The sequence below is a fragment of the Chryseobacterium sp. 22532 genome, from assembly GCF_052044665.1.
Taxonomy (GTDB): domain Bacteria; phylum Bacteroidota; class Bacteroidia; order Flavobacteriales; family Weeksellaceae; genus Chryseobacterium; species Chryseobacterium lathyri.
The window spans coordinates 57,672-115,342 of sequence record NZ_JBQENJ010000002.1 but is presented as its reverse complement, the minus strand read 5'-3'; the positions used below and the strand labels follow the sequence as shown (position 1 = coordinate 115,342).

53 protein-coding genes (2 of these 53 cut by a window edge) are annotated in these 57,671 nt (G+C 34.3%); 19 read left to right on the top strand and 34 right to left on the bottom strand.

Going from position 1 to position 57,671, the window contains the following annotated elements:
* From ACTJIV_RS04810 to ACTJIV_RS04700, 23 genes are all read right to left on the bottom strand, one after another.
* On the bottom strand, nt 1-837 hold the start of the coding sequence (locus tag ACTJIV_RS04810; RefSeq protein WP_440625944.1) for a hypothetical protein. 2,988 nt of this gene lie to the left of the window's left edge; only the first 837 of its 3,825 coding nucleotides appear in the window; its start codon is at nt 835-837; the stop codon falls past the left edge of the window.
* Nucleotides 838-1,324: 487 nt separating this feature from the next.
* Nucleotides 1,325-2,062: a hypothetical protein gene (locus ACTJIV_RS04805; protein ID WP_440625942.1), complete on the bottom strand. Its 738-nt coding sequence runs from the start codon at nt 2,060-2,062 to the stop codon at nt 1,325-1,327.
* 19 nt (nt 2,063-2,081) lie between these two features.
* Nucleotides 2,082-3,032, bottom strand: coding sequence for a bestrophin family protein (locus ACTJIV_RS04800; protein WP_336379602.1), 951 nt, complete (start codon nt 3,030-3,032; stop codon nt 2,082-2,084).
* A gap of 72 nt (nt 3,033-3,104) precedes the next feature.
* The gene (locus ACTJIV_RS04795; RefSeq protein ID WP_440625940.1) at nt 3,105-3,779 is read right to left on the bottom strand and encodes a potassium channel family protein; all 675 of its coding nucleotides are present in this window, start codon (nt 3,777-3,779) and stop codon (nt 3,105-3,107) included.
* Nucleotides 3,780-3,844: 65 nt separating this feature from the next.
* Nucleotides 3,845-4,165, bottom strand: coding sequence for a hypothetical protein (locus ACTJIV_RS04790; RefSeq protein WP_336379604.1), 321 nt, complete (start codon nt 4,163-4,165; stop codon nt 3,845-3,847).
* A 125-nt stretch (nt 4,166-4,290) separates the two neighbouring features.
* Entirely contained in the window at nt 4,291-4,647 is a 357-nt protein-coding gene (locus ACTJIV_RS04785) for a DoxX family protein (protein WP_440625937.1), read from the bottom strand.
* A 10-nt stretch (nt 4,648-4,657) separates the two neighbouring features.
* Nucleotides 4,658-5,185, bottom strand: coding sequence for a class I SAM-dependent methyltransferase (locus ACTJIV_RS04780; protein ID WP_440625935.1), 528 nt, complete (start codon nt 5,183-5,185; stop codon nt 4,658-4,660).
* 2 nt (nt 5,186-5,187) lie between these two features.
* Complete coding sequence (locus tag ACTJIV_RS04775) at nt 5,188-6,561, bottom strand: aldehyde dehydrogenase family protein (RefSeq protein WP_336379607.1); 1,374 nt, start codon at nt 6,559-6,561, stop codon at nt 5,188-5,190.
* Nucleotides 6,562-7,421: 860 nt separating this feature from the next.
* A complete protein-coding gene (locus ACTJIV_RS04770) occupies nt 7,422-7,712 on the bottom strand; it encodes a hypothetical protein (RefSeq protein ID WP_440625933.1) in 291 nt (96 codons plus the stop codon).
* A 1,043-nt stretch (nt 7,713-8,755) separates the two neighbouring features.
* On the bottom strand, nt 8,756-9,178 hold the full coding sequence (locus ACTJIV_RS04765) for a helix-turn-helix domain-containing protein (RefSeq protein WP_440625931.1): 423 nt from the start codon (nt 9,176-9,178) through the stop codon (nt 8,756-8,758).
* A 365-nt stretch (nt 9,179-9,543) separates the two neighbouring features.
* Complete coding sequence (locus ACTJIV_RS04760; RefSeq protein ID WP_440625929.1) at nt 9,544-13,227, bottom strand: YobI family P-loop NTPase; 3,684 nt, start codon at nt 13,225-13,227, stop codon at nt 9,544-9,546.
* 167 nt (nt 13,228-13,394) lie between these two features.
* The gene (locus ACTJIV_RS04755; RefSeq protein WP_440625927.1) at nt 13,395-14,705 is read right to left on the bottom strand and encodes a hypothetical protein; all 1,311 of its coding nucleotides are present in this window, start codon (nt 14,703-14,705) and stop codon (nt 13,395-13,397) included.
* Between the two features lie 579 nt (nt 14,706-15,284).
* Nucleotides 15,285-17,981, bottom strand: a complete 2,697-nt coding sequence (locus ACTJIV_RS04750; RefSeq protein WP_440625925.1) for an NB-ARC domain-containing protein — start codon at nt 17,979-17,981, stop codon at nt 15,285-15,287.
* 294 nt (nt 17,982-18,275) lie between these two features.
* Entirely contained in the window at nt 18,276-19,385 is a 1,110-nt protein-coding gene (locus tag ACTJIV_RS04745; protein ID WP_440625923.1) for a BT4734/BF3469 family protein, read from the bottom strand.
* A complete protein-coding gene (locus tag ACTJIV_RS04740; RefSeq protein ID WP_440625921.1) occupies nt 19,373-19,651 on the bottom strand; it encodes a helix-turn-helix domain-containing protein in 279 nt (92 codons plus the stop codon). The genes ACTJIV_RS04745 and ACTJIV_RS04740 overlap by 13 nt, the downstream gene beginning before the upstream one ends.
* Nucleotides 19,652-19,750: 99 nt before the next feature.
* Nucleotides 19,751-20,878 (bottom strand): hypothetical protein, encoded by a 1,128-nt coding sequence (locus ACTJIV_RS04735; RefSeq protein WP_440625919.1) that lies wholly within the window; start codon nt 20,876-20,878, stop codon nt 19,751-19,753.
* A 21-nt stretch (nt 20,879-20,899) separates the two neighbouring features.
* Nucleotides 20,900-22,039 carry a tyrosine-type recombinase/integrase gene (locus tag ACTJIV_RS04730; protein WP_440625917.1) on the bottom strand — a complete coding sequence of 380 codons (1,140 nt, stop codon included), beginning with the start codon at nt 22,037-22,039 and terminating at the stop codon, nt 20,900-20,902.
* A 978-nt stretch (nt 22,040-23,017) separates the two neighbouring features.
* Nucleotides 23,018-23,383: a helix-turn-helix domain-containing protein gene (locus tag ACTJIV_RS04725; protein WP_440625915.1), complete on the bottom strand. Its 366-nt coding sequence runs from the start codon at nt 23,381-23,383 to the stop codon at nt 23,018-23,020.
* 260 nt (nt 23,384-23,643) lie between these two features.
* Nucleotides 23,644-25,029: a tRNA uridine-5-carboxymethylaminomethyl(34) synthesis GTPase MnmE gene (gene mnmE / locus ACTJIV_RS04720; RefSeq protein WP_440625913.1), complete on the bottom strand. Its 1,386-nt coding sequence runs from the start codon at nt 25,027-25,029 to the stop codon at nt 23,644-23,646.
* A 282-nt stretch (nt 25,030-25,311) separates the two neighbouring features.
* Complete coding sequence (locus tag ACTJIV_RS04715; protein ID WP_440625911.1) at nt 25,312-25,890, bottom strand: NAD(P)H-dependent oxidoreductase; 579 nt, start codon at nt 25,888-25,890, stop codon at nt 25,312-25,314.
* On the bottom strand, nt 25,887-26,909 hold the full coding sequence (locus ACTJIV_RS04710) for a saccharopine dehydrogenase (RefSeq protein WP_440625909.1): 1,023 nt from the start codon (nt 26,907-26,909) through the stop codon (nt 25,887-25,889). The genes ACTJIV_RS04715 and ACTJIV_RS04710 overlap by 4 nt, the downstream gene beginning before the upstream one ends.
* 61 nt (nt 26,910-26,970) lie before the next feature.
* On the bottom strand, nt 26,971-27,537 hold the full coding sequence (locus ACTJIV_RS04705) for a Crp/Fnr family transcriptional regulator (RefSeq protein WP_440625907.1): 567 nt from the start codon (nt 27,535-27,537) through the stop codon (nt 26,971-26,973).
* A gap of 452 nt (nt 27,538-27,989) precedes the next feature.
* Complete coding sequence (locus ACTJIV_RS04700; RefSeq protein WP_440625905.1) at nt 27,990-29,759, bottom strand: aminopeptidase P family protein; 1,770 nt, start codon at nt 29,757-29,759, stop codon at nt 27,990-27,992.
* A 204-nt stretch (nt 29,760-29,963) separates the two neighbouring features.
* On the opposite strand from ACTJIV_RS04700, the gene ACTJIV_RS04695 reads away from it, so the two are divergent.
* The 7 genes from ACTJIV_RS04695 to ACTJIV_RS04665 all read left to right on the top strand — a co-directional run bounded on the left by ACTJIV_RS04695 (nt 29,964) and on the right by ACTJIV_RS04665 (nt 35,644).
* On the top strand, nt 29,964-30,401 hold the full coding sequence (locus tag ACTJIV_RS04695) for a DUF6526 family protein (RefSeq protein WP_440625903.1): 438 nt from the start codon (nt 29,964-29,966) through the stop codon (nt 30,399-30,401).
* Between the two features lie 23 nt (nt 30,402-30,424).
* A complete protein-coding gene (locus ACTJIV_RS04690) occupies nt 30,425-30,592 on the top strand; it encodes a phosphatidate cytidylyltransferase (RefSeq protein WP_111959374.1) in 168 nt (55 codons plus the stop codon).
* Between the two features lie 9 nt (nt 30,593-30,601).
* Nucleotides 30,602-31,708 carry a DNA topoisomerase IB gene (locus tag ACTJIV_RS04685; protein WP_440625901.1) on the top strand — a complete coding sequence of 369 codons (1,107 nt, stop codon included), beginning with the start codon at nt 30,602-30,604 and terminating at the stop codon, nt 31,706-31,708.
* Between the two features lie 196 nt (nt 31,709-31,904).
* Nucleotides 31,905-33,530, top strand: a complete 1,626-nt coding sequence (pruA, locus tag ACTJIV_RS04680; protein ID WP_111959369.1) for an L-glutamate gamma-semialdehyde dehydrogenase — start codon at nt 31,905-31,907, stop codon at nt 33,528-33,530.
* Nucleotides 33,531-33,806: 276 nt separating this feature from the next.
* On the top strand, nt 33,807-34,019 hold the full coding sequence (locus tag ACTJIV_RS04675; protein WP_223558945.1) for a cytochrome C551: 213 nt from the start codon (nt 33,807-33,809) through the stop codon (nt 34,017-34,019).
* Nucleotides 34,020-34,131: 112 nt separating this feature from the next.
* Complete coding sequence (locus ACTJIV_RS04670; protein WP_440625898.1) at nt 34,132-35,316, top strand: thioredoxin family protein; 1,185 nt, start codon at nt 34,132-34,134, stop codon at nt 35,314-35,316.
* A 118-nt stretch (nt 35,317-35,434) separates the two neighbouring features.
* The gene (locus tag ACTJIV_RS04665; protein WP_440625896.1) at nt 35,435-35,644 is read left to right on the top strand and encodes a hypothetical protein; all 210 of its coding nucleotides are present in this window, start codon (nt 35,435-35,437) and stop codon (nt 35,642-35,644) included.
* A 566-nt stretch (nt 35,645-36,210) separates the two neighbouring features.
* Here the strand turns inward: ACTJIV_RS04665 and ACTJIV_RS04660 are convergent.
* Nucleotides 36,211-37,803, bottom strand: coding sequence for a helix-turn-helix domain-containing protein (locus ACTJIV_RS04660; RefSeq protein WP_440625894.1), 1,593 nt, complete (start codon nt 37,801-37,803; stop codon nt 36,211-36,213).
* A gap of 316 nt (nt 37,804-38,119) precedes the next feature.
* Here ACTJIV_RS04660 and ACTJIV_RS04655 point away from each other — a divergent pair, with 316 nt between their 5' ends.
* Nucleotides 38,120-39,280, top strand: a complete 1,161-nt coding sequence (locus tag ACTJIV_RS04655; RefSeq protein ID WP_440625892.1) for a thioredoxin family protein — start codon at nt 38,120-38,122, stop codon at nt 39,278-39,280.
* 58 nt (nt 39,281-39,338) lie between these two features.
* Here the strand turns inward: ACTJIV_RS04655 and ACTJIV_RS04650 are convergent, their stop codons facing one another.
* Both ACTJIV_RS04650 and ACTJIV_RS04645 read right to left on the bottom strand, forming a co-directional pair.
* The gene (locus ACTJIV_RS04650; RefSeq protein ID WP_440625890.1) at nt 39,339-40,625 is read right to left on the bottom strand and encodes a hypothetical protein; all 1,287 of its coding nucleotides are present in this window, start codon (nt 40,623-40,625) and stop codon (nt 39,339-39,341) included.
* Nucleotides 40,626-40,770: 145 nt separating this feature from the next.
* Nucleotides 40,771-41,793, bottom strand: coding sequence for a 3-oxoacyl-ACP synthase III family protein (locus ACTJIV_RS04645; RefSeq protein ID WP_223558939.1), 1,023 nt, complete (start codon nt 41,791-41,793; stop codon nt 40,771-40,773).
* A gap of 73 nt (nt 41,794-41,866) precedes the next feature.
* Between ACTJIV_RS04645 and ACTJIV_RS04640 the strand changes: the two genes are divergently transcribed.
* The 3 genes from ACTJIV_RS04640 (at nt 41,867) to ACTJIV_RS04630 (ending at nt 44,712) form a co-directional block, all read left to right on the top strand.
* Complete coding sequence (locus ACTJIV_RS04640) at nt 41,867-42,766, top strand: magnesium transporter CorA family protein (RefSeq protein WP_111960599.1); 900 nt, start codon at nt 41,867-41,869, stop codon at nt 42,764-42,766.
* A 24-nt stretch (nt 42,767-42,790) separates the two neighbouring features.
* On the top strand, nt 42,791-43,039 hold the full coding sequence (locus tag ACTJIV_RS04635) for a hypothetical protein (protein WP_111960601.1): 249 nt from the start codon (nt 42,791-42,793) through the stop codon (nt 43,037-43,039).
* An 86-nt stretch (nt 43,040-43,125) separates the two neighbouring features.
* Nucleotides 43,126-44,712, top strand: coding sequence for a patatin-like phospholipase family protein (locus ACTJIV_RS04630; protein WP_440625887.1), 1,587 nt, complete (start codon nt 43,126-43,128; stop codon nt 44,710-44,712).
* A gap of 308 nt (nt 44,713-45,020) precedes the next feature.
* Here the strand turns inward: ACTJIV_RS04630 and ACTJIV_RS04625 are convergent, their stop codons facing one another.
* Nucleotides 45,021-45,215 carry a hypothetical protein gene (locus ACTJIV_RS04625; RefSeq protein WP_440625885.1) on the bottom strand — a complete coding sequence of 65 codons (195 nt, stop codon included), beginning with the start codon at nt 45,213-45,215 and terminating at the stop codon, nt 45,021-45,023.
* Complete coding sequence (locus tag ACTJIV_RS04620; protein WP_440625883.1) at nt 45,199-45,393, bottom strand: helix-turn-helix domain-containing protein; 195 nt, start codon at nt 45,391-45,393, stop codon at nt 45,199-45,201. Before ACTJIV_RS04620 ends, ACTJIV_RS04625 begins: the two co-directional genes overlap by 17 nt.
* Nucleotides 45,394-45,527: 134 nt before the next feature.
* Here ACTJIV_RS04620 and ACTJIV_RS04615 point away from each other — a divergent pair, with 134 nt between their 5' ends.
* Genes ACTJIV_RS04615 through ACTJIV_RS04605 form a run of 3 tightly spaced genes read left to right on the top strand, consistent with a single transcriptional unit; the run spans nt 45,528 to nt 48,307 of the window.
* Nucleotides 45,528-47,096 (top strand): hypothetical protein, encoded by a 1,569-nt coding sequence (locus ACTJIV_RS04615; RefSeq protein ID WP_440625881.1) that lies wholly within the window; start codon nt 45,528-45,530, stop codon nt 47,094-47,096.
* Nucleotides 47,097-47,121: 25 nt separating this feature from the next.
* The gene (locus ACTJIV_RS04610; RefSeq protein WP_440625879.1) at nt 47,122-47,697 is read left to right on the top strand and encodes a DUF6705 family protein; all 576 of its coding nucleotides are present in this window, start codon (nt 47,122-47,124) and stop codon (nt 47,695-47,697) included.
* A gap of 40 nt (nt 47,698-47,737) precedes the next feature.
* Nucleotides 47,738-48,307 carry a DUF6705 family protein gene (locus tag ACTJIV_RS04605; protein ID WP_336377870.1) on the top strand — a complete coding sequence of 190 codons (570 nt, stop codon included), beginning with the start codon at nt 47,738-47,740 and terminating at the stop codon, nt 48,305-48,307.
* 52 nt (nt 48,308-48,359) lie between these two features.
* Here ACTJIV_RS04605 and ACTJIV_RS04600 read toward each other — a convergent pair whose 3' ends face one another.
* A complete protein-coding gene (locus ACTJIV_RS04600; protein WP_440625877.1) occupies nt 48,360-48,890 on the bottom strand; it encodes an NAD(P)H-dependent oxidoreductase in 531 nt (176 codons plus the stop codon).
* 92 nt (nt 48,891-48,982) lie between these two features.
* Here ACTJIV_RS04600 and ACTJIV_RS04595 point away from each other — a divergent pair, with 92 nt between their 5' ends.
* Nucleotides 48,983-49,375: a winged helix-turn-helix transcriptional regulator gene (locus ACTJIV_RS04595; RefSeq protein WP_111960615.1), complete on the top strand. Its 393-nt coding sequence runs from the start codon at nt 48,983-48,985 to the stop codon at nt 49,373-49,375.
* A 250-nt stretch (nt 49,376-49,625) separates the two neighbouring features.
* A complete protein-coding gene (locus ACTJIV_RS04590; RefSeq protein ID WP_336378221.1) occupies nt 49,626-50,135 on the top strand; it encodes a hypothetical protein in 510 nt (169 codons plus the stop codon).
* 39 nt (nt 50,136-50,174) lie between these two features.
* Here the strand turns inward: ACTJIV_RS04590 and ACTJIV_RS04585 are convergent, their stop codons facing one another.
* Together ACTJIV_RS04585 and ACTJIV_RS04580 are read right to left on the bottom strand one after the other, a co-directional pair.
* Nucleotides 50,175-50,723, bottom strand: coding sequence for a DNA-3-methyladenine glycosylase I (locus ACTJIV_RS04585; protein ID WP_440625874.1), 549 nt, complete (start codon nt 50,721-50,723; stop codon nt 50,175-50,177).
* Nucleotides 50,720-51,040: a MazG-like protein gene (locus ACTJIV_RS04580; RefSeq protein ID WP_116013507.1), complete on the bottom strand. Its 321-nt coding sequence runs from the start codon at nt 51,038-51,040 to the stop codon at nt 50,720-50,722. The genes ACTJIV_RS04585 and ACTJIV_RS04580 overlap by 4 nt, the downstream gene beginning before the upstream one ends.
* 155 nt (nt 51,041-51,195) lie before the next feature.
* Here ACTJIV_RS04580 and ACTJIV_RS04575 point away from each other — a divergent pair, with 155 nt between their 5' ends.
* Genes ACTJIV_RS04575 through ACTJIV_RS04565 form a run of 3 tightly spaced genes read left to right on the top strand, consistent with a single transcriptional unit; the run spans nt 51,196 to nt 53,590 of the window.
* Nucleotides 51,196-52,110, top strand: a complete 915-nt coding sequence (locus ACTJIV_RS04575; RefSeq protein WP_440625872.1) for an alpha/beta fold hydrolase — start codon at nt 51,196-51,198, stop codon at nt 52,108-52,110.
* A gap of 38 nt (nt 52,111-52,148) precedes the next feature.
* The gene (locus ACTJIV_RS04570; RefSeq protein WP_336378217.1) at nt 52,149-52,508 is read left to right on the top strand and encodes a hypothetical protein; all 360 of its coding nucleotides are present in this window, start codon (nt 52,149-52,151) and stop codon (nt 52,506-52,508) included.
* Between the two features lie 53 nt (nt 52,509-52,561).
* Complete coding sequence (locus ACTJIV_RS04565) at nt 52,562-53,590, top strand: TQO small subunit DoxD (protein WP_440625870.1); 1,029 nt, start codon at nt 52,562-52,564, stop codon at nt 53,588-53,590.
* A 213-nt stretch (nt 53,591-53,803) separates the two neighbouring features.
* Here the strand turns inward: ACTJIV_RS04565 and ACTJIV_RS04560 are convergent, their stop codons facing one another.
* The 3 genes from ACTJIV_RS04560 to ACTJIV_RS04550 form a co-directional block, all read right to left on the bottom strand.
* Entirely contained in the window at nt 53,804-55,381 is a 1,578-nt protein-coding gene (locus ACTJIV_RS04560; RefSeq protein ID WP_111960629.1) for a DHA2 family efflux MFS transporter permease subunit, read from the bottom strand.
* Nucleotides 55,382-55,514: 133 nt separating this feature from the next.
* A complete protein-coding gene (locus tag ACTJIV_RS04555) occupies nt 55,515-56,624 on the bottom strand; it encodes an HlyD family secretion protein (protein ID WP_440625867.1) in 1,110 nt (369 codons plus the stop codon).
* A gap of 16 nt (nt 56,625-56,640) precedes the next feature.
* Nucleotides 56,641-57,671, bottom strand: partial view of a TolC family protein gene (locus tag ACTJIV_RS04550; protein ID WP_440625865.1) — the 3' portion only. The gene runs 289 nt beyond the window's last position; the window shows 1,031 of its 1,320 coding nt (coding positions 290-1,320); the start codon falls outside the window, past its right edge — the gene reads right to left on this strand; the stop codon is at nt 56,641-56,643.

The window sequence follows — 57,671 nt, the reverse complement described above, 5'->3', positions numbered from 1 at the left end:
GGGTTTCTCATCTTCCAGGGCAGGGGCCAACCCCGGCCATAAAGTTGCCGGAACAACAATAGGAACAGGAGAAGGCGGTACAAATACAACAGCCGCCCCAGAACCTGTTACCCCTTTACCTGTAAGCGGTATCTGGGCATTACAAGTGACAACTTTTTCTCCTGTTGTATCAAAACCACCACCTGTACGGGTGTAACGCTGCAAATACACATAATTAACACCAAGAGTTGCCGTGGCGGTACCACCTACATTGGTTACCCCCCCATTTTGTATTATACGCACTTCATCAAAAGGTTTATGTACATAAAAACCAGCATCCATAGAAGAAGCTCCCAGTGTCCAATTCTGAGCAGGAGAAGTTTCTTGCACAACACCTCCAAGGTATGTTGTAATAATGACATTGTTGATACCAGTAAGACCAATTGTCGGGGTAAAACCTCCTGTAATAGCTCTGTTTGCCACTACACCAATTCTATACCCTGTAAATGGACTTGTTCCATAAGTTTTACCATCGCTTAGTTTTACTGTTGACGTTATGTCTGTACCCAAAGTTGAAGCAACAGAATGTGATGAAAAGCCAGAATTGCTTGTGTTTGAATCAGTAATTTGAGAAAGCGTAGTCCCCCAATTACCAACAACTGCCACAGCAGTTACTGTCCCAAAAATAGTGGTTCCACCGCCACCGCCTGTACGCCAGGCAACTTTGGTGTCATCATTAGTAGGAGTTACCGCAGCATCTTGAGAAAATACGGTTATACTTCCTGCTAAAGCTATCAGCATCATAAGATGCTTGCAAAAGGTATTTCCTTTTTGCTTTAATTGATTAAGATTCAGCATATTTTTAGTTTTTAGTTTTTATCCTTTATCCAACATTCTTAATTGATTATTATTTATGATTTGGAGATGAGCTACGCTGAACCACTATGAGAGTTTTTCTTTCGTATGCTCTGTTCTGAAAGACCAATCCATTTTTTATTAAATAATCTTTTTTTTGGGGAGAGAATACATTTGTAAGTCCACAAAATATTGTAAAATTTATAGCTTAAAATTTGGAAAAGAAAAGAAGATAAGTGAGAATTACGGAAAAAGACACAATAATATTATCAAAAAAATCTATGGGCAATTTTTAAAGAATAACTGATTATCAATTAATTAATAAAAAATAATTTAAAGGATATTTTAAGTACCTTAAATAATAACTAAAAACTAGTATCCACATCGTAATGGTATACTTTACAAACAGAGAATCCCAGCTTATGCCAGGATTATTTTATACATATTTGAGATGAAAGGGCTGATTTAAAAAATTAAATTCTCCCTTTATTTATTGATAATACTCTTCCATAAGGCTTTTCCGTTCCTGTGTTTCCAGATCAATATAATCGAATTTCTTATACTGACAGAAAGATCCCATATCCTTATCTCCATTGATAAAAACAGCACCCACCAAAACAACATATTTACAAGGATAATTGGTTTCTTTCACCAACACCTCTATTCTTTCATCAATAGCTTCATACATAACCTCCGTAGCCTCAAATATTTGATTTTTTGCATTCAGGATCCGGTCTTTCTGATGAAGGAAAATCTGCTCAATGGTATTCATCTGAAAGTCCAGTGAAGTAACATTTCCTTCAATGATCCGTCCCGCAGAGAGTTTTCCCAATGCTCCTTTAGCAGCACCACAACACGCCGAGTTACCACTCTGCCCTATTCTGCCTATTTCCCCGATAGTACCATCTTTTGTAACGCCGATATGTGGTGCATAAAATATGATTACCGCACCATCTTCCGGAACATGATGTGCAAAGGCATTCATTCCGGTAATTCCGGCAAAAGGAAAACCGTCAAGCCCTCCCAAATGGAACGGTCCCAGCATTTCATAGGCTCTTGGTGGATATTGTATAGCATTTACATCGTCACAGCACATACTGTCTGCGTGCATTAATTGGTTTGGTTTTAAGCCAATATGCTTTTCAATTGTGTCTAATAGCCGGTTAACAGTATCAATAGAAGTTAACGCCTTGGGATACCATTTTCTAACGGTTTCTAAATGTTCCATAATTTGCTTGTATTTTTATTTACATTAAAATATTATTCTGTGCGACAATTGCCGGTGGCAAATCTTTTTCGCCCAACATTTCACGAAGGTCAATTTCTATATTCCTGCTTATCTGTGTTATAGGAATATCGTTGGCATTTCCTTCAAATGGGTTTTCCGTACTTTCTCCGATCTGCTCCAGAACTAAAAATACCCATCCCAGCAATACACTAAAGGGAATAACAAGCCAAATGATGTTTTCCCCGAATTTTTCCGTCAACTTGGAGAATTCGCCTATGAAACCTAAAGGCATTAACAGGCATAAGGCATTGGTAAAATACAAATTGATGCTCGAAAACTGTCTTGGATAGGGAAAGTTTTTAATACGCTCACATTTCCCCTGTTGGTCATAAAGTTCTTTTAGCTGATTTTCCAGAGCAACATAATTGTAGGCCGATATTTTATCTTCTTCATTCAGTTTTTTTAACTGAGAAGATTGTAAGGCTACAATTTGCGTTGCCCGGTTTTTTGTTGATAAAATGTGTTGGCGCTCTTCTTCACTGAGAAGTCCCGTCAGTTCTTCATCCAGACTACTTTCCCATTCCGGAACTTTGTAATATTGAAGATATTCGCGGTTGTAGCTTTTTATTTTTATGTTTTCCCAGCTTTTAATTTCTCTAAGCTGAAAACGTAATGCTGTAAGCCACGCAAAATGACGGTAAATAATCTCCTGATGCAGTTGTTTTTCAAGAACTTTGTCCTCTGAACGGATAAAATCTTTTATCATAATCCCAAAAGCACGGCTGTTATTGATAATAGCACCATAAATCTGTCGTGCTTCCCAGGTACGGTTATAGGTCTGGGTATTTTTGAATCCGGAAATGAATGCTGTCGCTGTTCCCAACAAAGCCACCGGAACCCACGGAATCGCCAGCCACTTCCAATCAAGAAAATAAAACAGTATCGTCGGAATTATACTTAATATTAACATTTTATAAATTTTGACCCTTGTCCAGGGAATAAAATGCCTGAGTTTGTAATGCGAACTTATATTCATATTGATTTAATTTTTTGAGGAAAATTTGCTGATAAGAATACCAACCAGAACTACTGTATAAAACTGTCCTAGAATGCCAATAAAAGCAGCAATTAATTTGGTAGTATGTGTACCTGGTGTAATATCGCCAAAGCCGATGCTGGTAAAGGTTATAGAGCAAAAATATACCAGATCAATAAAAATACTTGCTGATGATGAAGTATCTACACCCTTAAAAGACAATGGGTTATAATACTCAAACGATTGTAATAAAAAAACTGAGATTTCAATTAATAAAAAATAGCCGCACACCGATGCTGAAATAATATCGCTATTAATGTACCCTGGTTTTATTAAGAACTTTAGCAATTCTGAAAACAGGAACGCAAAGAAAATCACATAATTGATATTGAGAAAAGTGAAATACCAGGATATATCTTTGCAAAACGGAATCCCAATGGGCAACAGTAAAACAACTACGAAATGGATATTTCTAAACCAATGCCTCCAACTATGTTTGCCTGTAAACATAAAAATACTTCCTACTCCCAGTATCAGCATATTTAGCGGCCAGACAACCCGAGTATAAAAATCAAGGTCGGTTAAAAAAATGCCTATAAACAGGTGCTGTGCAAGTGCAAAGAGCAAAAACTCGTACTTGTATTTTTGCAAAGCAGCAATGGTTTTATTTACTTCATCCATTAGTTTTTAAGAGCTTTTTCATCAATGCAACAGATATTTTTTATTGTGAACGTGGCAATAACGTTTTACTTTTCCTGTCCGATGTCCAGCCTGTCAAACTTTCCTTCAATATTCTGATGGAATTTAAAAAACACAGGAAAAGTACCCCAATTCCCTGCTTTAAAATTTCCTTTGATATTTTTCCCTTCATTTTCAACGGTATCAATTGTCAGAAAAATTTCTTTTCCGCAAGCCTCTTTTACAAAGCTTTGGAAATTCCGTGGATTTCCATCATCGGTCATCGTGGCATCAGGAGTGAAAAAAGAAAGAAAGGTTTTGGTGTCGCCGGTTTGCCAGGCATCAAAAGCTGTTCTTACAGTTTCATTTGTAAGTTTGTTTGTGTCCATTTTTTGTGCTTTTTTAATTGTTGTTGTTTCTATCTTCTGAGTTTTTGACTGTCCACACGCTGTGAGTGAAAAGCAAACCGCAAAGGTTGTAATAACTAATGCTTTCATTATTGAAAATTGACTGTTTATAATAACCCGCCTTTCAGTGGGTGTTGAAAATAGATAATGGCCAGGTTCAGCAATAGAAAAGGTAATTCTATTGCCACGCCTTTCAAATCTCGATCAAGCAAATGAAAGCTGATGATCAATAAAATACCGGCTGCCATCAAGAAGTTTCCCCAAACAAAAGTTTTCGGAAAAATAATGAGCAAAGCACTTAGCATCGTTATTACTCCAATAATCATTAAACCTGTTTTACTGATATTCCATTTGCTAAACATTGCTATCATCTCCTGTTTGCCCGAAAGCATTGCCCATCCTTGTTTCAGGCCCATAAATATGGCGACAAGCATTAATACGGAATTAATAATTTTTAGGATCATATTTCATTTTTTAATGGTTTATACCGATGGTCGCAGAATACAGGCTGCCTTGTCCGAATATTGATTGCTGTTCACCTAATTTAATAATTTTTAAATACCCCAGGTTAGTAAACAGTTCTTTCAGTTTTAAAAAATGAATTGGATAAGGAACCCATTGATTGGCAATGGCGGTATCATATTCTATGATAACAAATTTTTTATCTGCTGACAGATATTTCTCCAAACGATTAATTAGCAGCACTTTATCTTTTATATAATGCAGTGAGTTTGCCATTAAAATCCCATTGAGATTTGAAAAGTTAAAATCAGAGTCTCCAAAATCAGCTTTTATAAAATCAACAGAAACATTATTGCCTAATGATTTGGGAAAGTTCTGCGATTGATTATCCACTGCGTAAATATGGCTTCCATTTGGTAACAAATGAGCCAAGGCGCTGGTAAAAGTACCACTGCCACAACCTAAATCTGCCCAAACCTGAGGTTTATTAGAATTTAGAATTGACTTTTCAATCAAATGGATAGCTTCCTTTTGTTTCATTTTTACTCAAATATGCTTAAATTTTTTGCAATATCTTTCCCTTCATATGGTGGAAAAACATCCAGTTCCAAATCAGGATTTCCTATCAGCATGGCTTTTGTATTGCTCAATGCATCGAAACCTGCTTTGCCATAATACTTGCCCATCCCGGCATAACCAACGCCACCGAAAGGCAGACTGTCTATCCAGCAATGCAAATTGGTCTGGTTGATACAGCCACCGCCGAAAGAAACCGAATTTAAGAAATAATCTATGTTCTGTTGATTTTTACTAAAGAAATAAGCTGCCAGAGATTTTGGTTTGCGTTTGATGATTTCTACAATTTCCTTTAAATCCTTATATACTAAAATAGGGAATACAGGCCCGAAAATCTCCTGCTGCATTGCAGGATCTTCCCAGGTGCTCGGGTATAAAATGGTCGGTTCTACATATCTTGATTTTACATCAAATCTTCCCCCTAAAATTACTTTTTCGGGGATGATATAAGAGGCTACCCTTTCGGTATCATGTTCACTTATCATTCTTGCAAAGTCGGGGCTTAAACTTGGGTCTTCACCATACATTTTTACAACAGAGGCTTTCAGCTTATCAAGAAATTCATCGGCAATACTCTCATGAACATATACATAACCGGGAGCAATGCACCACTGTCCGGAAATCGCCATATGTCCCCAAACAATACGGTCAACCGCAATGTCAAGATTTGCAGTTTCATCTACCACAGTCGGATTTTGACCACCCAATTCCAAAACTATGGGTGTAAGGTTTTCAGCAGCAGCTCTCATAACGACTTTTCCTACCGCAGAACTTCCTGTAAAGAAAATAAAGTCGAAAGGCAGCTCCAATAACGCCGTAATTTCTTCTCGTCCCCCGGTAACAATATTTACAGCTTCAGGTTCAAAATATTTTGGGATAAGCTCCTGAAAGAGTGCAGCAACTGTAGGTGTTGTATTAGCGGGTTTCAGAATAACGGGATTCCCGGCTGCCAAAGCTGCAATGGCAGGATCAAGGAGTAATAAGATAGGAGCATTAAACGGGCCTATAACCAAGGTTACGCCAAAAGGTTCTTTGTAAATAATGCCTTTGTTTCCGGTTTCCTCCAATCCTTTTGGTATGGCAACAGCCTCGGGAACCATTAATTGTTTAAGGTTTTCTTTATAATATTTGATATTTCCCAATGGCACTGTAATTTCAAACAACTGTTCAAAAGGCGGTTTGTTGAAATCCGTTTTTAGAGCCTGGCAAAATGTTTCCTGATTTTCAAGAAGCATTTTCTCCAACCTGTTGAGCTGATCCATCCGCCATTGGTAGGTTTTGGAAACATCGGTGTAGAAGAATTCTTTTTGTGTGTCGAAAAGTGATTGGTATTTGTTCATAAGTGTGTTGTTTTGTATTTACTATAAGTTTCTCTCATAAAATTCAGAATTCAGTATAAATAATTTTGCGCTATGAATAAAATATCAAAAGCAAACAAAATAAAGAAAAGACCGGTTTGTACTTTTTCATTTGATGATTTGATTCCGAAACAGCAAAGAGCAATATGCAGTATATTTCTTACCGGATAGGTCCAGTGAAGTGATTGAAAATAGGCCTTACCTTTTAAAAGAGAATCCCCGAAATCTATCACAAAAAGAAGTATCTGAAATAAGAAAAACCAATTTTTTCTGGAAAAAAAGTAGTCCTTATAGCCTTTGTATTCATCTATATTATCCGGAAAATCAGTACACATAGTATATAGTATAATGTGGTATAGATAATTAAAAACAAATAGCTCAAAAAATTCCAATGTTGAACAGTTTCAAGCCGATGTTCCCACCACCAAAAAAGAACAATCAGAATAAAAATATAAAATACCCAGCATAAATGTAACCAATAAATAGATTTCCTTTTCCTGGGATGATCTATCAATTTTACTACATTTTTCAATAATTGAGCTACTCCAAAGCCCAAAATCATACTTATAATAACTCTAATATGAGAAAATGCATCCATAATCATTTTTTAGAATCTGAAATAAAATATATCCCGGAATTTATTTAAGTTCAAATTATCAATATTTTACTGATTATTCTATATATACTTATTCCTTGTTATTCTGCCTATTACCTTATCATCATCTCATCTGTGGTGCAAATCATTTCAGGAGTTTAATATCGTTGTCCAAAATTATCCTCTTACGGGTGAATTGTATTTTGAAAATGAAAAAACCAGCTGTTATTTTTTGAATAGCTGGTTTTTAATCAATTATCTGGTTGTATAACCCGCCGTTGGCAAAAATAGTTTGTCCCGTGATCCACCACCCCTCAGTTAACCTGCTTACATTTTTAACTTTTGTCAGATCGCTCTGATACAAAAATGCTTCGACACCTAAGGCTTGAACTTCTGCCAACGTTTTTTCGCTTTCCGCCTTTGAGCTTTCGCTATTGTAATGCACTACCAGTTTTGCTCTTCTGCTTAATAATCGACCAAGGTTTTTACCCCCACCAACGATCAAAATAACTTTACCTTTTACATCATGTACCGCCATTCTATATTTATCTAAATGTTATTATACAAAAATCAACATTGGAATTGATATTTATATGGTGAATTTTTCGGAAGTTGTTAGGTATTCAGAATTTCTTTTATCCAATTCTGTAGTTTTTTGCAATGGCTACTGGTCTGCTTCCTTTAGTCACAGAAATTTTCCTGATAAATTAGCCTTACAAAATACATCTATTCTGGCCCTTCTACAATACAGAAGTACTCTTCTTACTTTCTTCAGCAGAGAACGTGGGATTCAACACCTTCACACCAAACCCATTTAATGTTGTTTTTCAGATATTTATAAAATTTACTGCAATATATAGCAATAAATTCGAAACTGTGTTTTCTATGCCTTCATTTGATTTTAAAAAAGGGTTCGAGGGTTCGAATCCCTCCCTTTCCGCCGAGACATAAAAAACGCAGTTTTGAGCGCATAAACAAAGATTGTGGCAGAATCGTGGCAAAGCGATTAAACAACAGTCGGAAAACAGCGCTAACAGGGTTAAAAACAAAATAAGTTCGAATCCCTTCCTCTCTAACACCTACAATGTTCAATATTTTCATTACATAATCATTTGATAATGAAATAGAACAGATCTACTAAATCACTTGTCTAAAGGTATTTCAATGAATAAGTTATTGAATGTACTTTACCTAAGAGGTCTAATATGAAATCCTATGCTATCATCTTCTTCAAGTCCACAATCCAGAAAAATAGTCTCCCATTCTTCATTCTCATCATAGAAATTCAATTCACAATATTCTTGGCAACAAACATGTAAATCAAATATACTTGTCATCGTAATTACCGCTAAAGGAAATAGAATATCTTCACTTATTTCCCAAGCTAAATCAATCCAATTGACATTTTTATTCAGGATCGGTTGAATAAAGCGTCTTGGAACATATACGAATTTTCCCTTCTGAAATTTGGGAACCTCGTGACGTCGGATTAAACTTTGTAAACTTGTTTCTGATATGTTATATTCCGATTGGATCTGGCCGATAGTAAAACAGTCCTTTAAAGGCGTTTCTTCAATCGATTCATGAACTGTAAGTTCTTGTAAAGGATTCTTTATCGGGCTGAGAAGTTTCAAAAAGAGCATCTATATCTTTCTTTAAAATCCTTGTTTTTCGTTGTGACAGATTAATTGAAGGGAGTCTTTTGGACTTGACCATCAGATAAATGGTTCGACAGTCGCATTTTAACAGTAATGCGGCCTCTTTAACTGTTAAATAGTCTAAAGTTTTTAAAGCAAAATATGAATTAAGGTCAGATTTAGGTTTTATTGACTCTTTTTGAAGTGCGAACTGCTTCTCACTTGATTTGATCTTTTCATTTCTAACTTTTACTTTATAGGCTTTTTTAGCACAGTTATCCCCACAATATTTAGTAACGGTGGTTCTTGCAATAAATTCTTGCCCGCAGTGTTGGCAGATCTTTTTGATTTTAATATTTGAACTCATAATATTTATTTTAGAGGAGTTCAAACTTCACTTTAGATGCAATAAGGTACATTAAGGTACAATAAGATACGTTAAGCGAAGTAATCTCTCCCTCGTTTCAAAAAATAAATTATTATCAGTTTGAGGGACAAATGGGGGACAACAAATAAAAAAACAAACCAAAATAACAATAACCAATACAAAACTGAAAGTTTCGTAATTAGTTAATTATTAGATATTTGGTTTGTTTGAGTTTGTTTTACCTATCGTATTTATTTCCCGATACAGAAAGTTTCTTCTCACTGTTTATGGGTTGTTATAAATATTTAGTGTCCAATTCGTAAATAAAATATAATTTTTAGATTATTTTGTTTGTAATTTAATGACTAATAATTAGTTGTTACTCTATATTTATCATCACTCCAACTATCATCGTAAAAGTTTTTAATTAATTGTTTTGATTTTAAATTTTCTAAAAGAGTTCTGTTAAAATCAGTTTTTTTAAATGTAGGTTTACCTTTTTTAAATAGGTTACTATAATTTATAAAACTATTTAATATTTGAGTAAGCTCATTGTTAGTAAATTTTTCCAAATATAAATTTGTAAATCTAATCCTCTTATCATCATAAAATAAATTTAATGCGATAAATTTTAAAGTACCAAAAGAAAATTCGATAATTTCCTTTTTTTGTAAAATCATTTCACCAATTATTTTTGATATTTCTCTGTTTTTTTCGATGAAATTTTCATTTAATTTTTTAATGTAATTGAATTTATTATCAATATTAATTTTATCAGATTTCAATATTAATAAAATATCATTTTCATCTGTTTCAAAATCGTTTATATTTTCAATAAATTTTGAGAAATTTTTCTCGATTAATCTAATATGATTATTTGGAAAATGTTCTTTTAGACGTTCATAATTATCTTTAGTAGTGTTGAGTTTTTTGACTAATAAGTTCTTTACTTTTTCTAAATTTAAGCTTTCAAAACCAAGACTATTCCAATTAAAATATGTGCTATTTAATATTTCATTATACGCTTCGTCTGATATATCATTACATTTAATCAAACTCTTTTCAAACTCTTTATCCTCTTCTTTTAATCTAAATTTAGATAATTCAGAATAAATGTTTTCAAAATTTATGAAATTGATAAGAATGTCATTTATCTTGCTTTCATTCAATAAATAATATTCAATTACATTACTCCATTTAGGAACTACTTTATTATTTATAAGTATTAGTGATTTAATACCCAAATCACTAATATCCTTCAGTTCTGAAATTTTCGTTTCTACTTTTTGAATTATTTTAGCTTTTAAACTATCCTTTAAGTTGTTATCATTCAATAATTTTAGCAAATATTGTTCAGTGTCGAATTTATTATCTTCTAATTTCAGATATATATTTTCCACATAAGAATTAATATTTGAGTTAATATACTCAATCAATGGAGAACACTCTGAATTTAAAATCATTGAGTAATTAGATTGATTGAAATCATTTTCATTGTAATTTTCCCCAAATTTCGAAAGTATTTGAGAAATATTAGTTTCATTAATTTCGTAGTGGCTATTTAGATAAACATATTCACGTAAATCACTATCTATAAATTCATAGTTGTCTATTAGTTCAAATTTTATATCTAATTCTTTAATATAATTTTTCATTTGTCTTTTCACCAATCCATAAATTTCATTAAACTCATCAAATTCACTATTTACAAATATTTGGGTTGAATTCAAAAACTGAGAATCGCTTTCGATATGTGCTTTAAGAATATTATTATTTTGATTATTTATAAAAGTAGATACATCTATATAACGAATAATTAAACCTAAATATTTATTTATTTTTTCCGGTCCACTATTCCAATAAATATACTCCCAAAAACCTTTCCATTCTTCTATTAATTTTGTAAAAAAAACATCAATCGAACCCCTGTTTTCATCAATGAATTCATCAATGAATTTAATAGAATTTGGTTTCTCATTACTTAATAAACTTATAATAGCATCATTTTTTTTGGGGTAACTACTATAGTTATTGCTCAAAAAATCTACTAAATCAAAATTTAGAATTGTTTCTCTACTAAAATATCTTAGATCTATTTTTTCTATTAAATTTTCAATTTTATTTAGTTTATAATTGAATTCTGTGTTATATCCACTTTTAACATTTCTTTCAAAGGCAAAATCCTCTTTTGTTATTGATACTTCATGGAATAATGACATGTAATCATTATAATTTTCGTTGATATAGCCGTTTAAAATTAAGTTTCTCAATAGTTTATTGTTCGAGAAATCCTCTAAATATTCATTAACTTCAATTTCATTAAATATTTGTTTTAAATCCCAGTTCTCAATTTGTGATTTTTCGCTCTTTAATTTATCTATCTCATTTTTTAATGAATTAATCTTATTGTTGTGTTTTAATTCTATTAATTCAACTCTTTTATTATAATTGAAATCAGGATTAATTTCATTTTCTATATCCTCAAAATTAAAGTCCAACTTACTGGAAGTTTTTTCATATCTACCATAGTAACTATTGTAGGAATATTTCTCATATTCTAACTCATTATTAATAATATTACCAAAATTTTCATCATCTAATAATTCTGAAATATTAATAGTTAATGTAGAATTTTCACTAAGTTTTGAAACTAAATTATTAATATATATAGATCTTAATTCTTTAATATTGGATATTGCTTCCTTTTCAATGTTCTTAATTTCTTTATCTTTAGACTCAATCTCATTATCAATTTTCTGAATAAACTTTTCAATGTAAGTTTTTTTGTTATTTATCAAATTGTATAATTTCCCCTCCTTTTTATTGAGATTGTTAAAATCTTTGGGATCGATATTTTTATAAGTTATCATAGCAAATAACTCGTCATATTTTTTTATAAACTCTGGATTTAGTGTTTTTCTATAAATTACAAATTCGTGAAAAATATTCGTTAATAATCTCATATCTATATCATCAATGAAAGTAGTTACATCTGATATAAATTCTTTAGTTAAAATATTTTCATCTAAACCTGACTCTTTTATCAAAGTTTGTAATTGTTCATCCGCATTTGAGGAATTTATAAATGGAATAACAGGAATTATATACTCAAAGAATTTCACTCTTTCTTTTTTATCACCAAACAAATCATCTCCCACAGCATAAACAAAATTAATCTCTCTGTTTATTAGTAAAGAGTTATTCAAAAGAATATTTATTTCTCTGAGTTTTGTAAATATATCTGTACTATCAAATCTATCTAAATCTTCAATTATTACAACATTATATTTAGTACGCTCAAAAAAATATAAGATTTCTTCCAGATGCTCGTTAAATACAGACTTATTAATATTATCTCCTAATTCTAATTCTCCCTTGATATTTACTTTATTGATTTTTGAATTACTAAATAAGTTGATAACGAGCTTCGATAGTATCCCCAATCCACTAAGTGAAATCAGAAAAATTGGTAAACTCCACCAATCAAAACTTTTATTTGTATTCCAATTGTTTGGATTAATTTTATCTAAATAATTATATTTCAGAAGTAAAGTTGTACAAACAACCCATAAAACAAAACCCACAGATATCCCGAATATTCTCCAACCTGAAATATTATCTATTCTTTTAAATCGAGATTCTGGAATTTGTTGTGGTTTAACGTGATAAAATATCTGTTGTAAAATACTTACTTCTAATAACCTCTCTAATTCTTCCTTTTGTATTTTTCTGTCTGTCGGACTAATTTCTTTATCCTCTTCTTTTTTGTTAAAAGAAGCTAACGATATATTGAGGTATTCGTACTGAGGATTCAACTTTTTGAATGTTCCTATTATTGTACTCTTCCCCGAACCATACCCGCCCGTTAAAGCAATATTACTAATCCCGGGTGTATCTATTGTTTGATTAAGTTTTTCTAAGTAAGTTTGAATTCGTTCAATATCCTCTCTTTTCGTTAAAATCTTCGGAGCAAGGGAGCTTATTAAAGTATCTTTTTCCCCAATATCTTTTTTCTTTTTAAAAAAATTAAAAAATAAATTTCTTTTCATATTTAATGGCATTCTTACAAATTTAACTAAAAAAGTCCTCTTTTCAAAAGAAGACTTTTCCACAATTATCATGAAATCAATAGATTCTAAAATTTATTTTCTCCGATGATAGATAAACTTATTTTTAAGATAAAAATACGTTTAGGAGATTTCTCTTTTTAATAACATTATTTAATGTTTTGCTCAACTAGTTTCCATTGATAAATTTCATTTGGAAAAACTTTTTCTTCTCCATACAACACTATTTTATTATCTTTCCTTATTCCTACAAAAAGTATTTGTGTTATTGGATCTATTGCAATAATATAATTGTCTTTATTTTTAGTGTCAAATCCCTTTTCCCTAAATCCACTTAACGTAAGATAATTACTATCATTAGTGATATTAACTTCATTTATACATATTTTCTCTATGAAATCATAATTTGCATTACCTACCAAATTAATCATCCGATATTTAAAATTGGGAACATTAAATAAATGTTTAGAATCAGTAATTTTTTTTTGTAAAAATGTTTTCTTCAAATCTTCATTAGAAATCAATTTTACAATTTCATCATCTTGATTTTCAATATTCTGAACATATTCATCCTTTATCAAAGTTTTTATGAATTTCAAATCAATGGTATAGAAGTCAGATTTTCTTTTATTGTTTTCATCTGTGTAGTTTATAACAAAAAATGTTCTTCCGTTTTCTTTTACGGTTTTAAATCCATTAATATTTCTCTTAGATTTATCAACATGTAGTCTTCTGTGTAGAAAACTCATATTTTCAACACTTTGAAATCCTTTTTCTCCTAAATCCAACATAATAAGAATATCAAAGAATACTATTTCTTTTTCATTGGTGGAATACAAAATTATTTTAACCCTGTCTTCATCTTTTTTTTCATCGGTATAAGAGTATTCTTTTGCAATAGTCGTTTTAAATTCAACTTCTTTATCTCCACCTCCTATTACATCAAAGATTTCTTTTCTTAAAACTGTACTATCATTAAGAAGTATTGATTTAGGATATATAGATTGTAGTAACTGTTTCTTATTTATAATATTAGATTCATTCACTAAATCATCTTCAAATACATTATTTCTTGGTAAATCAATTTGTTTTTTTAAGTTGTCCTTCGAAATTATATAGTCAATTAGTTTTTCCACATTACTATATTTCATTCCCATACTCAAATATTGTTGTTTATCTAAACCTCTACTAACATTGTGAACACTTTCAAAAAAAGAATTTTGTAATGATTCGTTAATACAAATATTTTTTACAGCTTCATCCATTTTATAAGGATCACTAATTCCAATTTTTTTCAAAGTAAGATTCATCAATCCATAAAAACTATTTGTTCCATAAAAATAATTATACTTCGCATTAATACAGAAATCATTTCTAACTTCTTTACTTAAAGTTTGTGACTTCATTAATATTGTATTTGATAAAATACAGATTCCTAAAAAGAATAATTTTGTTTTCATTTATTTTTTGATTTTCAATTTTAGAGACTTTTATTTAGTATTTCTTACTGAAAACCGTAATTTGATATAAAAACAAAAAAAACAGGCTTGAGACATTATCTCTACCTGTTTTTGAGGTGGTCGAATACCTATCCACAAAGTAAAGCAACGCTCAAGCCATAGCCTGAACATTTTGCTAAACTTCTTCCTGTGGATATTCTGAATTTTCGACCTTTCAAAAACAGATTTCAGTTCGCTAAATGTATTTTTTTTAATATGTAATTATCTTATTTCTATCGAATAATAATTGTTTTGTGTAGTAAATCTAAAACATTTATCCAATTCTTACAACGTTTTGATTTGATATTTTTAATTTTTGTACAAAATAATAAAGAAGGATAATTTTATCCTTCTTTATACAATTTAAATTCAGTGGTAAAATTAAATATTTACCGTTTTTTAATCAATTAAAATTATAATTTTAAATATAATTTTTATAATTTCTCATTTTTAATTTCCCATAGGCTTGTTTTTATAGTTAGAGTTATTTATTACTCTACAAAAATATTTTTTTAAAGCGACAAAACTTGACGTATAATTTTATTTTATTTTTTTTAAAGCCTCATTTAGTTTTATTGACATTACTGTCTCTTTTTCTTTAGATGCTTTTAAGTCAGCATTAAAATTTTCATCCTCTTCCCCATTTATATGTTCAATTTTTGATAATTTATATAAAAATGGTTTATGGTAGTCTGTTGGAAGTTCTGTAATAATTTTATTGCAAACCTCCTTTGCTTGTTCATGCTTATTTAGTCTAATAGCTACCTCCGTATAATGAGTTAATCCATCAAGAACAAAATTTCTACATTTTGAACTCAATTCCATTAGGTTTTTGTCTTTTACTATATTATATAGTTTACTCCCAGGGTAAATAAATAGTTTATTAAATCTTGCTTTCTGTTCTCTGTAATCAAAATTAAATTGTCTTTCAGTTATTTCTTTAAATCGCTTTCTATCCTTTATATCATTTCTTTCTGAAACTAACATTATAGCAGAATATGTCATTTGAGTCCCTAAAATCTCTAAATACGTTTCTTCACTAATTTTAGGTCTGGTTGTTAAATAATTTTCTAAAATATCAATAGACTTATATCTATATACTGAAGATCCTTCCGCCCAATGAAATTTAGCATTATTTAAAATAAAATCTGGATCTGATTTAAACCAATGCCAATAATCAGAAAATAATTTTATTGCTTTATCAGCTCTTCCTTTTTGAGAAAAAAGATAGTTGGCATAATTAAAAAGAGCTTTAAGACGAACCTCAAATTTAGCAGATTCTCTTTTTATTATTCTTCTATATTGATTTTCAACTTCTAGTTCAGAGGCTTCTAATCTTTTTGAGTCTGCAATTTTCAATAGAGCATAGTCAGTTTCTAACTTTTCACCACTCTTTATTAAATTATACCTACTTGTAATATCTCCATCATATTCTTTGCCTTTTTTTTCATAATACACTCTCATTAATTTTAAAATTTCAGGAGAATATACTTTAAAAAAATCTTCGTCTAATCGTTCGATAATCCTTAATTTTATTAACTCATTCATGGAATTATCAAAATTAACGTCATTATCTTCTTTATTAAGAATAAACTTTAAATTAGCAATTAATCCTGTTAAGTCATCATTGTTAACTAACAAGTTTATTCCGAGAAACATATTTTTTGCATCTGAAGAAAGGTAATCATAAATTCTATCATATAAAAAACTTCTTGCTTCTTCAAGCGACTTTATATCAATTAATAAAGTTTCATCAATTGAACCACTTTGCATGTATAATATCAAAAATTGTAAAATAAAAAGTGGCCGTCCAGAAGTTATATCAAATATTTGTTTGGAATATTTCTTAAATAATTTTATGTCTTTCTCAAAGTTAATTTCTGGAAACTCATTACTAGCAGCCCGTACTAGAAAATCAATTGTTTTGGACTCAGTTAATTCATTTGTCTCAATTTCTATTCCTGTAATTAAAGTAGCTGAACGAGTTGTAAGTATTACTTTATGATAATTTATGTTTAGTTTTTGAATAAACTCAGTTATTTTATTTTTATTTTCCTTACTGAATGTTTCAAAATCGTCAACTACAATCAGTATTCGTCCTTCGTATTTTAATATATCTACCTCATTAGTTTCACCAACTTTATCAAAAACTATTTTATTTATAAACTCTATAACTTCATTAAAAGAATTAAAATTCCCATTAACGACCTCTATAACACCTTTGTAATAATTATAATATCTATCTTTTGCTGAAAGAAATATTATATAATCAAACTTTTTAAATTCTGTGTTAGCTAATTGTTCACATACATGTTGTATCGCTGAAGTTTTACCAATACCTCCATGTCCCCATAAAGTTGCAAAAACAGAAGAATTATTCTTTGTCAAAAAACTAATTATTTGATTACTTACCCCTACATCTATATATTTCTTCCAATCTTTTGAAAATTTATTTATTATAGTTCCATTTGATGTTTTTATTTTATATTTATCTTCAGAGACGTTTATAGTTGTCAGTTCCGGAAATTCTAAGATAAGTTTTCCAGTTTTTAATAATTGATTAAATTTAGCTCTACCCGTTAGCTTTTCCTCAATAGATGAAAAAGTAAAAAATTCACTATCATTTTGAACGATTACAAAGGGAGATAACTTAAAATATGTGCCATTATTATATTTTATATACACGGAATTAATTTCAAATTCTCCAACTTGTATTGGACAAGTCCACAATGTATAATCAGAACCATTCGCCTTATAATTAATACCTTTATAAAAATCTTTTTCTTTATTCGTTACAAGAATTAGATCATGTTCCAAAAAAATTTCACATTCGGAACCATCAAATAAAATTAAAATATCTTGGAAAATTTTTATTGTATTCTCTATTTGATCTTCAAATGTGTACCCATGACCAATTTGTTCATTCCTTAAACTTGGATATTTATCAATTGACTCTCTAAGTTTATTTAGTTTTCTATTTCCAAATATTTCTGCATCAGTATCAAGAGTTCTTGATAAAGCAACAATACTACCTATTGAAGGTTTTAGGATAGTTTTTAATATTTCTTCTCTTTTCTCTTCAGATATTTTATCTATATTTTTATTCCATAAATATCCCAAAATAAATATTAAGTAATACTCAAGCTTAGACTGTAAATGAACTTTTAGTTCGTGATTTTTTCCTAAAGAAGACAGTAAATCAACCTTTTTGTTTAATTGTTGTAAAATGTAATTCATGGTAGTTTTTTATCTACAACAATATACTCAATTGTTGTTTCTGCAATATAGCTAAAATTCTATGATAAAAAAATGCATAAATAGTAATTCATTGTTTTAAAATTAAAAAATAATGGTGCTCTTCGTCCTGTTGAATATTCATTTGGTTTGCAAGCCTAAATTTAACAGGAGGTTATGTCGTATTTCTTTTTAAGTTTGCTTGTTCTTAAGTTATGGATCCGCAAACAAACCCACGTTTCTTTGAGTGCCTTCCTCCTAAAAAAAAGACACTGAAAGAAACTTTATCTTTATAAATTAATCTATTTGGTATATTGAATTTAACACTGTCATCATTGTTAAAATCACAATTTCTTTTTCTCTTTCTGTTTTTAGGCTACCTATAAAATCTGTGTACTTTTTAGGAAATGTTTTACATAAGTCATCATAGTACTGTTGAAAAACTTCATCTTTAAACGAAATATCCTTTGTTATCAGTTGGGGTGGTTCAGGTTCACTTTTTGTTGTATTTTGTAGCTCTAACTTCTGTTTAACTATCTTATTGAGACGATTTTTCCAGCTCCCAAAGTTCACATCGTACTTTTTATATGAATTTTCAATCGTAATCATGATTTCATGCTCATCAAAATCATCTTCAACAAATTTTCCCAAACAAAATTCTAATGCTTGGGATTTATTTATTCCATGATTACAGCAGTTTATACTCAATAGCTTGATAAAATTATTTCTATTTCCAACTTCGTATTTTTGTTTCTTCTCTGTAAACTCTATCATTTCTTCCATTTCTAAGATAAAAACATCGTCATCCTGATTAATATTTTCACTACCGTTGCTGTTTTCTGCTTTAAAGTTGAAAATTTCAGATTCTTTGTTGTAAAAAATATCTTGATCGTAAGAGTAAAAACATAAACGCGAAACATCACATGTGGATGTGTCAAATTTCACGTTAAGTTTCATCTCATAATAACTAACCAATTTTTTATATAATTCTGAGTGTCTGTTTACATCTCTATTGTTAGTTGCAACAATTATTTTCATCCCTTTCCCCGAAGGTGAACAAAACGCAACTTTTGTATATGGTATATCTTTAACTTTGTTAAAAATTATTTGATACGTTTCTTCATCCTTAATTCCATCAATATCAAGAACCATCCAGCCATGATAAGTTATTAAATACTCAGTTTTTCTACCGTATTTGGAAAACTTCCCGCTAATTGTAAAAGCAGGAATCTTATACTTTAATTTCTTTGTTTTTTCGGTCTTTCCCTCCTCAGCAAACTTTTTTATATATGATATAACAACTTTTTGATAAGTACCAATTTTGATATCGTGTACAATTTCATCTAAATTAGTGTATCTATTGAATTTATTAAAACCCTCATAAATATTAAACCTTATATCTTCCATCTCTTAGAAATTTTAAAGTTTAACATTGCTGCAACCTCTTCGGACTGCTCTAAATTACTTCTATGTTTTGATAACAGATAATTGTCCAAATCTGAAACTTTGAAATACAGATTTTTCCCGTTTGGTCGAAAAGAAGAGATCTCACCTTTCCCTGCTTTTCTTCTAACCGTAATCACACTCAATCCCAAGTATAGTGCTGCTTCTCTTGTGTTAAGCATTCTCTTTTTAAAGAAATCTAAAATTTCTTTGTTTGAATTTTTTACCATAATTATTTGTATTAAATATTATAGTGCAATACTCGGTATCTCTCTCTCGGATGTAAATTGAAAAACCCGAGATATATCTCGGGTCAAATTATACAATAACTATTTATTAGATTCTACTATTTTTTTTATTTTCAAATTTAATTGATGTTTATCTTTTATTTTTTCCAACGGATTTTTTAATGATTTCCCAACATCCTCAACAATATTACTATCCTTTTTGAAACAAAAACAATTACCCAATGTAGCTCTAAACTGTTTTTCATCGGTATAATCTGGTTTTACCAATAGTTCTATTAAAGTTAAAATTGATAACCATCTACTACTGGTTTTCTTCCAGAGAATCGGTGTAACATCTTTAAACTTTATTTCTCTGAAAATATTGATGAATTTAGTAGAATCCATTTCATCAATAAATTCTCCTTTTACTAAATCATTGTAAATCCTTTCTAATTCTATATCTGAATAATCACTCCAATAACTTAGATTACTCTTTAACTTATATCTCGGGATTTCATCTAAATCTCTTTTTTTAGAATTCAAAAAGGATAGATATTGATAACTTCCATATAACAAACCGATTCCTATTACGATAGCCCATATATGTTCAATCTTATCCTTATTATTTAATTTAAAAAAACTTACATCAACAGTTAAGTCTTCAAAATAATTTGAATAATCATTTAGTTTTCTATTTAAACCATAGTTTGCAACAGTACTTTTTATGTTTTCCTCTACACGTTCAATTTCTTTGTTGATGTTTTCCAAATTAGGAAATTTCCTTTCATAATCTAATTTATAGTCTTCATAAGTATATATAGAAATTTCTTCCCTCATATTCTTTAATTTTTCATATACCCATTTTGAAGAATCTTTTAAATATTTTCCAATTTGAGTTCTTTCAGGAAATACATTAACACGAGCTTGAGTAGTTCTATCCTCAAACGAAATCAGGTGCTCTGTCAAAGGAGATTGTTTATATTTTTTCCAAACTTCTAATTTTTGCGTATAAGTAGTTTTTACTCCGTACAATTCATCATTAATTTTCAATATTGAATCTTTATCTAAATTCCTCTCATCTTCGATTAACAAATCGTAAATATTTTTTACATTATGAAAATCTATAATACCATCATCTACCTCCTGAGCATCATAAGAAGACGGTATTAACATTTGAAAAAGTAAATCTTCATCATCAATCAATTTACCAGTTTCATCATAATAATCCATTGTTATTTATATTTTCTAGAACTACAAATATAAATCAGGAATTTTAGATACAGCTTCTATTTTTTTTCTATCAATTATTTTCCCATAAATTTGTGTGGTTTTAACATTTTTATGTCCTAATAACTTACTTACAGTATAAATATCGGTATCCATTGTTAACTGGAGGGTAGCGAAGGTATGTCGTGAACTGTGATAAGTAATGTGTTTATCAATTCCAGCTTCCTTTATCCATTTGTGTAATTTTTTATTATGGTAGGCGCTGTATGTTAAATTCTCAAACAACAATACATCATCACCTTTCCTTTCTCCAAGAAGTTTTACAGCCTGTTCACTTATTGGAAGATTTTCAACTCCTTTGGTTTTTTGTTGTGTGTATCTTAAAATCCAACCATTTTCAGAATCGTAGTAAAGATTTTTCCACTTCAAAGATTTCACATCGGAAAATCTCAACCCTGTTAAACAACTAAAAATAAAAGCATCTTTCAATATTGGTACTTCACAATCTGTTTTCACTAACTTTTGTAATTCTTCCAAGGTGAGGTATTCTCTGTTCGTTTCTTTCTCTTTTATCGTTTTAACCCTCAATATAGGATTCTCAGAAATCATTTTATTCCTATGAGCTTCTTTCAATGCGGTTCTAACCTTATTGAAGTACGATAAAGCAGTATTCTGTGATAATCTCCCTCCGTTATTAGATATTTTTTCTTTCAAAAGATACTCCTTAAAATTCTCCAAGAATGTTTCATCTATTTTGGAAATCTGAATATCCACTCCTTTACAAAAAATTGTTAGATGTTTTAACGTACTGAACCAATTCCCGTACGTTCCCTCTGTCTCATATCTCTTCTCTGCCAATTCATTAAAGTAATTCAGAAACCCAATCTTACCACTCGAACTACTTACAAATCCATGTTTTTTAGAATTGAATTCCAAAACTTTTTGAGCTTTTATAGATTCTGCAAGTTGCAATATTTCCCTGTTGTGGTCTTTCTCAATTATTGTTTTTGGTTTATCGTAGATATAAAGTTTCAGGAATTCATAGCTCCTTTTTTGAGTTAAGCTATTGTGGAACATCAAAAATAAACTATTCATTTTTATACGTCCTTTTTCAATACTTTTTTTACTAAGTTTCCCTTCTCTGATTTTTAAATAAACTTTCATTTTTCTTAGGTTTTGTTACTAATTGTGATGTAACATTCCCCCTAAGTCGGTTCGGAAACAACAATAAATATGTGGTATTAACCTAATTACATAGATTTGTAAATCATTAGTTCACTTTCTATTAGTGAAACTAATCACATTCTAACAGCTGTTTAGGTGGTGGTCTGTATTGATTAACCACCTAATTTTTAAAAACAAAAAATCCAAACTTTTCGTTTGGATTCTCTTTACACTGCTAAATAAACTTTCGACCACATCAATTGTAAGGTGGTTTAAAGTCCTTACTTTTATTTTTAAATCACAACAATCCTATAAACTTATTTTTCATTTAATTCACCATATTAAATAATCTTCAATATAAATTTCATCGTATTTGTATTTTCATCATTGAGAACACAACTAATTTTTTGCTCTATAGCATCATTTGATACTTTCATTTGATACTTTCATTGTTGGTAAAATTAAAAATCAACTACTAAATTTTAAACCTCACAGTAGTAAACTCCTCTGTGGTTTAAAATCTACCACTTAATTTTCTTTTACCTCTCCAAAAATCGGTGGTTTTCGGTGGAATCCTTTTTTGTTTATGTTATTTGTTGTATTTATTGTTATTTTACTATAATAAATTCCCTACTACTACTACTACTACTACTACTACTACTACTACTACTACTACTACTACTACTACTTATAAAATATCCTCTTTATAATATTTCTTATATTATATATAATATATATACTTATATAATATATTCATATTCAATGGTATATAATATATACATATAGCAGTAAAAATTTAACAAAGAATAATTAAGGAACATCCAACTATTAAGAAAACAACAGTCAAAACACCATTTACGGTTTTTAAAGAAGTTACAACATTTTAAATCAGTTTATCTGTATAATTCCATTAAAAATAGATTTAAAACGATTTATGAGTTTATAACATTGTAAATTTTGAATGTTTGGAGAATTATCTCAACTGATATTATTTAATTCTGATTTCAAAAGAAAATGTTTCTTCCCTACACGGATTGTTTTTAGTTCTCCATTTTTAATCAGTTTTCTGATTGTTGATTCAGAAATATTCATTAACAAACAAACTTCCTTTATTGTGAGATATGTTTTCTTCTGAACATCTTCAATAGAAATAACTTTCAGTTCTTTAAGTTTTACATCTGTTTGAAATTCTTCTTTTGATTTTCGGAGTTTTTCCTCCTTAACTTTCTTCTTATAATCCTTTTGATTACATCTGTGAGTACAATACTTTGTAGAGAATGTTTTAGCGATGAATTTCTCTTTACAGAAGATACAAATCTTCTCAATCCTAATGTTACTGCTCATTTGATACTTTCCGATTTTCTATATATTAATAATCTCTCTCAGTATTTAGTGGTATTTACGTGTATCTACGATTATTTACCGTTTAAATTTCTCTTAGAGTATCCTAAAATTCATTTTTTTAGAGATTAAAAACAACGGAGTATCACATTTAGTGGTATAAAATATGTCAACAAATGTCAGAAAATGTCAATTAACACTTTCTGATTTTCCTTTATTAATGCGGGTTGTATAGTTGTATTATGGTACTTATAAAATGGCGATTACTTCCCGATACAGAACTTGGAAAAAATATTCCCCAGCACCTCATCATTCGTCACCTCACCGGAAATTTCACCAAGATGTTCTAAAGCATTTCTCAGTTCATAGGCCAGCAGCTCTGTAGAAATCTGGAAAGAAATGGCTTCTTTTACTTTATGGGTGGCCTCCAAAGATTTCCGAAGGGCTTCAAAATGTCTTTGGTTGGTAATGACCACATTATTTTCCTGAGACTTTAACTGCTCAACGTAGGAAGACAGTTCATTTTTAAGGTCCTGGATATTTTGGTTTTCTACGGCGGATATTCTGATAAAATCAAATTCTTGGGTAATTTCATTTCTGAAAATGTCTTCTACAGCTTCATATTTCGGTGGCAGTACTTCATCAATTTTTGTGGCACAGATAATCAGCTTCAGATCGTCTCTCTGTAAAGATTTTATCATTTCAATATCCTCAGAATAATCTTCTGTAGCAGCATCTGCAAGATAAACCAGAATATTGGCATTCTCCACTTTTTCCTTCGCTTTTTTCACTCCGATTGCTTCAATTTCATCCTGGGTTTCACGAAGTCCGGCCGTATCGATCAAGCGAAATGCATGACCTTTGATATGCAGCACTTCTTCGATGGTATCCCTTGTGGTTCCGGCAATATTACTGACGATCGCCCTTTCTTCTTTCAATAAAGCATTTAATAAGGTTGATTTTCCAGCGTTCGGTTTTCCGATGATGGCAACCGCTGTTCCGTTTTTGATGGCATTTCCATATTGGAAACTTTCAATCAAAGAATCCAATTTTAATTCGATCTTATCCAGCAGTCCGTTAAGAGCCGATCGGTCAGCAAATTCTACATCCTCTTCAGCAAAATCCAGTTCGAGCTCAATCAGGGAAACAAAATTCAGAAGATCTGTTCTCAGGATCGATATTTCATTGGTAATTCCTCCTTTCAGCTGATTGATCGCTACTTTTCGGGAAGCTTCATTTTCAGACGCAATCACATCTGCAATGGCTTCCGCCTGCGAAAGATCTATTCTTCCGTTGATAAAGGCACGAAGGGTAAATTCTCCTGCCTTTGCCATTCTTGCCCCGTTCTTAGTCAGAGTTTCCAAAATACGTTTTCCGATATGCGGTGAGCCGTGAAAAGCTATTTCCACAGAATTTTCTGTAGTAAAACTTTTCGGAGCCAGAAAAATAGAAAGCATCACTTCATCAATAGCTTCCTCACCATCCATAAAATACCCGTAATGGATGGTATGAGACTTCTGCTTTTCCAGTTTTTTGCCCGGAAAACTCTTCTGGACAACCGTTAAAGCATCGTTTCCTGAAACTCTGATAATCCCTAAAGCTCCTACTCCATTGGCTGTGGCCAGTGCGCAAATCGTATCGTTATTCATGGTGCAAATTTACGTTTTTTCAGGCTAATTTCTGATGGAGTATTTTATACAGATTGTCTATGACTTTGATTGGAATTATTGGAGTTTTCAAGTCATTGCGAGGAACAAAGTGACGAAGCAATCTCAATTCGTGATCATTCGTGCTAAACATTTACACTATTTGTGTTAAGATATCAATAATTCTGTAAAAACAAAAGCTCCTGTAATCCCAAGTCTCTGGGAGATTAAAACATTCCCTTTTTAAAATAAGGCTACTCCGCCACTTGTTCCTTGCAATGACAGTTATTTCTGCCGTTTTCCTAATTCTCTTACTTTCTGAAGCCATCCGTTACGCTGTATCTCGGTAGAATTTCGTATGACACCTATATAAGTGACCTTCACCGGTTTTACACCACAGAATTCCAGCGTTGATTTTTTTAGCTGATTAATGCTCGGCCTTCCATAAAAAAGCAGGTAATACCATCCCGGCTGATCCAGTGTTGTAATGATGTGGGCGGTTTTCCCTTTCAGCAGCTTATCCCACCAAACTGAATTTTCTCTGTACCGGTAGGCAAATCCCGGAAGAAAAAGTCTGTCAATAAACCCCTTCATCAGGGCAGGCAAACCGCCCCACCAGACTGGATGGATCCAGACCAGATGATCTGCCCACTGGATAATTTCCCAGGCTTTCAACAGATCGGGCTCCAGTTCCATTCTTTTCTGGTACCCAAAGTGAAGAACAGGATCAAATTCCAATTCTGCTATTGTGATTTCTCTGACTTCAGCTCCTGATTGCTCGGCTCCTCTCTTGTAAGCTTCTGCCATTCCAAAATTGAAGGAATCCTTGTTGGGATGCCCGTTAATAATGGCTATTTTCTTCATCTTGATGTTTTTATATGTATGGATTCATAAGCTTTAAGCTTCTCCAGAAGTAAGGATGGCTGATGCAGCTGGTGGCTGAAATACGTATTATTTTCATGGAACTTATTCAATAGCTCTTCCGTATGAAGCACCGCAGAAAGCGCCGTTAATTCTGCCTGTCCCTTTGTGCTTTGCAGGCTTAGTTTTTCATTCCCGGATTTAGTTTTTATAATCATCTCAAATACGCTCTGATCGCCATTTCCACTTGACCCGAAAATCATTCTCCGTTCTTTAAGTGATAAAATATTAAAAATCCTCACCTTTTGAAATGCCCCTAAAAGCCATGTGATGAACTTCGAATTATAAGTCATCTTCACACTCACGTTAGGTATGTTTTCTATCTGATTGAGAATATATAAATCCGGTACATCAAAGTTGTAAGCTTCTCTTTTCCCTATTCCAAACGAAAAGTTAAAATCTTCGGAATCTAAAAAATGTTTTATGGGAACCTGGCGGTTATTTTCATACCTGATAAAAGGCTTAGCTACATTTTCAGCCATAAAATGCGCTGAACTTTCTCCTGCAAGGTCTTTCACGGAATAGTATACAAAAAGTTTCACTTCCTGAATATCGTCTGTATTACCTGAAAGTGTTTTTACCAATCCGTTGACAATACCTCCCATCCATCCGGAACTGAAGACAATCCTGCTATGGACATCTCTGTTTTTAGCAATTGCATAGGCTTTGACAAGATCGGGAGTCGGTTTGGTGATATCCAGATAATCTATTTTATTTTCGATGGCAAAACGAAGAATATGATCCTCTTTATCATTCACAGAAAGAATGACCAGATCTATTTTCTTTTCCAGAATCACCTGAAAAGTCCCGGGATCAGTAACATCAATTTTAAGATGATTGCCTGCTCCTCCCTTTCTTCCGCCAATGAAAACATTGACATGTGGGTTTCTAGACTTTAAAATCCGGATAATTGTTTTACCTACAAGGCCGTTTCCTCCAACGACCAGAATATTGTGCTCCATAATATTTTTTTTACAAAATTATAGAGCTGTAATGCCGTGGCGTAGGACAAATGTCTAAAAATTATATGACCGTTTCTTTTCTGATTCGGCTGAGATGTCTCTGTGTAATTCCTAAATAAGAGGCCAAGTACTGCAGAGGAATTTTCTGAACATAATCGGGCTGATTGCCAAGCAGCGTTTCATACCGCTGTGCTGCACTGTCTCTTTGGAGCTGAAAAAATCTTTTCTCGAGCTCAAGATATTCCTGTTCAGCTATCATCTTTAAAAATTTCGTCCAGTTGAGATCATCTTTTATCAGATCATCTATTGCATCTTTTTTTAAAACCAGCAAATCGGCATCGGTAATGGCCTGCATATTTTCCCTGCTGGGACAATCTGAAATAAATGAGGAATAACTGGCCATAAGCTGATTGGGAAACCTGAAGCAGTAGGTCATATCCTTTCCATTATCCGCAATATAATAGGATCGGAAAATTCCCGATATAATAAATGCTATTTCCCTGCATTTGTCGCCTTCCTGCACAAAAAAGTCATTTTTATACACTTTTCTGGCTTCAAAAAGCTGTAAGAAATCTTTAATCTCATGGTCTGAGAATATATCAAAGCTCCGGAAATAGTTTTCTATCATATTTTTCAAATTGTACTTAAAACCCTGAAAGTTTTTCTTCAGCTTTGTTTTTTTACAAAATTAAACAAATACAAAAGCGGCTGCAAGCCTTTTCTTTGATGCTTATTTTAACTTTAGTTTTTTAAGTATGATTATATTCAAAATTTGAATGTACTCAACTACCTGTTAGAAATCTTATCCGATGATGAAAAATAAAACCATTTCAGAACGAAATGGTTTTACCTGCTTTGAATTTAATAAGTATATGAAGATATGAATGATGTTTTTATTGACACAAAGATAGATGGTCCCGTAAGATGTTCTGTCAGGGGAATCCCTAAAATTATATCCGTAAAAATACGGTTGTAGATATAAAAAAGCCCTGCGGATTTCTCTGCAGGGCTTCAGAATTTATCTAACAATTATTAATGTTCAAAGTCTAAAATTGACCATTGACTATTCACATTTATCTATTAAAGCGGACTTACCAAATCAAGGAACCATGTTTTAATGTCTCCCTCAAGGTAAGGTCCAATTTTTTCTTCACATGTTCTGTGATAGTCATTCAGCCATTTAATTTCTTCTTCTGAAAGAATTTCTTTTACAATAGTATCCTTAAAGAACGGGCAGAACGTAAGGGTTTCAAACTCATAGAAAGTTCCGTGAATTGTTTTTTCCGCTTCTTTTACAGCAATCAGGTTTTCGTGTCGGATTCCATATTCTCCTTCAAGATAATATCCGGGCTCATTGGAACATACCATTCCCGGTAGAAGATCTTGTGGATTCATATCTTTTCTGATGCTCTGCGGACCTTCATGAACGTTCATGAAGCTTCCTACTCCATGGCCAGTTCCGTGATTGAAGTCCTTTCCTTCCATCCAAAGTGGAAGCCTTGCAATGGCATCAAGGTGAACCCCTTTTGTTCCTTTCGGGAATTTCACCATGGATAAACGGATCAGACCCTGAAGCACTAAGGTGGAGTTTCTTTTGAACTCATCGGAAACAGCTCCTAATGCCAGGGTTCTTGTAATATCGGTCGTTCCTTCCAGGTACTGCCCCCCTGAATCTACCAGGATACTTGCATCGTTGGTAACCTCTTTACTTCCTTCACTTTTTGCTGAATAGTGCATGATAGCTCCATTATCCTTATACCCTACAATGCTGCCGAAGCTTTCCCCAACGAAGTTTTCTCCTTCTGCACGGAAGCCTCTCAGTTTTTCACCGATAGAATATTCGTTCATACTTTCTTTTCCTGCAGTATGGGTTAGCCAGTAAAGAAATTTCACCATGGCAACACCATCCCTTACCATTACTTTTCTGAACCCTTCCAGCTCGGTTTCGTTTTTCTGGGCTTTCATCAGGTTACCGGGAACCGGAGCTTTTATAAACTGGTTGTTTTCTTTTAAAGTTTCAATGATCATCTGGTTACTGTTTGGAGAAACCAGGATTTTTTCATTTTTGAATGCTTTCAGATAATTGTAAAACTCTTCATAAGGCATCATTTTTACAAACGAGTCATCCATTTGTTTTCTTGCCTCCACTTCCAGCTTTTCAAGATCTGTGAACAGTACTGCATCATTTTTGGTAATGACAACATATCCTAAAAACACAGGATTGCTCTGTACATCGCTTCCCCTTAAATTCAGTGTCCATGCTACATCATCAAGACTGGAAATAATATGAACAGTAGCTTCCTGGTCTTCCATTTTCTGACGGATAGCTCCCAGTTTATCTGTAACAGATTGTCCGGCTCTCTCTACAGGATGTACGAAAATAGGATTTTTTGAGGGTGTACCTCTGTCTTTCCAGATCTCTTTTAATAACGGAAGATCTGTTAAGGTAATATTTTTTGACTGCAATTTTTGTGAAATCAGCTCCCAATTGGCATTGGAAGTGGCAACAGCATTAACGGCTACTTTTCCGCCTGCAGGAATCTGGGAGATAATCCAGTCAATATAATTGGGTGTTCCTTCCATTCCGTCTTTGAAAAGATCGATTCCTGAACCTTCCAGCTCTATGGCAGCCTGAGTAAAGTATCTTCCGTCTGTCCAAAGCCCTGCTTTGTCTTTTGTAATTACCACAAAACCTGCAGAACCTAAAAACCCTGACAGCCAGGCTCTTTCCTGCCATTCTTCAGGTAAATATTCGCTCATATGCGGATCTGCAGAATATACTATAAATGCATCAACATTATTCTTTTGCATTTCTTCACGAAGTGCAGCCACTTTTTCCTTTGAAGTCATTCTTTTCTTTTTTAAACACCGAAAGTTACAAAAAAATTGAGGTTCAGAAGTGTATTCCATCCTGTATTTTCGTTAATAATCTGTTATTTTTTCTTTCATATGCATTAATCCTTAAAGGCAACAATATTTATAATTACATACCACAAAAACAACATTATTGCTAAACATATAAAGTTTTGGAGAGATTATTGCTATTATTCTGGCATGAGAGAGCAGAATTATAAAAATCACAGGAAATTTTATCCTCCCCATCATTTTATTTATCTTCCGCTACTGATCGTGCTGGAAATTCTTGGAATTTATAAAATCTGGGACGATCCTGAAAACAAGCTGATATGGACATTATTTTCAACCGTGATATTTCTGCTTTTCTACCTGGCTTTTATGACAAGACAGCATTATGCGCTGGGACTTCAGAACCGTATGGTAATGCTTGAATTTAAACAGCGGTATTTTGAAATTTTCGGACAGAGATCTGATGAAACGGCTGATAAGCTGAGATTTGACCAAATTGCAGCGTTAAGGTTCGCCTATGATGATGAATTCAGGGAACTTCTGTACCGGGCACTTCACGAAAATATATCAGGAGACGAGATCAAGCGTTCTATCAAGAGCTGGAGAGCCGATCGCCAGAGAATCTGATTTAACACCAAAAATATTATATCATGAGAAAGTTAACTTTATACAGTATGATCGTTTTCACATTGCTAACGTTAACAAGCTGTGAAGCAATTGAAACTATTTTTAAGGCTGGAATGTGGTGGGGAATTATCCTGGTCGTTGCAGTAGTAGTAATCCTTTTTCTAATCTTTTCGAGGGGTAAGAACTCTTAACCATTTTTTATGGAGAAGAATACGGATCTGGAAATTATTTCCCACTTAAAGCCTTCAAAAATTATCAAGATCATGAAGGATCCCGAAGCCTCCGCAAAGGCGGTACATCTTGTATATACCACCGATGCGGAAACTGCCGGGATTACCCGTAAAAAAACGGGGAAAAAGTATTCTTATTACAAAAACGGAGAAAAGCTTAAAGATAAAGATGAGATTGCCAGAATCAATAAGCTGGTGATACCCCCTGCCTGGGAAAATGTATGGATTTGTGCATTGGACAATGGTCATCTTCAGGCCACAGGTTTTGATATAAAAAAAAGAAAACAATACCGGTATCATCCCTTATGGAATGCTTTAAGAAATCACACAAAATTTTACAGAATGCTTCAGTTCGGGTATGCATTGCCCAATATCCGGCTTCATGTGGAACAGGATCTCGCTTTAAGAAATTTTGAGAAGAGAAAAATCCTGGCATTAATTGTAAGTTTAATGCAGCATACAAACATCCGCATCGGCAATAATGCCTATGAAAAGCTATATGGCTCTTTTGGTTTAACGACTCTGAAAGGCAAACATGTGAAAATTAACGGTCAGAAAATTTCCTTTTCGTTTAAAGGGAAGAAAGGGATTATGCATAATATTGATCTCAAAAGCCGAAGATTATCAAGGCTTGTGCAGAAATGCAAGGATATTCCAGGAAAAGAACTTTTCCAGTATTTTGATGATGAAGGGAACCGTCATTCCATAGATTCGGGGATGGTAAATGAGTATATTAAGGAGATCAGCGGGGAAGATTTTACAGCCAAAGATTTCAGAACATGGTCGGGAACAGTCAGTGCTTTAATTGCTTTTAAAGAGATAGGCTACGCCGAAAATAACAGTCAATATAAAAAGAAAGTAAAGGAAGCCTTGGATATGGTTGCAGAACACCTGGGGAATACCAGTACGGTCTGCAGAAAATACTATGTGCATCCGCTGGTGATCAATCTTTATGAGAATAATACGATCAAAAAATATCTTGATGAACTGGAACAGATCGAAGAAAATGACGGAAAAGCAGGCCTCACTCAGGAAGAAAAGCTAGTCCTGAAAATTCTGGAAAATGAAAAGATGTAAGTTGCCGATAAGAATTTAAAGATCAACAAGAAAACACCATATCTACTCATTTTGAATCATCAAAAAATGATATTTTTTAAATTTAAAACAGTATTAAATTTTATTTTATAAAGATGAGCTGCTTTTTTTCTTTGCGTTAATTATTGTAAATTTGTATACCAACATATTTATCAATTTTAAAATAATATAACATAATATGTCAAAAGCAATTTCGCAAGTACCATTTGCAGTAAACGAGCCGGTAAATTCTTACGTACCGGGATCTCCAGAAGTTAAAAGCCTTATCGCTACTTACAAAAAGATGTGGGCTGAGAAGACAGAAATTCCAATGATTATCAATGGCAAGGAAGTAAAGTCTGATGAGAAAGTTCAGCTTCAGTCTCCTCAGGATCACGCTCACGATTTCGGGTTTTACTATAAAGGTACGATGCAGCATGTAGATGACGCTATCAACGCGGCACTGGCAGCTAAAAAAGAATGGAACGAACTGGGCTGGGAACAGCGTGCAGCTATTTTCCTGAAGGCAGCTGACCTTTTGGCCGGACCTTACAGAGACGTAATCAACGCAGCAACCATGATCGGGCAGTCTAAGAACGTACACCAGGCTGAAATAGATTCTGCCTGTGAATTCATCGATTTCTTAAGATTCAATGTAGAATTCATGACTGAAATGTATTCTGAACAGCCGGTTTCCGACAGCGGAATCTGGAACCGTGTAGAATACAGACCACTGGAAGGGTTCTGTTTTGCAGTAACTCCTTTCAACTTTACAGCGATTTCCGGAAACTTACCGACTTGTATGGCAATGCTTGGAAACGTTGTCGTTTGGAAGCCTTCTGACAAGCAGGTTTATTCTGCTAAAGTAATCATGGATGTATTAATTGAAGCGGGTCTTCCTGCAGGGGTTATCAACATGGTTTTCACAGACGGAAAAGAAACTGCTGAGAAAGTATTGGCACATCCTGATTTTGCAGGTCTTCATTTCACAGGTTCTACGAAAGTATTCCAGGGAATGTGGAAAATGATCGGCGATAATATCCATAATTACAGAACATATCCAAGAATTGTTGGGGAAACCGGTGGAAAAGACTTTGTGATCGCTCATCCTTCTTCCAATGTTGAGGCCGTGGCTACTGCTTTGGTAAGGGGATCTTTCGAATATCAGGGACAAAAATGTTCTGCAGCTTCAAGAGCTTATATTCCTAAATCTCTTTGGGCTGATGTGAAAAAAGTAATGGAAACTCAGATGAATTCTATCAAAATAGGTTCTCCTGAAGATCCGTCAAACTTCGTTAACGCAGTTATTGACAAAAATTCTTTCGAAAAGTGTAAGGGATATATCGACAGAGCAACTGCTTCCGGTGAGGCTGAAATAGCAATTGGTGGAAAAGTTGATGATTCTAAAGGATGGTTTGTACATCCTACCGTAATTGAAACTACGAATCCTCATTACGAAAGTATGGTAGAAGAAATCTTCGGACCTATCTTATCTGTATATGTATATGAAGATCAGGACTGGAAAGAAACTTTAAAATTGGTAGATTCCACTTCTCCATATTCATTGACAGGTTCTGTTTTCTCACAAGACCGTTATGCAATCAATGAAGCTTTCAAAGCGTTGGAAAATGCATCAGGTAACTTCTATATCAATGACAAACCAACAGGTGCGGTAGTAGGCCAGCAGCCTTTCGGAGGAGGAAGAGCTTCCGGTACCAATGATAAAGCAGGTTCTAAAATGAACTTATTAAGATGGACCTCCGTAAGAAGTATCAAAGAAACTTTTGTTTCTCCAAAAGATTACAAATACCCATATCTAGGATAAAAGTTATAGTTATAAATTGTGAGTTATAGATAATAAATAATCAGTAATAAGCAATGAATAATAATCATAGAGCCCCGAAATATAATTTCGGGGCTTTTTTATTAATGATCAGATCTAATTTCATCACTCACAGCTTTCTTCTAATCATCTATAATCTTTTACTATTGTTTTTTTTCTAACAAAGTTTAACAAAGTTTATCTATGTTTTAATATTTTGAACGACCGGTTAGGAATAATTATTGAACTTTAAATAACAACATCAAAAATAAAATATTTATGAAAAAGTTTTTGTTAGCAGCCATAGGTTTAGGAATAATAGTTGTGAGCTGCGGAACCAAAGAATCTTCTATGTCATCCAACATTAAGGATTCCACTGCAGTAAGCAATACCCAAACCGTAACGCCTAGTGCAAAGGATTCAACAAAGATGACTACTGATACGGCCAAGATCAAAGTAGATTCATCGGCAACCGTACCTCCATCTAAATAGATACAAACAAGTTTAATCCAAAAATGGAAAATCCGCAGATGAAAGCTCTGCGGATTTTTTTGTTTTTTTCACAATGTCATTTCATTATCTTTGCAAAAACAAAACAAAAACAATGATAAAAAAACTTTTATATGCCGCTACTCTTGTAGCAGGTTCCTTTCTATTTGGGCAGGGTGTCAAATTTGAAGAAGGTAAATTTTCCGAAATACTCGCTAAAGCAAAAAAAGAAAACAAATTGGTATTTATTGATGCCTACACTTCCTGGTGTGCTCCCTGCAAGCTTATGGTTAAAAATATTTTTCCATTACAATCTGTTAGTGATTACTATAATACCCATTTCATTAGTGCAAAAATTGACATGGAAAAAGGTGAAGGTATTCAGTTAGCAAAAAAATATAAGGTAAATTCCTATCCCACTTATTTATTTATTGATGGAAATGGCGAAGTTATTCACAGAGGTTTAGGTTATTTTGAAGAAAAGGATTTTATCCAGCTCGCGAAAGATGCTGATGATCCCAATAAGAAGCTAGCTGTTTTAAAGAAGAAATTTGAAAAGGGTGAGAAAAGTCCAGAATTTCTAAACAATCTTGCTTCACTTGCAGATTCTTATGGTGACAAAGAACTCGCAGTAAATGCATTAAGAAGATATTTTGAGGCTAAACAAGGAAAAGATTTTACAGAAAAAGACTTTAATTTTGTTTTGTTTAATACTAAAACTACGGATGCTCCTACCTATATCATTTTTCAAGAAAGAAAAGATGACATTCTTCAATATATTTCAGAAGAAGAATACAACAAATCAAACAACCGCTTCAAATTAAACACTATTTCTAAAAAATCCTATAATCAAGATACCAAATTATTTGATGAAAAATACTTTTTATCTGAAGTTGGAAAAATAGTTGGAAACGCAGAGGCAGAAAAATATCTTCAAAAAGAAAAAGCAGAAAAAGCACTAAAAAATAAAGATTTTGCTACCTATGAAAAAATCTCTTTAGATTTATATAAAGATCCTTCAAAAGAAGATTCCGGAGAACTGGCTATGGCAGCATGGAATTTCTATGAAAAGGCAACAGATAAATTTTCTCTGGAAAGAGCAACTCTTTGGGCTCAGGAAGCTGTGAACAAGGGTGAAGACCCTATGAATACAGGTACTTTAGCAAACCTTTACAATAAAATTGGAGATAAAAAAAATGCTAAAATCTGGGCCGAGAAATCTATAGAGATAGCTACTAAACAATACGGAAAGGAAGCTGTAGATCCAGACATGATAAAGCTATTAGACAGTTTAAAATAATAAAAGAATGCAGAAATTCATAGAACTATGGATTTCTTTATTTCGAAAAATATGTTTCTTTAAAATTGCACTAGGATTTCTTATATTTGATTAATACTAAACAATTAAAAGAATTACTATGAAAAAATTATGGATAGGAACTGCTCTCGGAATATTATTTTTAGGAAGCTGCGCCCAGAATAAAGAGAAAAGAGAAGCGTTTAAAGATGAGCACAATAAAGATTCACTGAGAAACAATATGGGAGATTCAGCGGTTGCCAACTCTGAGCCGGCTCCGGTAGCTAAAGATACTGCCAAAGTAAAAGCCGACAGTCTGAAAACAAAATAAAAAAACAAATCCGCAGCATACTGCGGATTTGTACTTAAAAAAACTTGACTGAAAAAAACCGGGCAATCAACCCCGATTGTATTATAAATATTTATTGCACCAGGTCAGATTACTAATTCTGATCAATAAAAAAATATTTACTATTTGTTACAAGAAAGCTTGAAGAAACTCTCTCTCAGCTTTGGATCCGTTGTTTATTATAAATGATGCCGAGACCGCAACCGGCACAGCTGTATTGGATTCCTATCTTTTAAAGGTGTTGATAGAAAATATAAATTCCAATACGGCCGTTGAAGTTGCCATCCGTTTAATTCTTACTAGCTTAAAAGTTTTCATGGTTAGCATAAAATCAGAGATATTTACGCATCTAGTAATTTTAGTGTTTAAATTTGAGCGCTGTTCTGCTTTATCGGAATGAAGATTAAAATATGAGTGACAAACAAACCGCAGTATGTCTATTCCCATAAAGCTGGCGCAAAGATATAGATGTGAAGGCCTTACGTAAAACAATAGGTTAGCCATTTTCACGAAAATGAAAAGACAGAATACGTAAAAACATCTGCTTTTTAATTGTTTTCAGGAAAATGGGTATTTTTATCTGATTGATTTTCATCCAGATATTTAATATAGGCTGAAGGAGAAAAATCGGTCACCGCCTTAAATACTGAAGCAAATTTGCTGTGTGAGGAAAAACCGCATTCTTCAGCAAGAATACTTATTTTATACTGCCTGTATTTATCATCATTGATGAGCTTGTCTACAATATAATTAATTCTTAAACGGTTAACATATGTTTTGACATCCGTACATTTATGTCTATTGATCACATAGGACAGATACTTTGTATTGGTATTGAGTTCCGCAGCCAAAAATGATAAAGACATATTTTTGTTGTTGTATAACTCACCTTTTTCAAATTCCTCCAGAAGTTCCAGAAGCTTTGATTCGGTTTCGGAAGTCATCAGAGAGTCACTTCTTCGTTTATCATTTTCCCCTGCCCTGTCATCTACCTCCTCCACAGAAATATTTGGAAAATCAGAGTATTCCCTTTTTAAAGGTAAAGGCTCACTGCGTACACTGATCATCCGGAGTTGGGTCCTAATAATATTCCTGAATTTTGCACGCTGCTTTTTCTGTTTGGTTCTGAAGAAAACAACAATGGCAATCAGAGCCGCAAAGAGTACAATAATTGCTGCATTTTTAACAATACTGATCCGGGCACTTTTTTTACTGGGCTTAACTAGAATTTCTGAGCTTTTAAATGCAAACTCACGGTTTTTTGCGGTAAGGCTGTCATAGGCTCTTACATATTTTATGGCATACAGGGAAGCTTTAACGTTATCGCCTGTCCCTTCATAATAATCATTAATATTGGAATATACGGCTTTCTTAAGCTTAAGACTGCGTGAACTGTCCGCTATATTTTCTGCTTTTTTTAGATATATTTCAGCATCTTTCCAGTTTTTCTGCCTTAAGCGGATGCCGCCCAATCCATTATATACCAAACCCAGAACACAGCATTTATCTTTAAGGATTGATTCTGCTTTCCGGTAATTCTTTTCAGAAGTAACGTAATCTTTAAGCTTAAAATATATATCACCAAGAACTTGGTATGAGGCTGCTACAGCCCGTTCATTATTCTGAATATTATCTTTTCCGAAAGAGTGTAATGAGTATTCGATATAATTAATGGCATCGGAATAATTTCCCTGTTCGATTTCATAATAGGCCATTTCCTGATTCAGCAGCCCCATTACCTCTCCTCTTTTTTGAGTATCGCTTATGCTTTTCGCTGCTTCCATACCCAGCAGCGTATACTTTTTCGATCTTTCAAAGAGACCAACCAGCCGGTACTCTTTAGCCAAAAACTCATTGACACGGCAAAGCCATTCTGCATCATCAATCTGCCTGAGCAGGGAGTGAGCATTTTCACCATAACATATGGACTTTTTGAATTCACCTGCTGAGTGATAAAGTTCGGCAGAAAGTAAAAGGCTTTTCACTTTGTCCAGAGGTTTCTGCGCCTTCATGTATAAGGAATCTGCTGTTTTTAAAGCTTCGGGAATATCTTTTTGTGTCACCTGAACAGATGTTCTTTCACAGATCTGGTCAAAATTGTATTTTTTCTGTGCCCAGATGGGGACAGCGGTAATGAACAAAAACAAAAGTTTTAGCAGACTCCTGGACATAAAAAAATAAATTATTATTTTGACTTTATAATAATTCATCATTCTCATGGGGTGTCTTTTTGTTTTTACAAAGCTACTAATATTTTATATTTTATTAAAATATTCTTCTATTATTTAATTTTTTAAACTAAAAAGTTTAAAACTATTTATTTTAATAACATTTCATCAATGATTTTCACTTTAAATAGACTATTACATTTTAAAATAAAATATCCGTAACTATTTTCTTTATACGCCGACTTATTTGTTAGCATAATTATTACATTTGTAATCAATAAAAAGTTTTATGAAAAAATTAGCACTATTTTCTTCTTTATTTATAGGAGCTCTGGCGTTGGCGCAGGGAATTAAATTTGAAGACAGCAATTTTGCGGCTATCCTGGCAAAAGCAAAAAAAGAGAATAAACTGGTATTTGTAGATGCTTATGCATCATGGTGTGGGCCTTGCAAACTGATGGTAAAGAATATTTTTCCGCTTCAGACAGTTGGAGATTTTTATAATTCCCACTTCGTGAATGCAAAAATAGATATGGAAAAAGGTGAAGGAATAGGTCTTGCCAAGAAATACAATGTAAAGGCATTCCCAACTTATCTTTTCATCAACGGTGACGGGGAGGAAGTACACAGAACACTAGGCTATGTAGAGGAAAAAGATTTTATCCAGTTCGCTAAGGACGCTGAAGATCCGAATAAAAGGCTTACTGCATTGAAGCAAAAGTTTGAAAATGGAGAAAAAGATCCTGAGTTTTTAAAAAATCTTGCAGGATTGACAATCTATAATGATTCTGAATTTGCAGGAAAGGTACTTGACCGTTATTTTCAGCAGAAAACAACACTTGACCAGGAAGATGTACAAATGCTTCTTTCAGGAACACAAAGCACAGAAAGCCCACTATATAAAATATTCCAGGCAAAAAAATCTGAAATTATCAAGATTTTCCCGGAAGAAAAGTATGCAAAATTCGACAAAAATATTAAACTTAATACCGTTCTTAAGAAGTCTTACAATGCAGATACAAAATCCTGGAACGACAACTATTTTCTAGCTGAATCTCAAAAATTCATGATGAAAGATGAAGCTGAGAAAATATTAAAAAGAGCAAAAGCAAGCAGAGCTTTAAAGGATAAAGACATTCCGACCTACGAAAAATTAATGCTCGAGCTGTATAAGGATTCTTCTGCAGCCAGTTCTGAAGAATTAAATTCCCTGGCATGGAACTTTTTTGAAAACGTGAGCAACAAAGCTTCTCTGGAAAAAGCGGTAGCCTGGGCTCAGGAATCTGTAAAGAAAGATGAAAATTATGCGAATACAGATACTTTAGCTAATCTTTACAACAAAATCGGAGATAAGAAAAATGCTAAAATCTGGGCTGAAAAATCTGTTCAGCTGGCTAAAAGTACAGGACAGGATTCTTCGGATACTGAAAAGTTATTGAAAAGCCTTTAATACAAAAAAGAATCGCCAGTTTTTACTGACGATTCTTTTTTTGTCCTATACTGTCTATTTAGTTATTGTATACTAAAACCTGCATTTTGGTAAGCATCGCTTCCGTATCGCCGTTATATCCTGCATAAGTAGTAGGGTCAACATTAACTCTTGCAGTATTAGCCCATGCTGTATATTGTACTTTAAATGTATATGTCCCAGCTGGAAGCGTCACCGATTTTAAAAAAGTTACCGGGACAGGGAGATCATTTAATCCGCCACCTGCAGATCCTATTTTAGTTGTATAAGCCGATGATATTTTAACATTATTTTGTAATAAGCTAAATACACCTTGCGAACTAACTCCTCCACTAGGAAAATTAGTTGCATACCCCAAAATCGTAAATAAGAAAGTCTGGGTCATACCTGCCGGAACAGTCAATGTCAATGTAACTCCTGGTACATCTGCTGTATTTCCCGCAGTAATTGTTGCTTCAGTAGTTCCCTGTACATAGTTTGCAGAAGAAATAGTTCCACTTGATGTATTAAGAGTTTTCCAGGTAGGTGCCGCTCCGGCTCCGCTTGATGTGAGAATCTGTCCCGTAGTCCCTGCACTTCCCGCTGTGTTTGTAGTCCCGCCCACATTCAGTTCGTTTGTGATCTGTAATGCTCCGTTAACATGCAGTTTTTTTTGTGGCGTTTGAGTTCCTATTCCTACATCACCAGTTCCGGTCACCGTCATTCTGTTGGTATTATTGGTCAATAAGTTGATAGGATTTGCTAAAATAGTATTCAGATTCATACTTGTACTATTTCCGGATGTGGTAATCTGAGCAGCTGAAGCATTATCTACAAACATATTTAAAACAGCTGAACCGCCGTTTGCCTGAAATGCTCCTCTTGAAGAGCCCGTTGCCGATACAAGCCCCATGGTTCCAGTAGTGCCAATTATTACACTATTTGTTCCGTTAGTGAAAGAAAGTTGATTTCCTGCCGTTGTTACGATTCTGCTTGTTGCAAGGGTACCATTAGAAGTATAAATATTAACAGGGGTATTTAGTTTGGTCCAGACCGTACCATCGTAATAATAATATCCTACAGCATCAATATTTGCAGCGGTTCCAGCTTGCGTTCCCGTTGCAATACTGTTCACATAAATTAACGTGGAAACAGGAGTTCCCGTCATACTTTGCGCTCTTTGCCTGTCAACTCTTGGAACCAGTAATCCATCCACTTCAGCAGTGGTACCGGTAGCATTTTTGGCTGTTATATCGAGGGTTGAAGCAGGATTTGGGGTATTTATCCCCACTTGTGCATAATAGAATAAGGGCAGTAGAAAAGCCCCAGATAATAAATACTTTTTCATTTGTTTTTGTTTATAGTTAAGTATCTCAAAGCTAATAAAAAAAAATCAGTTTTTCTTATTTTTCAAACAAAACCAATATTATATTACTAAAAACAGAAAGCAGGTAGAAAACCACCTGCTTTTATTCACTTATAATTGAAAAACATTAATATTCAAACAATACACTCCCCCACGTAAATCCGCTTCCGAAAGCTGAAAGAAGGACAAGATCTCCTCTTTTGATTTTTCCTTCTTCAATTGCTTCACTTAATGCAATAGGAATAGAAGCTGCCGTTGTATTTCCGTATTTCTGAATATTATTATGAATTTTCTCATCCGGAAGTCCGAATTTCTGCTGTACAAACTGTGCAATTCTAAGATTGGCCTGGTGAGGAATGAACATATCAAGATCCTCTATTGTTTTTCCGGCTTTATTCAGAGCCTCCATCATAGTTTCAGGGAATCTTGTCACCGCATGCTTGAATACAAAATTACCGTTCATGATAGGATAAACCTCCTTATCGGTCACATTTTCAGGTTCTTTTCTCATTCTGTCGCTCCATCCGAATTTGGAACCCGGGAACTGTGTACACAGTTCATCGGCATATTTTCCTTCAGAATGCATATTTACCGCTAAAATATCTCCTGCATTTTCATCTTCCGTTGCTGAAAGTATGATGGCTCCTGCCCCATCTCCAAAGATCACCGAAACACCTCTTCCCTCATCAGAGAAATCAAGTCCGAAAGAATGGATCTCCGCGCCTACTACAAGGATATTTTTATAGGTTCCTGATTTAATAAAAGCATTGGCAACACTCACCGCATACACGAATCCGGAACATTGGTTTCTTACATCCAGAGCACCTATGGTGTCACAGCCCAGCATATCCTGAAGCAAAACACCACAACCCGGGAAATAATAGTCCGGAGAAAGCGTTGCAAAAACAATATAATCTATATCCTGAGCAGTGAGGTTTGCTTTTTCAAGGGCTTTTTGAGAAGCTTTGAAAGCTAAATAAGCAGTGGTTTCCTGAGAATCATTTCTGTTTTGTCTGTGTCTTCTTTCTTTGATGCCTGTTCTTTCTGTAATCCATTCATCATTGGTGGTCATCAGTTTTGCTAAATCATCATTCGTAACAACATTATCTGGAACATAAAATCCAATCCCTTTTATTGTACTTTTAATCATATAGTTTTTTTAATTTTGGCAAAGATAAAATTATTTAACACATAGTTTTTCAAAATATTAGTATTTTTATTGTATGCCAATCGACACGATATACAGAGACTCCCAATGTGAATGGGTAGATGTAGAGGCTCCCACTGCGGAAGACCTGAAATTTCTTCACGAAAGATATGAAATCAACAATCTTCTCCTGGAAGATACGATGGATCCTAACCACCTTCCGAAATATGAAGAGGATGGCAATATAAGATTCTTTCTCCTCCGGGAAAGTACAGAGCTGGAGCGTAAAAATCTCAATACCATAAGCGATATCAGCACCAAGATTGGGATTTTTCTCCTGGAAAATACTATTATCACCATCCACAGGATGAAGACCAAAAGTATTTCGGAGACGAAGAAGCAGATTGCCGGTATGCAGACAGAAGTCCCGCCTTCAAAAATAGCATTAATGATCAGCCTCCTGATCATGAAAAGTTTCGATGACGAATCGGTAAGCCTCCTGGAAACTATGGACAACATCGAAAACGAAATTTTTCTTAAAAACACCAACCATACCAATCAGATCAGAAGACTGTATAAGCTGAAAAGAAAATCAGGACTGAATTCAAGGGTACTGACTATTTCCACAGATGCTGTAGATAAGTTTAAATTATTAAACCTTCAGGATTCCGAGATCGTCGATTTAAAAGACAAGCATAAAGATGTAGTGGCAGATTTCGACCATTTGAATATCCAGATCACCAACCTTATTTCGATGTTCCTTGCATTATCGGATCAGAAGGCTAATCAGGTTATGAAAGTCTTGGCTATTTATTCAGTGTATTTCTTGCCGATCACCTTTATTGCCGGTGTTTACGGGATGAATTTCGATAATATGCCTGAGCTGCACCATAAGTATGGGTATTTTATAACCATAGGGATTATGGCATTGGTGGTGATCTGTACATTTATTTATGCGAGGAGAAAACAATGGTAATGACATTAAAAAAAAATCAAATAAATGAAAACACTCAAGGAAAAAATGAAAGATTGGACGGATATTGACATTGCAATGCATGAGATTGCATTGAAATTAGAGCTCATACCTGAAGACAATTTTCCCAAATTTAAATCATATTATTGGTCAGGGACAGAAAAAAGCAAAGCTTTAAAAAATATATTATATGAATTAACAAATATTGGATTTCTGGACTTTAATTCAGATGAAAATATTGTCAAAGTAAATCAAGAGTTTTGTTTTGAAAAATAGTTTATAAGCTTATCAAGAAATGTTTTTTCGTTGTAGAAGAAACTTTTTCAAGATGACTGTTCAGTCACAATAAACACCAAACCACCATGAAAACTGAAATTCTAAATAAAATCCTCGCGGAAAATGTACTTTCCCGGGAATCTAAAGAGAAGCTCTCTGCTCTGCATGAGAATATATCTTCCAGGGAATTTTCTGACCTTCTGGATGCTCAGGGAAACCAATATGTAGAGTTTGTTCAGGAAGGAGGTGGTGTCTGGGGTAGTGCTCTGGTTGGTTATCTTTATGGTCTGGAAATTTTTGGGGTCCGTTTTCTGAAAGTAGCAGGAACCAGTGCCGGAGCAATCAATACCATGCTTATTGCCGCCTGTAAAACCAAAGAAGAGGCTAAAAGTGAAATGATTAAAGATATTCTCTTCAGCTGGAATTTTGCAGATTTTATGGATGGAAAAACCTACGTTAAAACAACCATTCATGCCATCCTGAACAACAAAGATTTTTTTAAGATCAATGCTATTATTGCAGCAGTTGTTATGATTATCCTTGTAATCATCCCTTTTGCAGCTCAACCTGCAACAACCCTTAATACCAAACTGCTTTTCCTGATTCCTTTGATTCCTGTAATTATTACTTTTTTTTGCATTAAAAAGTTCTATAATGATTTCCGGAAGCAGAACAGCGGATTTAATCCGGGCAATACATTCTTAAACACCATGCAAAATGTTCTGGACGATTTCGGAATTAAAACAGTAGCTAATCTTAATGAAAAATTTATCCAAAAAGAACTGGATCTCAATCTTAAGTACCGTTACGGAAATGGCCAGGAATATTATACGATTGCGCTGAAAAGCATAGAAGCCATTAAAGACAAAAATCTTGAACATATTGACCAGACGCGTTACAGAATATTCTATGAAAGTGCCGTCAGCAACGATTATTATAAGAACAATCCCTTCTATCAGCTCCGCTCAGAATATGTTGTGATTACTACCGATATTAATGCAAAAATAAAAGTAGAGCTTCCTACAATGGCCAATTTATACTGGTCGGAAGAGGAGCTGAAGCATGTAAGTCCTGCTGAGTTTGTACGGGCATCCATGTCTGTCCCGTTCTTTTTCGAACCCTTCCAGAAAAGAATCAACAAGGATGATGATTCCGTGAAATATGCCTGGAAATTCTGGATGAATACGAAACCGGAAGGCATCTACCCTGCCGGGCTGTTCATTGATGGGGGAAGCATTTCCAATTTTCCCATTGATATTTTCCACGCCAGTGATGTATTTTATCCGAGAATGCCGCTTTTCGGGGTACAGCTTACAAGTGATTCTGATCTTCTTTCTGAAAAAGGAAAAACCAGTGAGGAAATCCTCAAAACTCCTTTTTCTTATGCGGGAAACATTATCAGCACATTAAAAGGGTTTAACGACAAATCATTTTTAACCAAGCACAGTTTTTACCGTCTTTACAGCATCCAGTCCGTTAATTGTGGCACAAGCAGCTGGCTGAATTTCTTCATGAAAAGAGAGGAAAAAGAGGATCTTTTCAACAGAGGTTTTCAAGCTGCACTTGATTTTCTGAATCAATTCGACTGGGAAAAATACAAATACGAAAGAATGATGCTTTCGATGAAGGAGGAAAAAATATTGAAGGAAGAGGATACGAAGACGGTGGGGTAAGGAAATTGGGGGGCTTTAACGCATATTTTGGGGTTCGGAACCCCAAAATATACGTTGTGAAATCCTCCGGTGGGGTTCCGTAACCATCTTACGGGGTTGCTTTACCTAAACAACGGGGTTCTGTACCGCTTTAGTGAGGTTATTTTAAGGGTCATTTAGGTTGCTGAACCTAAAAATAAGGGTAAAATACTCCATGGGAGCAGTGAATAACCCCGTGAGATGATTTCGGAACCTTAACCGATCTATACATAACTGGATCGCTTCATAAAAACCCTTTAAATATTATGTATAAAGGGGACTTTTATTATCTATTTTTTAAGCAAATTTTCTATAAGCTTGCCTTGTAATTCTATCAGTTTTGTAATTTGTTCTTGGTTTTTTAATATGCTCTCTATCAATTCTGGTGATTGCATATTCACAGTACCATTAACTAGATTAATTCCTCCTTCAATCTTTTCTATTTGATTATAATTTGTAAACTTTTCTTCAAATAATTGATTCATATCTATTCCTAATTCCTAATTCCTTTGCAATTCTACTAAGCAACATCGAATTGGGAATGCTTTTATCAGATTCAATATTAGAAATAGTGCTTTGTGTAACATCTAATCGAAAAGCTAAATCGTCCTGTGACCAGCTTTTTGCTTCACGATATTGTCTTACTTTAGTGCCTAAACTCATTTTATTAATATTTTAATCAAAAATATTAAAATATTAATGATATAGAAAATAAATATGTTTTAGTTTTGTTCAAGTTCTCCATGAGGTGAGAATTATTTTATTATATTTAGCAACTTAAAAAACACAACCAATTTATGAGAAAAAATTTATTTCTCCGGCTGTTTCTATTAATAGCCCTCGGCACTTTGCTGTACTCCTGCCGGACAGAAGAGGAGCTGAACCCCAAAAACAGTGAAGCCGGAAATTTGCAGTATGGCATATCCAAAGAGGCCTTTATGGGCAGCCTGTTTGTAACAGGCCTGAAAAGCAGCAGCTCTAAAAACGTGGCCTCTGCCCTCACAGCAGAAGAACTGGTAGAAAGACTGGACCTGGAAAAAGCCCATCTGAATTCGGGTAACGGGAAAGAAGTTTTTCATGTGCCTGTAAGAACATTCGGCAGCTACAAAAGATCGCTCCTATCTATATCTGGAAACGGAAATTCCATAGCTGTTCTATTAACCTATCCCAATCCGGAAGATCACAGACTTTTTTATATAACGGATCTCAACGGAAACCTTCTGAAGGAAGTGAAGATAGGGGACAATGGGAAAGAGCTTCCAACTTCTCCCAATTCAAAAGAATCCGGTATGGCAAGTAAAAGCGGAGATGTATGCGAGGAAGTGGTGTATGAAACATGTAGTTCAGGGCAGCACAGTTTTGAAACAGGAAATGCATATCAGTGCGAGTTTTGGAATAACCTTCAGGGAGGCACGCCCCCAAAATTATTTAAAATAAACGGCATATGTGGCGACACAGGAAGTGGCGGGGGTGGCACTACAATAGGCGGGGATGGATCTTCCGGCGGGCATTCAGCCGGTGGAAGCGGCACTTCTCCTGTAGGGGGCGGAGGCCCTCCCAAATATGATTTTTCCTCAGCTGATTGTGTGCAAAATCTTGATTGTGAAAACTGTAATATCCCGGGGGATACTAACAATGACTGTAAGCTGAGTTATGATGAAGCAATAGCCTTTAATAATAATCCCTGTGAGAAAACAAAGAGTATGCTTACCAAACCTAATGTGCAGCAAGGCATTAATAATATAAAAGCACAAGCATTGGCAACACTTAGTAACGTGAATGCTGGAGAAATTGGCTTTAAGGAAAAAAAAGATGGTACTTTGGCTCCGGCAGATGTCAACTCTGCGCATCAGGTAGTGTTTAATGATGTTACAGATTCTTATGGTGGTTATCATAATCATACAGCAACAGGAACGCATATGTTTTCTCCGCCGGATATTGTGGATGCATTATTTGGGTTTGCTACTGCACAAAACATACAGGATGGCGTAGGAAATGCATATCTTGGTATGATAGCTGGAGAATGGTGTAATACTTGCCCTAATAATGTTCAGTATATACATTATGCAATACAGTATACAGGAGCTGCTGCAGAATTGGGAGGCTATGTTTATACAGAAGCACAAATGAAACAATTTGAAAAAGATTATCGAAAAAAAGTCAATAAATTATTAAAAGATCCTCTAAATTCGAACAATAATGGAGCAACTCTTAATAATGTTGGATTAGAAAAATTATTCTTTGATACTTTAAAAAATATAGGAATAGATGGAAAAGTAAATTTACAGCGTATAGAGAGTAATGGAACGATAAATAATGTAACTTTAAATAGCAATGGTAGTATAAATGCTAACCCGTGCCCATAGATATTAATTAAATAATAAATAAAATATGAAAACAATATATTTAAGAATAGTAATTTTCACTTTAATTACAAATTTTATTTCTTGCAAAGCACAACAAGTCTATCCATTAAATGCAGACTATGAAGAAGTTCCTCAAAATTCATATTTAAAAGATTTAGATAATGAACTCACGCCTTATATAGGAATTTACAAAACAAATTTTAATGGAAATGAGGTCACTCTTTACATTACTAAGCAAGAACAAAAATTAGAAAAAACGGGACAGAAAACTTATTATATGGATGCTTTAGTAATAAAGTATATTGTAAAAAGTTCTACAGGAGCTGTTTTACAGGACACTAAAAATGCTGTTAATAATCCAAACATAGAATTTTATAGCATAGGAACGAAACCAACACAAAATACCATAGTATTTTATTATAGTGGAACTAATTGTAGTGTGGGTTGGGGAGATATTTTCTTAAAGAAAATCAACTCAACTCAACTATCTTGGGAATACCGTCCGGATGATATTGTTACAACAGCAGCTAAATGCCCTCCAACATTGGACACAAAAATCTATCTTCCAGAGACAAAAGATTTAATTTTTACTAAGCAATAATAGCAAAGCCTCTTCGGAGGCTTTTCCCAAATGATGAAATATGAATATAATGCAATCAAAAATGTTATTAGCGTTGACATTAATTATAAGCTTAATGTCTTGTAACGCTCAAACTTTGCCAATAAATACTGCTTTAAGTGAAATCCCCGCTGGCGCTCATTTGAAAGATACAAATAATGAATTTACTCTTTTTGTAGGAACTTACAAAGCTAATTTCAATGGGAATGAAATTACTTTGTTTATTACCAAGCAGGAAGACAAATTAGAAAAAAGCGCTCATAAAAATTATTATATGGATGCATTAATTGTAAAATATATAGTTAAAAATTCTTTAGGTGCTACACTACAAGATACACAAAATAATAATATATATAATATTGAATTTTACAGTATTGATATACCATCTCCAAATACAATAGGTTTTCTATATAGTGGAACTAATTGTAGTGTGGGTTGGGGCGAAATTAATTTAAAAAAGATTAGTTCAACTCAAATCTCATGGGAATACCGTCCTAATGATATCGTTACAACAGCAAGTAAATGCCCTCCTAATTTGGACACAAAAATTTATCTTCCAGAAACAAAGGATTTGATTTTTACTAAACAATAAGTAAAGAGGTTGTCTCACTTTTGAGGCAACCTCTTACTTTTTTAGTAAAAAATCACAAGTTATCCAAAAACTCCAGATACATCGGCACACTTCTTTCCACCCATTCCTCTGAAGGATCATTTTCGATTCCATAATAGACGAAAGGCTCTTTGTATTCCGCTCTGATATAATCGAAAGTCAGTTCGTAAGGTCTGAAAAGCTCATTCATAGTATACTTATAATTTCCGGATGCGCTGTAGCCTTCTTCATCAATTCCAGCCGTAACCGCCAGGGTCATCTTCTTCCCTCCTGCTTTGAAACCACTTTTATTTCCGTAGGCCCAACCGTAAAGAAGCACCTCATCGAACCATTTTTTCAGAAGTGGCGGACTGCTGAACCAGTAAAACGGAAACTGAAAAACGATTCTGTCATAAGATTCTATCAGCTGCTGTTCTTTGGCTACGTCAATTTTTTCGTCCGGATAAGCACCATACAGTGAACGAACAGTATATTTTTCCGGATGTTTTTTCAATTCCTCTATCCATCTTTTATTGATCACTGATTTTTCTATATCCGGGTGAATGACTATAATTAATGTTTTCATTTCTATTTAAATTTCTTCAGCAAAAATAATATACGTAACTTACATTTTCAATAGTAGTGCCCAATTGTACGGTACTATAAAAAATGTAAGTAATGACTAAAATAAAGGAAACATCCACCAATTTTGCCAATAAAAAAGCCCTTTCCGATGAATGTCCCGAGATCTATGCGTCCAATACTATCGGCGGACAGTGGGCGCTTGCCATCTGCTGCTACCTCATCAACGGAAAACTAAGATTCGGAGAGCTAAGAAAAAAGCTGAACAATATTACAGAACGAATGCTCACGCTGCAGCTCCGAAGACTGGAGGAAGACCGTATTATCACCAGAACTGTTTATGCCGAAGTTCCTCCCCGGGTAGAATATGAACTGACCGAGATCGGATATAAGCTGAAACCGATCATCCTGGAATTTGAAAAATGGGGGAAAGAGCATAAGGAAATTATGAATGATAAGCATTCTGTCTCTGAATCTGAAAAGGCATAGACATTGACGAATTTAAATTTTAAGCAAAGTCATTCCTCTGAATTTTCATTAAACGGTTAAGGCCCTTTTCTATTGAGAAAACAAATTTACCCTTTTCAGAAATGTAATGATGACTTAATGAATACGAGAAGGGTATTGATTTCGACTATTTTTATAAGGAAGGTGAAGAACATAATTTTCTCATTTATTTCAGTATACAGGGATAATAATTATTAAATTTAATCCGCCTTAAATCACCAAAAACTAAACTATGAAAAACTTAACCTTTTTAATCAGCTTATTAGCGGTACTCCTTTTTGGAATTTCAGTAAAAGGACAGAAAATCTCCGATGGCCAGACCATAGAGGTCAACGGAATGAGTGTCACATTTAATATTTTAAACAAAGAAAGTGTTGAAGCAGGCGGAAAGCCATATGACCGTTATAAGGTTTCGGCATCTGTAAAAAATACCTCAGATAAAGCGTACAACATCCGTTTGGCTTCTTATCCTCAGATTGTTACCAATACCGGTCTTGTAGAATTAGACTGTATCAATGCAACCGGTGCAAAACTGACCTCTAAAAAGATCGAGCTTAAAATGAAAGCGCAGATGATCAACGTGACCTACTCAGCATATGACAAATCCGGAAAATTTGCAACCAGCACTATTCCCGTAATAGGAAGCTATTATTTCGATCAGGGAGATACCATCAGTGACAATGCTATTTTTATTGTTCCACAAGGCGAAAAACCAGATGTTTCAGTAAGAAGTCTGAGATAATCCTCATAAAATCCCGGAACTCTCAAGCTCCTTTAACCCCTACTCCTTCCAAAGCGGCTTTTGTTCCAGTATCAGATGATAAACAGGGCAGTTTTCGGTATGAGCACCTTTCAGATATCCTGTACTCATTAAAAATTCATTAACAATTTCTCCGCCCGTAAACTTGAATGTTTTTTTGAACAGCTTCATCCATTCCGGAAGTGTTTTCGGATGATGGTGTTCCAGCCATTTTTCAAATGAGCCAAATTCTTCCTGTAAAGTCAAAATGGTTTTAGCATTTTCAATGGCAGCATTCACTTTCAGCCGGTTCCGGATTATTCCGGGGTCATTCAGCAATCTTTCCCTGTCCTTTTCGGTATAGGCCGCAATAGCCTGAATATCAAAATTGTTGTAAGCTTTTCTAAAGCTCTCCTCTTTCTTTAAAACGGTCTCCCAGCTCAGTCCTGCCTGATTGATCTCCAGGATCAGTCTTCCGAAAAGTTCGTTGTCATCATGAATCGGGAATCCATAATAATGGTCGTGGTAGTTTTTATGCAGTTCTTTTCTGCTTTCGGGCTGCATTCCTTCTATGGCTAAACAATAACTCATTTAAATAAATTTTCTGTCTTGGTTAAAAATTGCTCTAAAGCTACTTTAATATCAATTCCCGTACGATCTGCCAACACGATCAGCCACCAGATATTTTCCCCTAGTTTATGTTCCAGCTCTGCAGCAGAATCTTTTTTCAACCATCTTTTCTGATGCGACATAATATCTCTTCCTACCAGTCCGGCATCCGTAAGGTAAGCAAGCGCATCTTCTTCTAAGGTCCATTCTGTGCCATGGTGCTGACGTTCCAGCTCATGATACTTCTCCCTGATAGCCAAAGAACGTTTGATGATTTCGTCAAGATTATTTTGATCCATTGTTTTGTTTTCTTGAAATTGATGATTCTGAACAATTCAGGCAATAAAGATAAGGCAGGTTTGTGACAACTGTTTGTCAGTGGCATTTTAATTTTGAAATTAATGATATAAAATTTTAAAGAAACATCATAAATTAGAGACTCCAAAAACAATCTATGAAATATCTTCTATCTCTGCTTTTTACCCTGCTTTTCCTTTCCTTTAATGCCCAGAAAATCTATTCCAAGGCTTACGGCAATTCAAAAAACACACCCATTATTTTTATCCATGGCGGACCGAGTGGAAATGCCACTTTATTTGAAGGAACTACAGCTCAAAAGCTGGCAGAGAAAGGTTTTTATGTTATCGTATACGACAGACACGGAGAAGGCAGATCTAAAGACGAGAATGCCTCTATGACTTTTAAAGAAAGTTTTGAAGATCTTAGTCAGATTTATAAAACCTATGGAATTAAAAAAGCAAACATCCTCGCCCACAGCTTCGGAGGAATTGTTGGAACACTCTTTACAAAACAGTTTCCTGAAAAGGTAAGCTCATTGATGTTAATCGGAGCTTTATTTTCCCAGCAGGAAACCTACGATCATATTTTAAAACAGGCTAAGGAAAAATTTAAAAACAATCCTTCTAAACTGAAAGAGATCTCTGAGATTGAACATTTGAGTAAAAATTCTGCAGATTACAGGAAAAGATGCTACAATCTAGCAAGTGATATGAATTTTTTCACCATGCCTTTCCCTACATCTGAAAGTCAGCAATTAAGGAAGAAATATGAATCCGGTGAGTTTTACGCAGTCAATTTCAGAAACCCGGAATCGCCTTTGAAATTTTATAAAAATGAAGTTCAGAACAATCTCGACAATACTGCCATTTTGAAAAGAATAAAAAAACATGGAATTCCCATTTTTGCTATTTATGGAAAAGATGATGGCATATTTTCAGAGAAGCAGCTCAACGATATGAAAACGATTGCCGGAGAAAATCATTTTAAGGTTATTGACAACTGTTCGCACTACTTATTTGTAGACCAACAGGATGAATTTCTGCAATTCATAAGCTTACATCTAAAATAAAGTGTAGTTTTGTGAAAATGCCCATACCAGGAACCCATATGAAAAATTACAAAGCACTCATCATGATGCTTATTTTGGTGTTTTCATTATCACCGTGTTCCGTAAAAAGAGATTTTCTAGGTATTTTTGATATCCAGCATATCAGTGGTTTAAATAAAATAAAAATAACAGCCGGGTCAGTATCTGCATGTGATCTTTCTGCAAGCGCTTCATCTGCCCGAAGCATCTTTTCAAAAGCTGGTGTAAAACGTAAATGGGAAGGGGCTCTTTTCAATTCAAATACAGTTCTCAGTTTTAGAGGGACAAAAAATACTTTCAACAAATATTCCGGACAAGCTTCCGGGAATAGTCCTCCGAAATATATTCTATTTAAAAGATTGAAATTAAATCTGGCTTAAGTTTTAACCGGATCAAATTTTAATTAACAATCTTTTAATACTATACAATTTCAATGAAACATATTTCAGACAGCCGGTCTTATGACCTGGCCGGACTCTATACATTATCACTCCGCCTCGTTATCGGATGGACCTATTTTTCAGCTTTCTGGCGAAGGCTCATTCTCGAAAACAAACTTATTCCGGATGAAGCCGGATATATCGGGGAGAAATTCAATCATTTCCTGCCAAATGCTTTAGGAATAAAACCTCTTATAGAGTACCTGGTTACTCATCCGGATGCTCTGCACACTTCCATGGTTATTTTTACTATCGTTGAAGCTGTTGTAGGGCTCTTTATTATTCTGGGATTATTTACAAGATTAATGAGCATCGGGATTTTTGGTCTTGCAATGGGCATCTTATTAGGCTCCGGCTGGATCGGAACAACCTGTCTTGATGAATGGCAGATCGGTATCCTGGGAATTGCAGGAGGATTTGTTTTGTTCCTTACCGGGAGCGGGCCTTTTTCCCTCGATCATTATTTCATTAAGAATAATAAAAATTTCACCCGCAAAAAGTGGTTTCCATGGCTGGGATCAGGTATCCTTCCTCTATCGAAGCCAAAAACAATTGTACTCGCAGGGTCAGCGTTCATTTTTGGACTTACGCTGTATACCAACCAGTATTTTCATGGTGGGGTCTGGGGAACGCTGCACAATAAATCTGTAAAACCTAAGATTGAGATTTCAAATATTTCTTTAGTCAACAGAGATTTAACCTTTGAGATTTACAGAACAGAAGGTGTGGATGTTTACGGCTCTTTCCTGATCGGCATTCATATTCTGGATAAAAACGGGAATATTGTGAAAGCTTTAAACCATGCAGAACTTTCAAAATTCCCAAAAGAAAACATCAGGAATCATTATGTAGCTAAAGTAAAGCCGGGAAAGCACAGCCTGGTTATTCCTCTTGGCTCAAAGGCTGATCTTACCCTGAATCTTAATGATATTTTAGTGGAAAAAGAAGAAATCCATACAGTAAAACTGATCGACATTAGTGGTATAGAGTGGACAGCGAGGATTATAACTTTTAACCATTAAGGGTTTTTAAGAATAATAAGTGAGATGCTTCGAACTCTGCTCAGCATGACAATGTTAAAAGAGATTGTTAAAAAAAATTCATATTTGAAATGTCATGCTGAGCATAAACTGAAGGTTTACGAACGTAGTTCACGAAGCATTTTTAGTAAGAATATTTGTATTATTTCCACAAAAAACCTCCGGAATGTCCGGAGGTTTTGTATTGAATTCGATTTAATGCATAGCTTCACTTAAATCTATTTTTTCTTTACTTTTCCTTTCTTTAATGAAAAGGATAAACGGTATACATACGAGGAATATGACTCCTAAATAAAGGAAGACATCCATATACGAAAGCACGGTAGCCTGTTTTGTGACTGACATATCCAGCATTTTATAAGCAGCATTCATGGCTGCGTCGGGAGTCATTCCTTTTGCAACAAAACTGGCTTTTAATGCGTTCAGGCGTTGCTGTACATCAAAACTGTTTTCATCCAGATGGGAAATCAGATTGAGCCTGTACTTCTGGCCTGCATTGGCAATAAACGTAGTGATCGCCGCAATCCCGAATGAACCTCCGAGCTGTCTCATCATTCCTGTAAATGCTGCTCCCTGGCCAATCTCCTGTCCTTTCAGTGTACTTAATGACAGTGAAGTGATCGGGATAAACAGAAGTCCTAACCCGGCTCCCCTTACAATCAGCATCCAGAAAAAGGCGTCTTTACTCGTATCTGGCGTCAGGATCTTGTATCCCCAGAAGCTATAGACAAAGAAGATGAAGAGTCCTAAAGATACCAAGATCTGCTGTTTTGCCCCTTTTGAAAGGAGCCTTCCGATAATTGGCATCATAAAGGCCGTCGTCAGGGCTGCAGGAATCATCAAAGCTCCCGACTGCAAAGCGGTCCATCCTAAAATACTCTGCGTATACAGCGGTACAATAAATGTAGAGCCATACAGTCCAAATCCTAAAACGAACGACATCACCGTTCCGATTCTTAAGTTCCCGTTTTTCAGTACCCTGAGCTCCACAATGGGATATTTGAAGGTAAGTTCCCGCCATAGGAAAAGGATGAAACCTAAGATGGCCGATACGGTAAATGTTACAATCATTCCACTTTCAAACCAGTCTTCTTCGTGTCCCCTTTCCAGGATAAACTGTAAAGATCCAACGGTGACAGCCAGCAAGGCAATTCCGATCCAGTCTACATCCGAAGCCTTCCGTTTTTCAGCATATTTCGGACTTTTTACAAACTGTAAAGTCATCAGCGTTGCTGCAATCCCAATCGGGATATTAATATAGAAAATATATGGCCAGCTGAAATTATCTACGATATATCCTCCCAAAGGCGGACCTAAAGTTGGGCCAATAATTACCCCCAAACCATAAATCGCCTGTGCCATACTTCTTTTCTCAATAGGATACGATTCTGTAATAATCGTCTGTGAGGTTACCAAGAGTGCTCCCCCGCCTATTCCCTGCATCAGCCTGAAAAATACAAGCTCCCAGATATTGGTGGCATTTCCGCATAAGAACGAAAATATGGTAAATATAATGATGGAAGCCGCGAAGTAATTTCTACGTCCAAACTGCTGTGACAGCCAGCTCGTCATCGGCACCACAATTACGTTACCAATTGCATAAGCTGTAATCACCCAGCCTACTTCAGAAAGTGTGGCTCCAAGGTTACCCTTCATCTCATTCAGGGCAACGTTCACAATCGTGGAATCCACAATTTCAAGCAGAGCACAAAGGATTGCCGTGATCGTAATGATCACTCTCCGGGCTCCATATTCTACTAATGAATCTTGCATAGTTTTTTACGATGTAAAAAGGTGAATTGTCAATAATTAATCATCTTCATTGTCAATTTTCAGCTTCATATTATCCTCATTCATTGACTTGCATCAGCAAAATTGACAATTCACTTATTTCACAGTTTTAATATTATTTAAGCGATACTTCTGCCTTCACGTTCATTCCTGTTCTCAGTCTTTTTGCAATATTCTTATCAAGATTTACAAAATCGATTTTTACAGGAAGTCTCTGAACCACTTTTACAAAGTTACCGCTGGCATTATCCGGAGGCAGGATTGAAAAAGTAGCTCCTGTTGCCGGAGAGAATGAGCTTACAACTCCATCAAATTCCTGGTCAGGGAAAGCATCAATCTCAATTTTCACTTTCTGACCTTCTACCATTTTATCTACCTGTGTTTCTTTGAAATTGGCTACTACCCATTTCTGGTCGTTTTTAACCAAAGCAAAAAGTTGTGATCCGGCCTGCAAGTACTGACCTGCCTGAGTGGAAACTTTTCCTACATATCCGTCTTCCGGAGCAAGAATCACTGTGTATGATAAGTTTAATTTAGCATTTTCCACATCTACTTCTCTCTGTTTTGCTACTGATCCGGCAACACTGATCTGTTGGGAGCTCGCTGCAGTCTGAGAAGATGCAATAGTAGTCTGCTGTGCAATCTGGTTTCTCTGATCCACCAAAACCTGAAGCTGTCTGTCTGCAGACTGTTTAGCCGCTAAAGCCTGTTCGTACTGCTGTTCTGTAATAGAGTGATCTTTTACCAGGTTGGCATATCTTTTCAGATCCTGTGATGTTTTCCAAACGTTTACTTTTGCCGCTTCTATCTGGGCATTGGCCGTTGTTACCGCTGCTTGAGAAGAACTGATATTTTTTGAAGTTGCTGTAGTAGTTGCTTCCGCATTTGAAATGTTACTTTTAGCTGTTGATAAAGCAGCCTGAGCCTGCTCAAGGGCCATCTTCTGATCTCTGTTATCCAGAATCACCAAAGTATCTCCTTTTTTTACGAACTGATTGTCTTTTACTTTTACCTCTGCTACATATCCGGAAATTTTAGAAATTACCGGCGCCATATTGGATGTAATCTGTGCATCATCTGTTTCTTCGTGATACTGTCCGTAAGTAAAGGCTCTGTATCCATAGACCCCTCCACCGATTACTACAGCGGCTAAGATGATAGGAAAAACGAAACTTTTTTTCTTTTTAGGTTCAAGTTCAACGGTTGGTTTATTATTATTTTCCATTTTGGTTTCAGTCTGATTATTTAATTGTTAAAGTTCCTGTTGTCTGTAATAGTTTTCTGTACGCTAAAGCGGCATCTGCTTTCGCATTGATCACGCCTACGTTAGCTGATATCTGAGCTGCGTCTGCATCCAGAAGCTCTGTCATGGTTGCAAGACCGTTGTCGTATTTGTTTTTGGTAATTCTGTAGTTCTCGTTAGCCTGTTCAGCAGCTTTTTCATATACTGCGATTCTCTTTTTAGAGTAATCCGTATTCTGATATTCTCTGTTAACGTCAAGCTTAATGTTATCATTCAGTAATTCATCGTTTGCTGCTAACTGCTTTTCTCTTGCCTGAGACTGTCTCAATGAAGAGTTTTCTTTCCAGATATTGGATAAATTGTAAGAAATTCCAACTCCTACGTTTACAGCATTGTATATGGTAAGGAATTTTGGAATGTCTGCGGCTACATATCCTCCGGTAAATGCTATGGAAGGAAGGTTTTCAGCTTTTGCGGATTTTGTTCCCAGTTCTGCCGCTTTTCTTTGCTGAGCCAAAGCCTGCAAATCTTTACGGTTTTCTTTAGCTTCATTTACATAGTAATCAACTGCTTTTACTTCAGAACCTTCATCGATATAATTCTGGTCTACTTCAATTTCTGTAGTTTCCGGAATACCCAGCAGCAGATCCATATTGATGTTGGCAATATTGTAGTTGTTTTTAGCTTCCAATAGCTGCAGCTCGATATTTGAGGTCTGAAGATTTGCTTTTAAACGGTCATTTCTAGCAATAACCCCATTATTTTCAAGTTTAAGAAAGGTCTCATCCCTTTTTTGAGAAGCTGTAAGATTTTCTTCTAAAACTTTGATGGATTGGTTGGCTTTAAATAAATTATTATAAGCCTGGGCAACATTATAAGCGATGGCTATTTTATCATTTTCGGTGCTTAGCTTTGATGCTTCCACCAAATATTTTGCAGACTGGATACCGTATTTGATTCTTCCGCCACTGTAAATCGGTACACTAAGGTTAACCGATCCATAAGCAACCTGATGCACTTCCGGGCCTC

What these genes read in the sequence shown, in the direction of transcription:
- ACTJIV_RS04785 (WP_440625937.1), bottom strand. Translation starts at nt 4,647, where the DNA reads ATGATCCTAAAAATTATTAATTCCGTATTAATGCTTGTCGCCATATTT.
- ACTJIV_RS04575 (WP_440625872.1), top strand. Translation starts at nt 51,196, where the DNA reads ATGAAATATCTTCTATCTCTGCTTTTTACCCTGCTTTTCCTTTCCTTT.
- ACTJIV_RS04685 (WP_440625901.1), top strand. Translation starts at nt 30,602, where the DNA reads ATGGAGAAGAATACGGATCTGGAAATTATTTCCCACTTAAAGCCTTCA.
- ACTJIV_RS04740 (WP_440625921.1), bottom strand. Translation starts at nt 19,651, where the DNA reads ATGGTAAAAAATTCAAACAAAGAAATTTTAGATTTCTTTAAAAAGAGA.
- ACTJIV_RS04560 (WP_111960629.1), bottom strand. Translation starts at nt 55,381, where the DNA reads ATGCAAGATTCATTAGTAGAATATGGAGCCCGGAGAGTGATCATTACG.
- ACTJIV_RS04585 (WP_440625874.1), bottom strand. Translation starts at nt 50,723, where the DNA reads ATGAGTTATTGTTTAGCCATAGAAGGAATGCAGCCCGAAAGCAGAAAA.
- ACTJIV_RS04640 (WP_111960599.1), top strand. Translation starts at nt 41,867, where the DNA reads ATGCCAATCGACACGATATACAGAGACTCCCAATGTGAATGGGTAGAT.
- ACTJIV_RS04755 (WP_440625927.1), bottom strand. Translation starts at nt 14,705, where the DNA reads ATGAAAACAAAATTATTCTTTTTAGGAATCTGTATTTTATCAAATACA.
- mnmE (WP_440625913.1), bottom strand. Translation starts at nt 25,029, where the DNA reads ATGAATAACGATACGATTTGCGCACTGGCCACAGCCAATGGAGTAGGA.
- ACTJIV_RS04710 (WP_440625909.1), bottom strand. Translation starts at nt 26,909, where the DNA reads ATGGAGCACAATATTCTGGTCGTTGGAGGAAACGGCCTTGTAGGTAAA.
- ACTJIV_RS04770 (WP_440625933.1), bottom strand. Translation starts at nt 7,712, where the DNA reads ATGGCGGTACATGATGTAAAAGGTAAAGTTATTTTGATCGTTGGTGGG.
- ACTJIV_RS04605 (WP_336377870.1), top strand. Translation starts at nt 47,738, where the DNA reads ATGAATATAATGCAATCAAAAATGTTATTAGCGTTGACATTAATTATA.
- ACTJIV_RS04580 (WP_116013507.1), bottom strand. Translation starts at nt 51,040, where the DNA reads ATGGATCAAAATAATCTTGACGAAATCATCAAACGTTCTTTGGCTATC.
- ACTJIV_RS04595 (WP_111960615.1), top strand. Translation starts at nt 48,983, where the DNA reads ATGACTAAAATAAAGGAAACATCCACCAATTTTGCCAATAAAAAAGCC.
- ACTJIV_RS04630 (WP_440625887.1), top strand. Translation starts at nt 43,126, where the DNA reads ATGAAAACTGAAATTCTAAATAAAATCCTCGCGGAAAATGTACTTTCC.
- ACTJIV_RS04620 (WP_440625883.1), bottom strand. Translation starts at nt 45,393, where the DNA reads ATGAGTTTAGGCACTAAAGTAAGACAATATCGTGAAGCAAAAAGCTGG.
- ACTJIV_RS04655 (WP_440625892.1), top strand. Translation starts at nt 38,120, where the DNA reads ATGAAAAAATTAGCACTATTTTCTTCTTTATTTATAGGAGCTCTGGCG.
- ACTJIV_RS04700 (WP_440625905.1), bottom strand. Translation starts at nt 29,759, where the DNA reads ATGACTTCAAAGGAAAAAGTGGCTGCACTTCGTGAAGAAATGCAAAAG.
- ACTJIV_RS04760 (WP_440625929.1), bottom strand. Translation starts at nt 13,227, where the DNA reads ATGAAAAGAAATTTATTTTTTAATTTTTTTAAAAAGAAAAAAGATATT.
- ACTJIV_RS04570 (WP_336378217.1), top strand. Translation starts at nt 52,149, where the DNA reads ATGAAAAATTACAAAGCACTCATCATGATGCTTATTTTGGTGTTTTCA.
- ACTJIV_RS04715 (WP_440625911.1), bottom strand. Translation starts at nt 25,890, where the DNA reads ATGAAGAAAATAGCCATTATTAACGGGCATCCCAACAAGGATTCCTTC.
- ACTJIV_RS04750 (WP_440625925.1), bottom strand. Translation starts at nt 17,981, where the DNA reads ATGAATTACATTTTACAACAATTAAACAAAAAGGTTGATTTACTGTCT.
- ACTJIV_RS04695 (WP_440625903.1), top strand. Translation starts at nt 29,964, where the DNA reads ATGAGAGAGCAGAATTATAAAAATCACAGGAAATTTTATCCTCCCCAT.
- ACTJIV_RS04590 (WP_336378221.1), top strand. Translation starts at nt 49,626, where the DNA reads ATGAAAAACTTAACCTTTTTAATCAGCTTATTAGCGGTACTCCTTTTT.
- ACTJIV_RS04795 (WP_440625940.1), bottom strand. Translation starts at nt 3,779, where the DNA reads ATGGATGAAGTAAATAAAACCATTGCTGCTTTGCAAAAATACAAGTAC.
- ACTJIV_RS04775 (WP_336379607.1), bottom strand. Translation starts at nt 6,561, where the DNA reads ATGAACAAATACCAATCACTTTTCGACACACAAAAAGAATTCTTCTAC.
- ACTJIV_RS04565 (WP_440625870.1), top strand. Translation starts at nt 52,562, where the DNA reads ATGAAACATATTTCAGACAGCCGGTCTTATGACCTGGCCGGACTCTAT.
- ACTJIV_RS04800 (WP_336379602.1), bottom strand. Translation starts at nt 3,032, where the DNA reads ATGTTAATATTAAGTATAATTCCGACGATACTGTTTTATTTTCTTGAT.
- ACTJIV_RS04625 (WP_440625885.1), bottom strand. Translation starts at nt 45,215, where the DNA reads ATGAATCAATTATTTGAAGAAAAGTTTACAAATTATAATCAAATAGAA.
- ACTJIV_RS04790 (WP_336379604.1), bottom strand. Translation starts at nt 4,165, where the DNA reads ATGGACACAAACAAACTTACAAATGAAACTGTAAGAACAGCTTTTGAT.
- ACTJIV_RS04650 (WP_440625890.1), bottom strand. Translation starts at nt 40,625, where the DNA reads ATGAAAAAGTATTTATTATCTGGGGCTTTTCTACTGCCCTTATTCTAT.
- ACTJIV_RS04600 (WP_440625877.1), bottom strand. Translation starts at nt 48,890, where the DNA reads ATGAAAACATTAATTATAGTCATTCACCCGGATATAGAAAAATCAGTG.
- ACTJIV_RS04670 (WP_440625898.1), top strand. Translation starts at nt 34,132, where the DNA reads ATGATAAAAAAACTTTTATATGCCGCTACTCTTGTAGCAGGTTCCTTT.
- ACTJIV_RS04555 (WP_440625867.1), bottom strand. Translation starts at nt 56,624, where the DNA reads ATGGAAAATAATAATAAACCAACCGTTGAACTTGAACCTAAAAAGAAA.
- ACTJIV_RS04705 (WP_440625907.1), bottom strand. Translation starts at nt 27,537, where the DNA reads ATGATAGAAAACTATTTCCGGAGCTTTGATATATTCTCAGACCATGAG.
- ACTJIV_RS04665 (WP_440625896.1), top strand. Translation starts at nt 35,435, where the DNA reads ATGAAAAAATTATGGATAGGAACTGCTCTCGGAATATTATTTTTAGGA.
- ACTJIV_RS04805 (WP_440625942.1), bottom strand. Translation starts at nt 2,062, where the DNA reads ATGGAACATTTAGAAACCGTTAGAAAATGGTATCCCAAGGCGTTAACT.
- ACTJIV_RS04780 (WP_440625935.1), bottom strand. Translation starts at nt 5,185, where the DNA reads ATGAAACAAAAGGAAGCTATCCATTTGATTGAAAAGTCAATTCTAAAT.
- ACTJIV_RS04735 (WP_440625919.1), bottom strand. Translation starts at nt 20,878, where the DNA reads ATGGATTATTATGATGAAACTGGTAAATTGATTGATGATGAAGATTTA.
- ACTJIV_RS04730 (WP_440625917.1), bottom strand. Translation starts at nt 22,039, where the DNA reads ATGAAAGTTTATTTAAAAATCAGAGAAGGGAAACTTAGTAAAAAAAGT.
- pruA (WP_111959369.1), top strand. Translation starts at nt 31,905, where the DNA reads ATGTCAAAAGCAATTTCGCAAGTACCATTTGCAGTAAACGAGCCGGTA.
- ACTJIV_RS04610 (WP_440625879.1), top strand. Translation starts at nt 47,122, where the DNA reads ATGAAAACAATATATTTAAGAATAGTAATTTTCACTTTAATTACAAAT.
- ACTJIV_RS04745 (WP_440625923.1), bottom strand. Translation starts at nt 19,385, where the DNA reads ATGGAAGATATAAGGTTTAATATTTATGAGGGTTTTAATAAATTCAAT.
- ACTJIV_RS04675 (WP_223558945.1), top strand. Translation starts at nt 33,807, where the DNA reads ATGAAAAAGTTTTTGTTAGCAGCCATAGGTTTAGGAATAATAGTTGTG.
- ACTJIV_RS04615 (WP_440625881.1), top strand. Translation starts at nt 45,528, where the DNA reads ATGAGAAAAAATTTATTTCTCCGGCTGTTTCTATTAATAGCCCTCGGC.
- ACTJIV_RS04725 (WP_440625915.1), bottom strand. Translation starts at nt 23,383, where the DNA reads ATGAGCAGTAACATTAGGATTGAGAAGATTTGTATCTTCTGTAAAGAG.
- ACTJIV_RS04645 (WP_223558939.1), bottom strand. Translation starts at nt 41,793, where the DNA reads ATGATTAAAAGTACAATAAAAGGGATTGGATTTTATGTTCCAGATAAT.
- ACTJIV_RS04690 (WP_111959374.1), top strand. Translation starts at nt 30,425, where the DNA reads ATGAGAAAGTTAACTTTATACAGTATGATCGTTTTCACATTGCTAACG.
- ACTJIV_RS04635 (WP_111960601.1), top strand. Translation starts at nt 42,791, where the DNA reads ATGAAAACACTCAAGGAAAAAATGAAAGATTGGACGGATATTGACATT.
- ACTJIV_RS04765 (WP_440625931.1), bottom strand. Translation starts at nt 9,178, where the DNA reads ATGAGTTCAAATATTAAAATCAAAAAGATCTGCCAACACTGCGGGCAA.